The sequence below is a fragment of the Neoluteolibacter marinus genome, from assembly GCF_014904755.1.
Classification (GTDB): domain Bacteria; phylum Verrucomicrobiota; class Verrucomicrobiia; order Verrucomicrobiales; family Akkermansiaceae; genus Haloferula; species Haloferula marina.
On the sequence record NZ_JACZFQ010000043.1, the window covers coordinates 1 to 56,577 of the forward strand.

The 56,577-nt window shown below is 62.5% G+C and carries 52 protein-coding genes and 5 tRNA genes (1 of these 57 only partly in view); 47 read left to right on the forward strand and 10 right to left on the reverse strand.

The window, feature by feature from the left end:
* Positions 1 to 66: 66 nt before the first annotated feature.
* Positions 67 to 141 (reverse strand) — tRNA-Glu (locus tag IG178_RS10000).
* 191 nt (positions 142 to 332) lie between these two features.
* Here IG178_RS10000 and tkt point away from each other — a divergent pair.
* The 4 genes from tkt to IG178_RS10020 all read left to right on the forward strand — a co-directional run bounded on the left by tkt (position 333) and on the right by IG178_RS10020 (position 4,884).
* Entirely contained in the window at positions 333 to 2,318 is a 1,986-nt protein-coding gene (gene tkt, locus IG178_RS10005; protein ID WP_193212404.1) for a transketolase, read from the forward strand.
* A gap of 92 nt (positions 2,319 to 2,410) precedes the next feature.
* Positions 2,411 to 3,040: an HD domain-containing protein gene (locus tag IG178_RS10010; protein ID WP_193212405.1), complete on the forward strand. Its 630-nt coding sequence runs from the start codon at positions 2,411 to 2,413 to the stop codon at positions 3,038 to 3,040.
* Between the two features lie 90 nt (positions 3,041 to 3,130).
* Positions 3,131 to 3,733, forward strand: coding sequence for a flavin reductase family protein (locus IG178_RS10015; RefSeq protein WP_193212406.1), 603 nt, complete (start codon positions 3,131 to 3,133; stop codon positions 3,731 to 3,733).
* 170 nt (positions 3,734 to 3,903) lie between these two features.
* The gene (locus IG178_RS10020) at positions 3,904 to 4,884 is read left to right on the forward strand and encodes a tRNA dihydrouridine synthase (RefSeq protein ID WP_226895291.1); all 981 of its coding nucleotides are present in this window, start codon (positions 3,904 to 3,906) and stop codon (positions 4,882 to 4,884) included.
* Between the two features lie 50 nt (positions 4,885 to 4,934).
* Here the strand turns inward: IG178_RS10020 and IG178_RS10025 are convergent, their stop codons facing one another.
* Positions 4,935 to 5,564 (reverse strand): hypothetical protein, encoded by a 630-nt coding sequence (locus IG178_RS10025; RefSeq protein ID WP_193212408.1) that lies wholly within the window; start codon positions 5,562 to 5,564, stop codon positions 4,935 to 4,937.
* 112 nt (positions 5,565 to 5,676) lie between these two features.
* On the opposite strand from IG178_RS10025, the gene IG178_RS10030 reads away from it, so the two are divergent.
* Genes IG178_RS10030 through IG178_RS10090 form a run of 13 tightly spaced genes read left to right on the forward strand, consistent with a single transcriptional unit; the run spans position 5,677 to position 16,705 of the window.
* Positions 5,677 to 6,363, forward strand: coding sequence for an NUDIX hydrolase (locus IG178_RS10030; protein ID WP_193212409.1), 687 nt, complete (start codon positions 5,677 to 5,679; stop codon positions 6,361 to 6,363).
* A gap of 7 nt (positions 6,364 to 6,370) precedes the next feature.
* Positions 6,371 to 7,801 carry a nicotinate phosphoribosyltransferase gene (locus IG178_RS10035; RefSeq protein WP_193212410.1) on the forward strand — a complete coding sequence of 477 codons (1,431 nt, stop codon included), beginning with the start codon at positions 6,371 to 6,373 and terminating at the stop codon, positions 7,799 to 7,801.
* Between the two features lie 11 nt (positions 7,802 to 7,812).
* On the forward strand, positions 7,813 to 8,484 hold the full coding sequence (locus tag IG178_RS10040) for a DUF4291 domain-containing protein (RefSeq protein WP_193212411.1): 672 nt from the start codon (positions 7,813 to 7,815) through the stop codon (positions 8,482 to 8,484).
* Positions 8,485 to 8,491: 7 nt separating this feature from the next.
* Positions 8,492 to 9,028, forward strand: coding sequence for an RNA 2'-phosphotransferase (locus IG178_RS10045; protein ID WP_193212412.1), 537 nt, complete (start codon positions 8,492 to 8,494; stop codon positions 9,026 to 9,028).
* Positions 9,025 to 9,507, forward strand: coding sequence for a macro domain-containing protein (locus IG178_RS10050; protein WP_193212413.1), 483 nt, complete (start codon positions 9,025 to 9,027; stop codon positions 9,505 to 9,507). The genes IG178_RS10045 and IG178_RS10050 overlap by 4 nt, the downstream gene beginning before the upstream one ends.
* Positions 9,508 to 9,518: 11 nt before the next feature.
* Complete coding sequence (gene nadE, locus IG178_RS10055; protein ID WP_193212414.1) at positions 9,519 to 11,459, forward strand: NAD(+) synthase; 1,941 nt, start codon at positions 9,519 to 9,521, stop codon at positions 11,457 to 11,459.
* Positions 11,456 to 11,965 (forward strand): O-acetyl-ADP-ribose deacetylase, encoded by a 510-nt coding sequence (locus IG178_RS10060; RefSeq protein WP_193212415.1) that lies wholly within the window; start codon positions 11,456 to 11,458, stop codon positions 11,963 to 11,965. Before nadE ends, IG178_RS10060 begins: the two co-directional genes overlap by 4 nt.
* Positions 11,966 to 12,025: 60 nt before the next feature.
* Positions 12,026 to 12,631 carry a bifunctional nicotinamidase/pyrazinamidase gene (pncA, locus tag IG178_RS10065; RefSeq protein ID WP_193212416.1) on the forward strand — a complete coding sequence of 202 codons (606 nt, stop codon included), beginning with the start codon at positions 12,026 to 12,028 and terminating at the stop codon, positions 12,629 to 12,631.
* Entirely contained in the window at positions 12,628 to 13,296 is a 669-nt protein-coding gene (pnuC, locus tag IG178_RS10070; RefSeq protein WP_193212417.1) for a nicotinamide riboside transporter PnuC, read from the forward strand. Before pncA ends, pnuC begins: the two co-directional genes overlap by 4 nt.
* A gap of 29 nt (positions 13,297 to 13,325) precedes the next feature.
* The gene (locus IG178_RS10075) at positions 13,326 to 14,288 is read left to right on the forward strand and encodes an AAA family ATPase (protein ID WP_343225958.1); all 963 of its coding nucleotides are present in this window, start codon (positions 13,326 to 13,328) and stop codon (positions 14,286 to 14,288) included.
* 31 nt (positions 14,289 to 14,319) lie between these two features.
* Positions 14,320 to 15,072: an ABC transporter ATP-binding protein gene (locus IG178_RS10080; RefSeq protein ID WP_193212418.1), complete on the forward strand. Its 753-nt coding sequence runs from the start codon at positions 14,320 to 14,322 to the stop codon at positions 15,070 to 15,072.
* Between the two features lie 43 nt (positions 15,073 to 15,115).
* Positions 15,116 to 16,120, forward strand: coding sequence for an MlaD family protein (locus IG178_RS10085; RefSeq protein ID WP_193212419.1), 1,005 nt, complete (start codon positions 15,116 to 15,118; stop codon positions 16,118 to 16,120).
* Between the two features lie 57 nt (positions 16,121 to 16,177).
* The gene (locus IG178_RS10090) at positions 16,178 to 16,705 is read left to right on the forward strand and encodes a hypothetical protein (RefSeq protein WP_193212420.1); all 528 of its coding nucleotides are present in this window, start codon (positions 16,178 to 16,180) and stop codon (positions 16,703 to 16,705) included.
* Between the two features lie 13 nt (positions 16,706 to 16,718).
* Here the strand turns inward: IG178_RS10090 and IG178_RS10095 are convergent, their stop codons facing one another.
* Complete coding sequence (locus IG178_RS10095; protein ID WP_193212421.1) at positions 16,719 to 17,405, reverse strand: LamG domain-containing protein; 687 nt, start codon at positions 17,403 to 17,405, stop codon at positions 16,719 to 16,721.
* Between the two features lie 106 nt (positions 17,406 to 17,511).
* Here IG178_RS10095 and IG178_RS10100 point away from each other — a divergent pair, with 106 nt between their 5' ends.
* Complete coding sequence (locus IG178_RS10100; protein ID WP_193212422.1) at positions 17,512 to 19,134, forward strand: SpoIIE family protein phosphatase; 1,623 nt, start codon at positions 17,512 to 17,514, stop codon at positions 19,132 to 19,134.
* On the opposite strand, the gene IG178_RS10105 is transcribed toward IG178_RS10100, so the two are convergent.
* Positions 19,124 to 19,522: a DUF2452 domain-containing protein gene (locus tag IG178_RS10105; RefSeq protein WP_193212423.1), complete on the reverse strand. Its 399-nt coding sequence runs from the start codon at positions 19,520 to 19,522 to the stop codon at positions 19,124 to 19,126. The genes IG178_RS10100 and IG178_RS10105 overlap by 11 nt on opposite strands.
* 44 nt (positions 19,523 to 19,566) lie before the next feature.
* A complete protein-coding gene (locus tag IG178_RS10110) occupies positions 19,567 to 19,914 on the reverse strand; it encodes a (2Fe-2S) ferredoxin domain-containing protein (RefSeq protein WP_193212424.1) in 348 nt (115 codons plus the stop codon).
* 502 nt (positions 19,915 to 20,416) lie between these two features.
* Here IG178_RS10110 and IG178_RS10115 point away from each other — a divergent pair.
* The gene (locus IG178_RS10115; protein WP_193212425.1) at positions 20,417 to 21,733 is read left to right on the forward strand and encodes a PcfJ domain-containing protein; all 1,317 of its coding nucleotides are present in this window, start codon (positions 20,417 to 20,419) and stop codon (positions 21,731 to 21,733) included.
* A gap of 623 nt (positions 21,734 to 22,356) precedes the next feature.
* Here the strand turns inward: IG178_RS10115 and IG178_RS10120 are convergent.
* Positions 22,357 to 23,670, reverse strand: a complete 1,314-nt coding sequence (locus IG178_RS10120; protein WP_193212426.1) for a bifunctional UDP-3-O-[3-hydroxymyristoyl] N-acetylglucosamine deacetylase/3-hydroxyacyl-ACP dehydratase — start codon at positions 23,668 to 23,670, stop codon at positions 22,357 to 22,359.
* Positions 23,671 to 23,775: 105 nt separating this feature from the next.
* On the opposite strand from IG178_RS10120, the gene IG178_RS10125 reads away from it, so the two are divergent.
* Genes IG178_RS10125 through IG178_RS10135 form a run of 3 tightly spaced genes read left to right on the forward strand, consistent with a single transcriptional unit; the run spans position 23,776 to position 25,835 of the window.
* On the forward strand, positions 23,776 to 24,507 hold the full coding sequence (locus IG178_RS10125) for an RluA family pseudouridine synthase (RefSeq protein WP_343225959.1): 732 nt from the start codon (positions 23,776 to 23,778) through the stop codon (positions 24,505 to 24,507).
* Between the two features lie 10 nt (positions 24,508 to 24,517).
* Positions 24,518 to 25,273: a Nif3-like dinuclear metal center hexameric protein gene (locus IG178_RS10130; RefSeq protein ID WP_193212428.1), complete on the forward strand. Its 756-nt coding sequence runs from the start codon at positions 24,518 to 24,520 to the stop codon at positions 25,271 to 25,273.
* Positions 25,274 to 25,277: 4 nt separating this feature from the next.
* Positions 25,278 to 25,835, forward strand: coding sequence for a DNA-3-methyladenine glycosylase (locus tag IG178_RS10135; RefSeq protein WP_193212429.1), 558 nt, complete (start codon positions 25,278 to 25,280; stop codon positions 25,833 to 25,835).
* Between the two features lie 18 nt (positions 25,836 to 25,853).
* Here IG178_RS10135 and IG178_RS10140 read toward each other — a convergent pair.
* Positions 25,854 to 25,927 (reverse strand) — tRNA-Gly (locus tag IG178_RS10140).
* Between the two features lie 154 nt (positions 25,928 to 26,081).
* On the opposite strand from IG178_RS10140, the gene IG178_RS10145 reads away from it, so the two are divergent.
* The 9 genes from IG178_RS10145 to IG178_RS10185 all read left to right on the forward strand — a co-directional run bounded on the left by IG178_RS10145 (position 26,082) and on the right by IG178_RS10185 (position 35,057).
* Positions 26,082 to 26,152, forward strand: a tRNA-Gly gene (locus IG178_RS10145).
* Positions 26,153 to 26,194: 42 nt separating this feature from the next.
* The gene (locus IG178_RS10150; RefSeq protein WP_193212430.1) at positions 26,195 to 26,791 is read left to right on the forward strand and encodes a hypothetical protein; all 597 of its coding nucleotides are present in this window, start codon (positions 26,195 to 26,197) and stop codon (positions 26,789 to 26,791) included.
* Positions 26,792 to 26,838: 47 nt separating this feature from the next.
* Positions 26,839 to 28,068, forward strand: a complete 1,230-nt coding sequence (locus IG178_RS10155; RefSeq protein ID WP_193212431.1) for a porin family protein — start codon at positions 26,839 to 26,841, stop codon at positions 28,066 to 28,068.
* 139 nt (positions 28,069 to 28,207) lie between these two features.
* Positions 28,208 to 30,388: a GumC family protein gene (locus IG178_RS10160; RefSeq protein ID WP_193212432.1), complete on the forward strand. Its 2,181-nt coding sequence runs from the start codon at positions 28,208 to 28,210 to the stop codon at positions 30,386 to 30,388.
* A 31-nt stretch (positions 30,389 to 30,419) separates the two neighbouring features.
* Positions 30,420 to 30,986, forward strand: coding sequence for a polysaccharide biosynthesis/export family protein (locus IG178_RS10165; protein ID WP_193212433.1), 567 nt, complete (start codon positions 30,420 to 30,422; stop codon positions 30,984 to 30,986).
* A gap of 16 nt (positions 30,987 to 31,002) precedes the next feature.
* Entirely contained in the window at positions 31,003 to 31,743 is a 741-nt protein-coding gene (locus IG178_RS26175; RefSeq protein WP_193212434.1) for a PDZ domain-containing protein, read from the forward strand.
* A gap of 91 nt (positions 31,744 to 31,834) precedes the next feature.
* A complete protein-coding gene (locus IG178_RS10175; RefSeq protein WP_226895292.1) occupies positions 31,835 to 34,075 on the forward strand; it encodes a carboxy terminal-processing peptidase in 2,241 nt (746 codons plus the stop codon).
* Complete coding sequence (locus IG178_RS10180; protein ID WP_193212435.1) at positions 34,075 to 34,755, forward strand: YggS family pyridoxal phosphate-dependent enzyme; 681 nt, start codon at positions 34,075 to 34,077, stop codon at positions 34,753 to 34,755. Before IG178_RS10175 ends, IG178_RS10180 begins: the two co-directional genes overlap by 1 nt.
* Complete coding sequence (locus IG178_RS10185) at positions 34,752 to 35,057, forward strand: gamma-butyrobetaine hydroxylase-like domain-containing protein (protein ID WP_193212436.1); 306 nt, start codon at positions 34,752 to 34,754, stop codon at positions 35,055 to 35,057. The genes IG178_RS10180 and IG178_RS10185 overlap by 4 nt, the downstream gene beginning before the upstream one ends.
* A gap of 54 nt (positions 35,058 to 35,111) precedes the next feature.
* Here the strand turns inward: IG178_RS10185 and IG178_RS10190 are convergent, their stop codons facing one another.
* The 3 genes from IG178_RS10190 to IG178_RS10200 form a co-directional block, all read right to left on the reverse strand.
* A complete protein-coding gene (locus IG178_RS10190; RefSeq protein WP_226895294.1) occupies positions 35,112 to 36,530 on the reverse strand; it encodes a DUF7133 domain-containing protein in 1,419 nt (472 codons plus the stop codon).
* 82 nt (positions 36,531 to 36,612) lie between these two features.
* Positions 36,613 to 38,094, reverse strand: coding sequence for a PA14 domain-containing protein (locus IG178_RS10195; protein WP_193212438.1), 1,482 nt, complete (start codon positions 38,092 to 38,094; stop codon positions 36,613 to 36,615).
* Between the two features lie 39 nt (positions 38,095 to 38,133).
* Positions 38,134 to 39,267 carry an N-acetylmuramoyl-L-alanine amidase gene (locus IG178_RS10200; RefSeq protein WP_193212439.1) on the reverse strand — a complete coding sequence of 378 codons (1,134 nt, stop codon included), beginning with the start codon at positions 39,265 to 39,267 and terminating at the stop codon, positions 38,134 to 38,136.
* A 228-nt stretch (positions 39,268 to 39,495) separates the two neighbouring features.
* Between IG178_RS10200 and IG178_RS10205 the strand changes: the two genes are divergently transcribed.
* From IG178_RS10205 to IG178_RS10280, 16 genes are all read left to right on the forward strand, one after another.
* The gene (locus tag IG178_RS10205) at positions 39,496 to 40,347 is read left to right on the forward strand and encodes a TIGR00282 family metallophosphoesterase (protein ID WP_226895295.1); all 852 of its coding nucleotides are present in this window, start codon (positions 39,496 to 39,498) and stop codon (positions 40,345 to 40,347) included.
* Positions 40,348 to 40,571: 224 nt separating this feature from the next.
* Positions 40,572 to 40,646: transfer RNA gene (locus tag IG178_RS10210), tRNA-Thr, on the forward strand.
* Positions 40,647 to 40,693: 47 nt separating this feature from the next.
* Complete coding sequence (gene tuf, locus IG178_RS10215) at positions 40,694 to 41,878, forward strand: elongation factor Tu (RefSeq protein ID WP_193212440.1); 1,185 nt, start codon at positions 40,694 to 40,696, stop codon at positions 41,876 to 41,878.
* A gap of 118 nt (positions 41,879 to 41,996) precedes the next feature.
* Positions 41,997 to 42,072: transfer RNA gene (locus tag IG178_RS10220), tRNA-Trp, on the forward strand.
* A 68-nt stretch (positions 42,073 to 42,140) separates the two neighbouring features.
* On the forward strand, positions 42,141 to 42,335 hold the full coding sequence (locus tag IG178_RS10225) for a preprotein translocase subunit SecE (protein ID WP_343225960.1): 195 nt from the start codon (positions 42,141 to 42,143) through the stop codon (positions 42,333 to 42,335).
* Positions 42,336 to 42,372: 37 nt separating this feature from the next.
* Positions 42,373 to 42,939 (forward strand): transcription termination/antitermination protein NusG, encoded by a 567-nt coding sequence (gene nusG / locus IG178_RS10230; protein ID WP_193212442.1) that lies wholly within the window; start codon positions 42,373 to 42,375, stop codon positions 42,937 to 42,939.
* A 47-nt stretch (positions 42,940 to 42,986) separates the two neighbouring features.
* On the forward strand, positions 42,987 to 43,415 hold the full coding sequence (rplK, locus tag IG178_RS10235; protein WP_193212443.1) for a 50S ribosomal protein L11: 429 nt from the start codon (positions 42,987 to 42,989) through the stop codon (positions 43,413 to 43,415).
* A gap of 89 nt (positions 43,416 to 43,504) precedes the next feature.
* Positions 43,505 to 44,209 (forward strand): 50S ribosomal protein L1, encoded by a 705-nt coding sequence (gene rplA, locus IG178_RS10240; RefSeq protein ID WP_193212444.1) that lies wholly within the window; start codon positions 43,505 to 43,507, stop codon positions 44,207 to 44,209.
* Positions 44,210 to 44,223: 14 nt separating this feature from the next.
* The gene (gene rplJ / locus IG178_RS10245) at positions 44,224 to 44,772 is read left to right on the forward strand and encodes a 50S ribosomal protein L10 (RefSeq protein ID WP_193212445.1); all 549 of its coding nucleotides are present in this window, start codon (positions 44,224 to 44,226) and stop codon (positions 44,770 to 44,772) included.
* A gap of 140 nt (positions 44,773 to 44,912) precedes the next feature.
* Positions 44,913 to 45,290 (forward strand): 50S ribosomal protein L7/L12, encoded by a 378-nt coding sequence (gene rplL, locus IG178_RS10250; protein WP_193212446.1) that lies wholly within the window; start codon positions 44,913 to 44,915, stop codon positions 45,288 to 45,290.
* Between the two features lie 190 nt (positions 45,291 to 45,480).
* The gene (gene rpoB, locus IG178_RS10255; protein WP_193212447.1) at positions 45,481 to 49,362 is read left to right on the forward strand and encodes a DNA-directed RNA polymerase subunit beta; all 3,882 of its coding nucleotides are present in this window, start codon (positions 45,481 to 45,483) and stop codon (positions 49,360 to 49,362) included.
* A gap of 42 nt (positions 49,363 to 49,404) precedes the next feature.
* Complete coding sequence (gene rpoC / locus IG178_RS10260; protein WP_193212448.1) at positions 49,405 to 53,571, forward strand: DNA-directed RNA polymerase subunit beta'; 4,167 nt, start codon at positions 49,405 to 49,407, stop codon at positions 53,569 to 53,571.
* 154 nt (positions 53,572 to 53,725) lie between these two features.
* Positions 53,726 to 54,814, forward strand: a complete 1,089-nt coding sequence (locus IG178_RS10265) for a Gfo/Idh/MocA family protein (protein WP_193212449.1) — start codon at positions 53,726 to 53,728, stop codon at positions 54,812 to 54,814.
* 18 nt (positions 54,815 to 54,832) lie between these two features.
* Positions 54,833 to 56,062, forward strand: a complete 1,230-nt coding sequence (locus IG178_RS10270) for a glycoside hydrolase family 76 protein (protein WP_193212450.1) — start codon at positions 54,833 to 54,835, stop codon at positions 56,060 to 56,062.
* Between the two features lie 75 nt (positions 56,063 to 56,137).
* Positions 56,138 to 56,509 (forward strand): hypothetical protein, encoded by a 372-nt coding sequence (locus IG178_RS10275; RefSeq protein ID WP_193212451.1) that lies wholly within the window; start codon positions 56,138 to 56,140, stop codon positions 56,507 to 56,509.
* 65 nt (positions 56,510 to 56,574) lie between these two features.
* Positions 56,575 to 56,577 carry the 5' end (the start) of a hypothetical protein gene (locus IG178_RS10280; protein ID WP_193212452.1) on the forward strand. 204 nt of this gene lie beyond the right edge of the window, so 3 of the gene's 207 nt are visible here — the first part of the coding sequence; its start codon is at positions 56,575 to 56,577; its stop codon lies beyond the right edge, outside the window.

Below are 56,577 nucleotides of genomic sequence, written 5' to 3' on the forward strand. Positions count from 1 at the left end.
GGGGACGGCGGCTAGAAGAGCTGCCGGGGAACCAAAAAGCCACTCCCGGAGGAGTGGCTTGGAAAGTGGCAACCCGTAGGGGAATCGAACCCCTATTGCCAGAATGAAAATCTGGAGTCCTAACCGTTAGACGAACGGGTCTTGCTAGTGTTGCCGCGAGCGGCGGGCGGAAAACTAGGCAGAGATCGGTTTGTGGCAAGTCAAAATTCGCATGAAAATGCGCGTGTCGCATTTCTACCATGAATTTGACAAGGGATGCTGCCCCGCTTGTGGCTTGCCAGTAGGGTTCCGGCCCCTACCCTGCGGCCCCTGTCCGACAACCTCGAATGCAAATGAATACAGCCATCCTTTCCCAAGCCGCGACCCAGGCGCGCGGCCTCGCCATGGACGCCGTCCATGCCTGCTCTTCCGGTCACCTCGGCCTGCCCCTCGGTTGTGCTGAAATCGGTGCCGTTCTCTACGGGGGCGGTGGAATGCGCTACTATCCGGACGCCCCGAAGTGGCTCAACCGCGACCGCTTCATCCTCTCGGCCGGCCATGGCTCGATGTTCCTCTACTCCTGGCTCCACCTTTCCGGCTACGACCTGCCGCTCGAGGAGGTGAAGAATTTCCGCCAGCTCGGCTCGCACACCCCGGGTCACCCGGAGTCCTTTGAAACCGTCGGCGTCGAGGCCACCACCGGCCCGCTCGGCCAGGGCATCGGCAACGCGGTCGGCTTCGCCCTCTCCGGCAAGCGCGCCGCCGCCAAGTTCAACACCGCCGAGCACACGATCTTCGACCAGCACGTCTTCGCCCTCCACGGTGACGGCTGCCTCCAGGAAGGCGTTGCCAAGGAAGCGATCGCCTTCGCCGGCCACGCCGGCCTCGACAACCTGATCCTGATCTATGACTCCAACGACGTTACCCTCGACGCGATGGCCGAGAAGACCCAGGGCGAGGACGCGGAGGCCTACTTCACCTCGCAGCGCTGGGACGCGGTGACCATCGACGGCCACGACTTCAATGCCATCGCCGACGCGATCGCCGCAGCCAAGGCCAGCAAGAACGGACGGCCGACCGTGATCATCGCCAAGACCCTGATCGGCAAGGGTATCCCGCAGGTCGCCGGCACCGCCGCGGCCCACGGTGAAGGCGGCGCCAAGTTCATCGACGAGGCGCGCGCCGGCCTCGGCCTGCCTGCCGGCGAGCACTTCTTCGTGTCCGAGGAAGTCCGCAGCTACTTTGAAGGCGTGAAGGAAGAGTCGAAGAAGGCCTTCGATGCCTGGCAAGCCACCTACGACGCTTGGGCCGCCGCCAATCCGGAGCTGGCCGCCGAGCTGACCGACTCGGTCGGCGGCGTGGTGCCGAGTGACCTTTCCGCCAAGATCCCGGCCTTCCCGGAAGACTACAAGGACGCGACCCGTGGTGCCGGTGGTGTCGTGATCCAGTCCGTGGCCAAGGAAGTGCCGAGCTTCATCACCGGATCGGCCGACCTCTACGGCTCGACCAAGAACTACATCAAGGACGGCGGTGATTTCTCCGAAGCCAATCCGCTCGGCCGCAACATCTGGTTCGGCATCCGCGAGCACGCGATGGGCGCGATCTGCAACGGCATCGCCTACGACGGCATCTTCCGGGCCAGCGGCGCGACTTTCCTGGTCTTCGCCGACTACGTCCGCGCTTCGATCCGCCTCGCCGCGTTGTCGAAGCTGCCGGTGACCTACATTTTCACCCACGACTCGGTCGGTGTCGGTGAGGACGGCCCGACCCACCAGCCGGTGGAAACCGTCAGCGGCCTGCGGGTGATCCCGAACCTCGACGTCATCCGCCCGGCCGACGCCGAGGAAACCGCAGGCGCCTACGTCGCCGCGATGCTCCGCACCGACGGCCCGACGCTGCTCAGCCTGACCCGCCAGGGCGTGCCGCAGATGAACGAGCTGTCCGTCGAAGCCCGCCGCGACGGCGTGTTGCGCGGTGCTTATATCGCCAAGAAGGAAAGCGGCGATCTCAAGCTGATCCTGATGTCCTGCGGTTCCGAACTGCAGCACTGCATGGCGGCCGCCGCGGAGCTCGGCGACGGCGTGCGCGTGGTGTCGGTGCCCTGCATGGAGCGCTTCGACCGCCAGGGCGACGACTACAAGGAGAGCGTCCTGCCGGCCGCCTGCACCAAGCGGGTCGCCATCGAGGCCGGCGTGTCCGGCCTGTGGTGGAAATACGTCGGCTTCGGCGGCCAGGTGCTCGGCATCGACCGCTTCGGCATCAGCGCCCCGGGTGGCACGGTGATGAAGGAACTTGGCATGACCAAGGACGCCGTCGTCGCCGCCGCCAAGGCGCTCTGATCCGGCTGGATATTTCGAAAGGCGCGCTCTCCACGAGGGGAGCGCGCTTTTTTGTTGGGATGGAGGCCACGTGCGGTGGCTAAGATCGACCCGTGACTCAAGGCGTCCGTTCCGATCAGCTTCGCGATCGATTCGTCGGGTGGTGCCATCGCCAGGGCTCGGATTTCGGGGCGGCGGGGATTGTCTGGCAGCAGTTGGAGGCTCGCTACGGGGAACCTCACCGCGCGTATCACAACCTCCGGCACATCGCCTCATCGCTGGACGAGCTTGACGGTTCGGGTCGCCCGGATGAGGCGCTCGAAGGGGCGATCTGGTTCCACGACGTGATCTACGATCCGAAGCGGGCCGACAACGAGGTCGAAAGCATCCGTTGGTTCCGGAAGGCAACGGGGCCATGGCTCAACCTGGATCTCGCACTTTGGATCGCCGGCCTGATCGAGGCGACCGACTTCCGCTTGCAGATCAAGGGTGTCCCGGGCTGGCAGCGGATGGTCGACATTGACCTCGCGATCCTGAGTGCGGAACAAGAACGCTACGATGAGTATGCCCGGGCGATCCGCGAGGAGTATGCATACGTTGATGAGCCGTCATTCCGGGAAGGGCGGGGCAAGGTGCTTGAGCATTTTCTTTCGCGTCCGATCTATCGAACGTCCGGCTTTCAGAAGCGTGAAGGCCGAGCCCGCGCGAATCTCGTCCGGGAATTGCAACAGCTGAGAGGCTGACCAACCTGCAATGCTCACCCCAACCGGAAGCTCGCAGCCGATTCGCTGCGAGGGTTGCGGCGTGCAGGATGCGCATCCATGCTTCGCCGCATGGAATTCGACCTTCTCGGCGCCCACGCCGATCGTGCCTATGCCCTGCTAGCCGGCCTGGTGATGCCGCGGCCGATTGCCTGGGTCACGACCTTGAATGAAAACGGTGGGGTGAACGCCGCGCCGTTCTCGTTTTTCAACGTCTTCGGCTCGAACCCGCCGCTGGTGATCTTTGCCCCGGGGAATCGTGAAGACGGGGCGCCGAAGGACAGCGCCCGCAACGCGAAGCGGACCGGAGAGTTCGTCGTGAACCTGGTCAGCGAGGAACTGAAGGAAGTAATGAATGGCACGGCGGCGACGCTGCCGGCGGAGTCGAGCGAAACGGAACATCTTGGCCTGGAAACCACGCCGTCGAGCGTGGTGGCACCGCCGCGGATCGCCGCGGCGCCGGCGGCCCTGGAATGCCGCGTCCACTCGATCCAGGAGATCGGTTCGAACCGGTTGGTCCTGGGCATCGTCCACCGCGTCCACGTGCAGGACGGGATCCTCGATCTTGAGAAGCTGCGCGTCCGGCAGGAACTCTATCACCCCGTCGGTCGGATGGGGTCGCCGAATTGGTATTGCCACAGTGCCGATCTTTTCGAGATGGAGCGGCCGCAGTAGCGAACGTTTTGGACCGGGATGGTTAGGATGGATGGGATGTGAGAAGACCGGACACTCCGGGACTTCGTAGACTCCGATCCTATCCATCCCATCCATCCTGGTCCTTGTATGGAAAGTCCCTGATGAACTCTCTTTTTCCAGCCGGTCGGCCTGTGCTCTACTTGGCGCCGATGCAGGATGTGACCGACCTGCCCTTCATGAAGGTGATGCACCGCTATGGCGGCGCGGACATCTATGTGACGGAGTATTTCCGGGTCCATCCGGAGTCGCGGCTGAACCACTACATCCTGCGTTCGATCGATGAGAATCCGACCGGACGACCGGTGTTCGCGCAAATGATCGGCCAAGAGATCGGGGCGCTGGTGCGGACGGCGAAGGAGTTGCTGGAGCATCCGGTCGCGGGCATCGATCTCAATCTCGGGTGCCCGGCACCGGTGGTGTGTCGCAAGGAGGCGGGAGGGGGCTTGCTTCGCAACCTGCCGAAGGTCGACCGCATTCTGGGTGCCTTGCGCGAGGCGATTCCGGGGCGCTTCACGGTGAAGACAAGGATCGGCTACCACAGCCATGAAGAGTTTCCCGAGCTGCTCGAGATCTTCCGCAAGCACGGGATCGACGCGCTGGCGATTCACGGCCGCACGGTCGAGGAGCGCTACAGCACGCCGGTGCATCCGGATTGTGTGAAGATGGCGGTGGAAAGCCTGCCGTGTCCGGTGATTGCCAACGGCAACGTGGTCGACGTCGCCACCGGGCAGGCTTACCTCGAAAAGTCGGGGGCCGCCGGGCTGATGATCGGCCGCGGCGCGATCCGCAACCCCTGGTTGTTTCCCCAACTAAGGGCGGCCTTCGAGGGCCGCGAATCCGGAGAGCCGAGCTGCCGGGACCTGCTGGAATACGTGATGCTGCTGCACGACGAACTGGCGGCCTCGGCGACGAATTTCGACGCGCTCGGTCACGTCCAGCGGATGAAGAAGACGATGGTCTTCGTCACCCAGGGTCACGATCCGGATTTCGAGTTCCGAATCCGCCGGGCGAAGACGCCGGAGGATTTCCACTCGGCGTGCCGCGACCATCTCGACAATGACGCCCCGGTGCCGGGTGCGCCTTCGGAAGGGTCGCGGGTTTTCTGTGGATTCGCGGACCTGTTGAAGTAGCACAACGTTTCGCGTTGTGACGTTGGACGACCGCAAATTGTGACGTCGCGTTACTTCGGCTCGAGGATCAGCTCGTCCCCGGCTTCCGGCTTGATGGCGCCGAACTTGGAGACCGCGCCGGCGATGGCTCCTTCGGGGGAGATCTCGTTCACCTTGAGGCGGCCGAGAATTCCCGAGTTCCGGCGAAGACAGAGCACGGTATTCGCCGGCACACTCGCGGCATCGACGATCTCGATCGTCGCAAACGAGCCGATCTGAGGGTCGGTTACCCACTCGGTGATCCTGGCCACCACGGGGGCGTCCTTGATGGCCTGGGCGCGGGCCTCCATGTCCGGGGTCGATGGCGGGGCGGGAGGCGGCGTTTCATCCGGGAAGTCGGCAAACTCCGGCACCGGCAAATTGTCCGGGATCGATTCCGCGGCGACCGGCGGGGTTGCCGGCGGTGGTGTCGCATCGGGCAGCTTCGAGGGAACGTCGGCAGGAGTGCCGAGTGTAACCCGATCGCGTTCCATTCGCAGGCGCTCCTGCTGAAGCTTGATCTCTTCGATCTGCCTCCGGACCTCGGCGAGCTCCTCCTTCGGCGTTTCCCGTTCCTGCTTCCGGAAGTCCTTCCAGGTCATGGCCAAGGCCCCCAGTAGCAAGGCCACGGTGAGGGATAGCAGGATCTTGATCGTGTCCATGGCCGAAGCTGCCGCCGCCGCTTGCGGAAGTCAACGGGCCGGTGGTGATGGGTGTTTGTGAATTTGCGCCCTTGACTTAGTGTGAAAGTGACACTTACGTGGCCGCGAGTCGATGGCCTACCAATATGAATATCCCCGTCCGGCCCTGACCGTGGACTGTGTGGTCTTCGGTTTCGATGGCGATGGTCTGCAGGTGCTGTTGATTCGCCGCGGGATCGAGCCCTTTTTGGGTGCCTGGGCCTTGCCGGGGGGCTTCGTCCACATGGACGAGGATCTGCCGGAAGCCGCGCGCCGCGAGCTGGAAGAAGAGACCGGCCTTCATGACGTGTTCCTCGAGCAACTGGCGACCTTCGGGACGCCGGGTCGGGATCCGCGCGGTCGGGTGGTCAGCGTGGCCTACGTTGCGCTGGTCCGGCCCGACCAACACCCGGCGACCGGGGACACGGATGCCAGCGAGGCCGCCTGGTTTCCCTGCGGGGAATTGCCCGGGCTTGCCTTCGATCACCCGTTGATCCTTGAGGCCGCGCTCGAGCGCTTGCGGGGCAAGATCCGCTACCAGCCGGTGGGCTTCGAGTTGTTGCCGAAGCGCTTCACCCTGTCGCAGATCCAAGCGCTCTACGAGGCGATCCTCGGGCGCCCGATCGACAAGCGGAACTTCCGCAAGAAGCTGCTGGCCTTCGATTTCCTGGTGCCGCTGGAGGAATTCACCAGCGGCTCCCACCGGCCCGCCCGGCTGCACCGCTTCGACCGCCGCAAGTACGAGGCCCTCGTCCGCCGCGGCTTCCTTTTCGAACTCTGACATCATCATGAGCCCGCTCCAAACCGACCTCTATCAGCTCACCATGGCCGCTGCCTACTGGCAGGCCGGCAAGGCGGAGCAGGAAAGCGTCTTCCACCTGTTCTTCCGGCGATTGCCCTTCAAGGGGGGCTACGCCATCGCCGCCGGCCTCGGTCCGGCGCTGGATTGGCTGGAGGCGTTCCGCTTCGGCACCGCGGAACTCGACTACCTCGCCTCGCTGCGGACGCCGAAGGATCTGCCGCTCTTCGGCGGCGACTTCCTCGCATACCTCGGCGACTTGAAGCTGTCCCTCGACATCGACGCGATGCCCGAGGGAACGGCGGTCTTTGCCCACGAGCCGATGCTGCGGGTGCAGGGGCCGATCCTCCACGCGCAGCTGGTTGAGACCGCGCTGCTGAACATCGTCAACTTCGAGACCCTGATCGCGACCAAGGCGGCACGCGTCTGCCACGCGGCAGGGGACGGTCCGGTGATCGAATTCGGCTATCGCCGTGCCCAGGGCCCGGACGGGGCGCTTTCGGCCAGCCGCGCCGCCTGGATCGGCGGATGCCAGGGGACCTCGAATGTCCTGGCCGGGCAACGCTTCGGCATCCCCGTGAAAGGCACCCACGCCCACTCGTGGGTGATGTCCTTCGACAACGAGCAGGAGGCCTTTGACCGCTACGCCGAGACCATGCCGGACAACTCGACCCTGCTGGTCGACACCTACGACACCCTGGAAGGCGTCGACAAGGCGATCGCCACCGCCCGCAAGCTCCGCGCCCAGGGCCACGAACTCAGTGGCATCCGTCTCGACTCGGGGGATCTTGCCTGGCTCAGCCAGCAGGCCCGGCTCAAGCTCGATGCTGCCGGCTTTCCTGACGTGAAGATCGTCGCCAGCAATGACCTCGACGAGCATCTGGTGGAAAGCCTGCGTCATCAGGACGCGAAGATCGACATCTGGGGCGTCGGCACCAACCTCGTCACCGCCGCCGACCAACCGGCGCTCGGCGGTGTCTACAAGCTTGCCGCGCTGCGTCGCGACGACGGCAGCTGGCAGCCACGGATCAAGCTGAGCGAACAGAGTGCCAAGAGCTCGATCCCGGGCCGTCTGCAGGTCAGGCGCTTTTGCCAGGAAGGTGAATTCATCGGCGATGCGATCCACGACCTCGATCATCCGGTCGACGGTCCGGTGACGATCGTTGATCCCGCCGATCCGATCCGCCGCAAGGAGATCCCGGCGGGCAGCGAGTTCATGGAGCTCCTGAAGCCGGTGATGAAGGCCGGCACCCGGACCGGTACGGCGGAAACGCTCGGAGTCATCCGCGATCGCTGCCAGGCCAGCCTCGCGGGCCTGCACCCGGGCATCCTGCGGCTCAGCAATCCCCACGCCTACCCGGCGGGTTTGGAGGGCGGGTTGCATGCTCGCCGCGAGGAACTGCTCGCGGCCTATCACTAACAATCACATCAATGGAATTGAGAAACTATCGCGACCAGGCCCTTGGGTGGCCCTCGGAAGGTCGCTGCATCCTCGCCCATCACGACGAGGACCACATGGTCGTCTATCAGGCCTATCGTCCTGAGATCGGCCGCTATGCCGTGCAACACCAGCGCTTCGGCGGCGAGTTCAGCTTCAGTCGCATGAGCTGGATCAAACCGAACTTCCTCTGGATGATGTACCGGTCGGGTTGGGGCGTTAAAACGGGCCAGGAGGTGACACTTGCGATCACCCTTTCGCGCGACTTCTTCGACGAGATCCTCACAACGGCCGTTCCTTCAAGCTTCGACCCGAGTCGTTTCGGCGACCGGGACGCATGGAAGTCCGCGCTGGCGGATTCCGAGGTCCGCCTGCAATGGGATCCGGACCATGCGCCCGACGGAGCGAAGCTCGCGCGTCGCGCCATCCAACTCGGCTTGAGGGGAGACATGCTGCGTCGCTTTGCGACGGAGGAGATCGTGCAGATCGAGGACCTGAGCGACTTGGTCGCTACCCAGCGGGAACACGCTCATCGTAGTCTTGAAAAGCTGCTGGTGCCCGTGGAGCGGGTCTACGTTCCGCGTCACGAAGGAGCTGCATCCTCTGTCGGATTGGATATGGCGGAATCCAGTTTTTCCCGAAGCGGTGCAAACCCATGCATCTGACCAGACCATGGAACTGAAACGCGTCAGCAAGCTGCTCAGCCTCGTGCTGCGTCACGACCCGGGCAAGATTGGAATCTTGCTCGATGACCAGGGCTGGACGGATTGCGGGGAGTTGATTGAAGCCATCAGGCGACGGGGCATGAAGGTCGATTCCGCGATCCTGCGGGAGGTCGTCCTCACCAATGACAAGCAGCGCTTTGCGTTCAACGGCGACGAGACCCGGATCCGAGCCAACCAGGGGCACTCGGTCACGGTGGACCTTGCCCTCGTTCCACAACCGCCCCCGGAGTGCCTTTTCCACGGAACGGTGGAACGTTATGTCGAATCGATCCGCAAGGACGGCCTTCAAAAAGGATCGCGCCATCATGTTCATCTCAGTCCAGACCTCCAGACCGCGACCAAAGTGGGAGAACGGCGGGGGAAACCGGTCATCCTGAAGGTCCTGGCTCGCGACATGTGCGTGGCCGGACACGAGTTCTTCGTTTCCAACAACGGCGTCTGGCTGACGGACGAGGTGCCGCCAAGTTTCATTGAGTTCCCGTGAAAGCAACAGTGGTAAGAGGAGATCTGCTCGACCAGTCGGTCGAGGTCATTGTCAATGCATGGAACCGCAACATGATTCCGTGGTGGCTGCTGCTGCCTCAGGGTGTGTCCGGCGCGATCAAGCGAAAGGCTGGATACGCTCCGTTTCGTGAACTTGCGAAGATGGGTCCAATTGGAGCAGGTGAGGCCAGGCTCACGACAGCCGGGCGCTTGCCATTTTGCGGGATTATTCACGTCGCCGGGATCAACCTCTTTTGGAGATCGTCTGCGCAGATCATCGCGAAATGCGTCCACAGTGCGCTTTCGATTGCATCGGAACAGGGGTTTCGATCGATAGCTTTTCCTCTGATCGGTTCGGGTACCGGGGGGATAGAACCCTCATCTGCGAGGGAGTGGATGATCGATGCTGTTGATGCATCGGATTTCGAAGGAGAAGTGCTGATTGTCGAATTCTCTCCCACGAAGGCTGAATGCCACTGAATTTTGAATCCATGAACCTCCATCTTGCCGCCGTCGCCTTGAACCAAACCCCGCTGGACTGGCCGGGGAATGAAGCGCGTGTCCGGGCGGCGCTTGATGAGGCCCGTGCGGGCGGGGCTTCGCTGGTCTGCCTGCCGGAGCTCTGCTTGACCGGCTACGGCTGCGAGGACGCCTTCTTTGCTCCGGCGACGTGGCAGCGTGCCTGGCGGATGCTGGAGGATCTGTTGCCGGCGACCCGGGGGATGGTGGTCGCCATCGGTCTGCCCGTGTTCCACCAGCGGGCGCTGTTCAACGGCTGCGCGGTGGCGGCCGACGGCGAGTTGCTGGGGATCGCGGCGAAGAAGAACCTGGCGGGCGACGGGATCCACTATGAACCCCGTTGGTTCAAGCGCTGGCCCGACGGGGTGCGCGACGAACTCCGCCTGGACGACGGGCGGAGCGTGCCGATCGGCGACCTCTTGTTCGAGGTCGGCGGGGTGAAGATCGGATTTGAGATCTGCGAGGACGCCTGGGTGGCCGACCGGCCGGGGGCGAAGCTGGCGGCGCGCGGGGCGGATGTGATCCTCAATCCCAGTGCCAGCCATTTCGCCTTTGGCAAGGCGGGAATCCGCCGGCGCTTCGTGACCGAAGGGTCGCGGGCCTTCGGGGCGGCCTACGTGTATTCGAACCTGCTGGGCAACGAGGCCGGGCGGATCATCTACGACGGCCAGCTGCTGGTGGCGCAGAACGGGCATCTGGTGGCCGAAAGCCCGCGCTTCGGCTTCGCCGACCACCGGGTGCTCGCGGTGACGGTGGATCTTGATGCCGGTCGGCTGGCGATGGCGCGCAGCGCGAACCACCGGCCGCAGCTTCCGGCCACGGCGGACGCGGGCTTGGTCCGCGGCGACTTCGATTGGCCGGAGGTGGCGGCGGCATTTCACGTGGCCCTGCCCTGCGACACGGGCGACGAGGGCCAGTGTGAGGAATTCACGCATGCAGTGACGCTGGGCTTGTTCGACTATGTGCGGAAGAGCCGGTCGAACGGCTTCGTCGTCTCGTTGAGTGGCGGCGCCGACTCGGCCGCGGCGGCCTGCCTGGTGCGCCTGATGTTCGATGCCGCCCGCGCGGAGCTCGGGGACGGTTTCGGCGGCAAGATAACGGCCGGGGATTTCGCAGAAGTACTGCTGACGGCGTACCAATCGACCGAGAACAGCGGGCCCGTCACCCGCAATGCCGCGCGGGTGCTGGCGGAGGCGCTGGGCGCGACCCATCGCGAGCTCGATGTCGCGGCGATCCACAAGGCCTACGTCGGGATGATCGGCGAGGCCTATGGGGAAGAACTGAACTGGGAGGAGCACGACATCCCGCTCCAGAACATCCAGGCCCGGGTCCGCTCGCCCGGCATCTGGATGCTGGCCAACCTGCGCAATGCGCTGCTGCTGTCGACCAGCAACCGCAGCGAGGCGGCGGTCGGCTACGCGACCATGGATGGCGACACCTCCGGCGGGCTGGCACCCTTGTCGGGGATCGACAAGCACTTCTTGCGCGAGTGGTTGCGCTGGCTGGAAACGACCGGACCGGTGATCGGCGGGGAGCGGCGGACGGTGCCGGCGCTGGCGGCGGTGAATGTCCAGCAGCCGACGGCCGAACTGCGGCCGGGCGAACAGGGCCAGACCGATGAGGGCGACCTGATGCCCTACGAGGTGTTGGATTTCATCGAGGGTGCGGCGATCCGCGACCGCAAGTCGCCGCGGGAAGTACTGGGTTTGCTGAAAGTTGCCTTCGGGGACCGGCCGGAGGCCACGCTGCTCCAGTGGACGAAGCGCTTCTTCACCCTGTGGAGCCGCAACCAGTGGAAGCGGGAGCGCTATGCCCCGGGTTTTCACCTCGATGACGAGAACCTCGATCCCAAGACCTGGTGCCGCTGGCCGATCCTGAGCGGCGGGTTCCGGGAGGAACTTGAGCAGCTATGAGAGCCATCCAAGCGGACATCACCACCCTGGCGGTCGATGCGATCGTCAATGCGGCGAACTCGAGCCTGCTCGGCGGGGGCGGGGTTGATGGCGCGATCCATCGCGCGGCCGGGCCGGAATTGGTTCACGAATGCCGTCTGCTGAGTGGCTGCAAGACCGGGGAGGCGAAAATCACGAAAGGCTACCGGTTGCCCGCCAAGCACGTGATCCACACGGTCGGCCCGGTGTGGCGGGGAGGGAACTCGGGGGAGCACGAATTGCTGGCGTCGTGCTACCGCCGATCGTTGGAACTGGCGGTCGAGCACTCGCTCGGGTCGGTGGCGTTCCCTTCGATCAGCACCGGGGTCTTCGGGTATCCGGTCGAGGATGCGGCGAGGATTGCGGTGGCGACGGTGGGTGGGTTTCTTGCGGGAGTGGAGGTGCCTTTGGAGGTGACCTTCTGCTGCTTTTCGCGGGGAGATCTCGAGGTTTATTTGGAAGTTATCGGGGGTGGAGATGGTGGCTGATCTGTCCAAGCCGGCTGAAGCCGGCGCTCCCAGCATGCCTGTGAAGGCGCGGTTTTGCTTATGAAAGAACACGCATTGATCCTGGTCGATTTGCAGAATGACTTCCTGCCCGGTGGAGCCTTGGCCGTGCCGGGCGGAGATGATGTCATTCCGATTGCCAACCGCCTGATGGAAGACTTCGAGCTCGTGGTCGCTACCCAGGACTGGCATCCGCCGGACCACGGGAGCTTCGCGGCGAATCATCCGGGGAAGAATGTTTTCGATTCAATCGACCTCAACGGCTTGCCCCAGACCTTGTGGCCGGTGCATTGCGTGCAGGGGACCGTGGGCGCGGAGTTTGCGCCGCAGCTTTGGACGGACCGGATCGCCCGTGTGTTCCGCAAGGGCACGGATGCGGAGATCGACAGCTACAGCGGCTTCCACGACAACGGCCATCGACGCTCGACCGGGTTGGCGGAGTGGCTGAAGAGCCAGGGCGTGCAGCGGGTCACGGTGTGCGGGCTGGCGCTCGACTACTGCGTGAAATTCACCGCGCTCGATGCGGTGGCCGAGGGCTTTGAAGTGGCACTGTGCCTGCCGGCTTGTCGCGGGGTGGACCTCCAGCCGGGTGATTGCGACGCGGCGGTCGCGGAGATGAAGGCCCGGGGGGTGGAGATCCGAGTATGACGACCGAAGCGGTCACGAAGCGCCCGACTTGGCAAGGTGCCGATGCCTGGCTTGTTGCGGGCCTGTCGCTAGTCCTGTTGTCCGCCGCCTGGTGGCGGTGGTTGCCGATCGACGTGACCGAGGCCTTGGGTTTCGCGACGGGCGCCGTCTGTGTGTGGCTGGTGACGAAGGAGAACATCTGGAGCTGGCCGATCGGCCTCGCCAACAACGTGTTCTTCGCCCTGTTGTTCTGGCGGGCGCGCTTGTTCGCCGACTTCGGGTTGCAAGGCGTCTATTTCGCCCTCGGGGTGTGGGGCTGGTGGCAGTGGCTGCACGGCGGCCGGAACCGCGGGGCGCTGAAGATTGCACGGGCCTCCGCAAAGGAATGGGTCGGGATCGCGGTCTTTCTGGTGGCCGGAACCTGGGGACTCCGGGAACTGCTGGTGGTGGTGAACGGTGCGGCCCCGTTCTTCGATGCCTTGACCACGGTGCTGTGCCTTGCGGCGCAGTATCTGTTGTGCCGGAAGCGCCTGGAGAACTGGTGGCTTTGGATTGCCGCGGATTTGATCTACGTGCCGCTCTATCTGAGCCGCGGGCTGCCGTTGACGTCGCTGCTGTACGCGGGATTCATCGTGCTGTGTGTGTTGGGGATGAAGCGATGGAGAGCGGAGGTGGCCGAAGCATGATGCCGGCGGCTCGTCATGGCCTCGGGGTGGTGATCGGAAAATTCCTGCCGCCACATCGCGGCCACCGTTTCCTGATCGAGACTGCGCTCGACCATTGCGAGCGGGTGGTGGTGATCGTCTGCGGAAAGCCTGGCGATCCGATCCCGGCTGAGATCCGCGCCGGCTGGTTGAGGGAGATCGTTCCTGGGGCGGAGGTGATGGTGATCGACGATCGCTACGATGAAAATGACTCGAAGGTCTGGGCGGAGAACACCATCCGCTGGTTGGGCAGCGCCCCGGATGCGGTGTTCACTTCGGAAGACTACGGCGACTGCTATGCCGCTCATCTCGGCTGTGAACACGTCATGGTCGACCGTGAACGGCTGACGGTGTCCTGCAGCGGCACGGCTGTGCGCGGGGATCCGGCGGCAATGTGGGATTACATGGATCCGCCGTTGCGGGAGTGGTTTGCGAAACGGGTGGTGATCGTCGGTGCCGAGTCGACCGGGACGACGACCCTGGCCCGGGACCTTGCGGCCGAACTGCGGACCGGTTGGGTGGCGGAGTATGGCCGCGAGTTCAGTGCCGGGAAACAGGCATGCGGGGACAACTGCTGGGACAGTGCCGAGTTTCTCGAGATCGCCCGCAAGCAGACCTGCCGGGAAAATGCCGCGGCCCGCGAATCGAACCGGATCCTGGTATGCGACACCAATGCCTTCGCCACCGTGCTCTGGCACCGCCGCTACATGGGATTCGACGATGAACGGGTGACGCGGTTCGGCCGCCAGGCGAAAGCCGATCTCTACCTGCTCACCGGGGATGAGATTCCCTTCGTCCAGGACGGGCTGCGGGACGGCGAACACATCCGGCACGAGATGCACCGTTGGTTTGTCGATGCGCTTTCGGGGCAGGAGGTGCCGTGGCGGCTGGTGTCCGGATCCAGACGGAAGAGGATCAGGCTGGCGCTGGAGGCGATCGATGTCCTCGGCTTCCCCGGTGCCCCGGTTGCTTGACGAACGGAGCGCTTCCCGGAAGCTTCCGGACATGGGCGAGCCCTTCATCCGCGTCCGCGGTCTCGAGCAGAAGTTCGGCGAGCAGCATGTGCTGCGCGGGGTCGATCTCGACATCTGCGGGGGCGAGACGCTTGCCTTGATCGGCGGCTCGGGGGCGGGAAAATCGGTGTTACTGAAGCACCTGCCCGGCCTGCTGCAGCCATGGAAGGGTTCGGTGGAAGTGGATGGCACCGATATTTCGACCCTGAACGAGCGCGAGCTGGCGCCGTTCCGGCGGAAGGTCGGGATCATGTTCCAGGGCGGCGCCTTGTTCGACTCGATGACCGTCGGCCAGAACATCGCGTTTCCGCTGCGCGAGTCGGGCGAGAAGGATGAACGGGAGATTGCCCGGCGGGTGTCGGAGACGCTCGAGATCGTGCGGCTGCCGGGGCAGGAGCAGAAGATGCCTTCCGATCTGTCGGGCGGGATGCGCAAGCGGGTGGCGCTCGCGCGGGCGGTGGTCGACCGGCCGGCCTGTGTTCTGTACGACGAACCCCATGCCGGGCTTGATCCGATCACGGCGGATTCGATCGACCACCTGATCCGCGACCTCAACGAGCACTTCGGGATGACGAGCGTGGTGGTCACCCACGAGATGCGGAGCGTGTTCCACATCGCCGACCGGGTGGTGTTCCTTGAAAAGGGCCGCATCTACTGGAGCGGCCCCGCCGCGGAGCTGAAGGTGACCCGCGACCCGGTGCTGCGGCCGTTTGTCGACGGGGACTCGGGAGAGCCGTGGAATTGATCACCCTTGCACCGGCGGCCCCGAGCGTCGAAGCTGACCGGGCATGGCGGAATCGACCAGACGGACGGAACTGTGGGTCGGCGTGTTCGTTTTCATCGGGCTCGCGCTGCTCGGCGGGCTGATCGTGCAGTTCGGGCGCTTCGGCGACCGGCTGCGGGGGAAGTACCAGCTGGTGGTTGTGTTCGACGACGCCTCGGGATTGATCAAGGGCTCGGAGGTGCGGATGGGCGGAGCGCGCATCGGCAAGGTGGCGGAGCAGCCGGAGCTCAATGCCAACGTCAAGGTCCAGGTGGTGATGAGCGTGGATGACATGATCCGGATTCCAGAAAGCTCGGCCATCCAGATCGCGTCGGCCTCCTTGCTGGGGGACAAGATGGTGGTGATCACCCCGCCTCCGGGAGGAAGTTCCAGCGGCCGCTACATCGAGCCGGGCTCGGTATTGCGCGGCGGCGGCCCGTCGGGGCTGGATGCCATCCAGAACAACGCCGAGATGCTGAGCCGCGATGCCAGCCGGCTGCTGCAGAAGGCGGAGGTGACGATCCAGAAGATCGACGGTGCGGTGGACGAGATACACGGCGCGGCCAGCCGTCTCCAGGTCACGCTCGACAAGGTGAACGGGTCGATCCTGTCCGACACCAACCTCCAGGAAATCGACGCGACGTTGGCGAGCTTCTCGAAGGCAGCGGCGACGTTGGAACCGGCGGTGGCGGACGCCCGGTCGGCGATGGTGGCTATTGAGAAGGCCGCCGCCGGGGCGGAAGACACCTTTGCCAGCGCCAACGAACGGATCGACGAGCTGGCCCCGGCCTTGAAGGAAGTACCGAAGGCCGTGGCGTCGCTGTCGCGGGCGGCGGACAAGGCGGGGAAGGCGATCGAGCGAGCCGAGGAGGGCGACGGCTTGCTGGGGACGCTGGCCTACGACCGCGAGGTGTCCGACGACGCGAAGACCTTCATCCGCAACCTCAAGCAGCAGGGGATCCTGCGCTATCGCGACAAGGACACGCCGGAGGAAGACCCGCGGAACCGCTTCCGCGGCCGGAGGCGGTGACGGGGTGTTTTGCATCGAGGAGGTGACAGCGGCGGATCGTTTGCTAGCGTGCCAATGATGAAAGCCATCGCCTCGATCCTCGCGTTGTTCCTTGCCGCTTGCTCGACCCAGACCTGCTGGAAGGGAGGGATCCCGATGCGAGAGACGGAAATGCACGCCCAGTGGGGGGCGGAGGTCGATATCCTGAAGTCGGCCAACAACGTGAAAATCTACCGCGGGCTGGCGCATCCGGTCGGGCAGAAGCAGCGCTACGAACGGCAGGTCGCGAAGGGAGGCTGGGTCGAGTTCGAGGGCTTCAAGTTTTTCCAGCAGCCGGCGGATTTTCCGGACGGGACCGCGATGAAGGTGCTGGATATTTACAAGAAGTCCTCGTCGCACGAGGCACTGGCGACAAAGACCACCTGCGACGGTTTCCACCCGGACTACGCCCTGGTTTGGAGCAAAGGCGGCAAGCAGCGGGTGCTGCAGATCTGTTACGGCTGTCACGAGTGGAAGTACTTCGGGCCGGGCGGAACCATCCACACCGACATCGAGGACAAGACCTACTTCCGGCAGCTGTTGCCGCTGCTGCCGCGGGAAAAGTGATGGGGGACTCCGCTCAGCGTGAAGTTCCGCGGATCTTCACGTGCCGGAACTCGCCGAGATCGTCAAAGGAGCCGAGGCCGATTTGCCCCCACTCCAGGGTCTTGTCACGGGCGGTCAGGACGGGGCGTTTCATGTCGTCGAACCAGACCCCGATGTCCCCGGTCGCCGTGTTGCGGACGATCTTCACCCGATGCCACTTGCCCTTTTGCCAAGGGGTGCCGGTGGTCCGGTAGGTGGTGATCGGCCGGCGGTCGGCGTTGTCGACGAGGTGGATCTGGTGATGCGGTTCGTCGGCCTTCTCCCCGAGGTGGGCGTAGTAGAAGCGGTTCTCGTCGCTGCGGCCGAACGCGATGCAGAGATCGTTGTTGCCGGCATCGAACTTGGTGAGCCGGACTTCCGCGGTGAGGGTGAAGTCCTTCCACTCCCGTCCGCTGAGCCAGGCGAGATTCAGCGGGCTGCGGAACTTGGGCTTGGTGGATGACTGGGCGATGAGATGGAGCACCGCGTCCGCGCCGGTGCCGGTCCATTGCCATGCCGCGGGATCGGCGGGGATCCACTTGGCGGGATCGCTGAAGAGGTCGACCTCGAGGTTCGCCGACCGGCTGCTTCCGGTGCAACAGGCCGGGATCGTCACGGCGGGTGGCTCCGCGGCCAGCAAGGGCAGCGTGAACAGCAAAGGGAGCAGGCGCGGCAGGAACATGCCGTCAACCTGCGCGATCGCCGGGCGGGATCAAGCGGCCATTGTTTCCCGGGAGAACGGGAAATCGCATTGCCGCTCAGGGAATGTGATGCTTTTCTCAGGATCCATGAGTCACCCGGATGAAGCCCAAGGGAGCTGCGCGGAGGAAGCGGCGCGGCTGATGCTGGCCTTGAAAGCGTCGAACGAGGGCATCTGGGACTGGTGGACGGGCAAGCCGGAGATCTACTACTCGCGGCGCATTCTGGAGTTCTTCCAGTGCAGCGCCTCGACGGCGCCGAACATTTTCCTCGAGCCGCATGAGATGGTCTGCCCGGAGGACCGCGAGCGATTTTCGAGGGCCCTCGCAAATGCCCTGGATCCGGGCGGCCCGGAATTGTTTTCGATCGATTGCCGGCTCAAGACCGGCGGGGACGAGTGGGTGTGGCTGCGGATCCGCGGCACGGTGGTGCGCGCGCGTGGCGGCGAGGCCCAGCGGATCGCCGGGTCGATGATCGACATCTCCCGCCGCAAGGCCGCGGAGGCGCAGATCGAGGAGGAGCGGCACATCCTGCGCAACCTGATCGACCGTGTCCCGCTGCAGGTCTACTTCAAGGACCTGGAGTCGAGGTTCGTGCTGGTGAACCGGCAGATGGCCGAGTGGAACGGCCAGCCGAGCCCGGAGTCGGTGGTCGGCAAGCACGACCGGGATTTCTTCGCCTCCGCGCACTGGATGGAAGCGGACGCCGACGAGAAGAAGATCATGGCGACCGGTCATGCCATCACCGGCAAGCTGGAGCACGAGATCCGCGAGGACGGCAAGGAGACCTGGGTGCTCTCGTCGAAGTTCCCGTGGATCGACCGCGGCGGCCAGATGCAGGGCACCTTCGGGGTGTCCAGCGACGTGACCGAGCTGGTGGAGGCCAAGCAGCAGGCGGACAGCTACGCCAGCGAGCTCGCGATCCGCAACCAGGCCTACGAGGAGGAACTCCAGCTCGCCCGCGAAATCCAGCAGACGCTCGCCGGTTCGAGTTTCCCTGACATCGGTCGCAACGGCACCACACTGCGCTTCGGTGCCCGCTACCTGCCGATCACCGGCATGGCCGGGGACTTTTTCGAGATCCTCAGGATTTCCGACGACACCGCCGGCGTGCTGATCTGCGACGTGATGGGTCACGGCGTCCGGTCGGCACTGGTGGTGGCGATGCTCCGCGGTTTGCTGGAAAAGCAGCGCCGCAGTGCCGCGGACCCTTCGGCATTCCTGCACGGCCTGAACATCGGGCTGAATTCCATCCTCGACCGGGCCGGGGCGACGATGTTCGCGACCGCCTTTTATGCGGTCCTCGATCTCGGCGCCGGAACGCTGCGCTATGCCTGCGCCGGACACCCCGGAGCCATCGCGACCGGACCGGGCGGCGTGAAGCAGCTGGCGTCGACCCGCAAGGAAAAGGGGCCCGGGCTGGGATTGATGCCGAAAGCGGAGTATCCCGCAGGGGAGGTGCAGCTTTCGGACGTCGACCGGATTCTGCTCTTCACCGATGGCATCCTCGAGGCCGAGAACGAGGCGGGTGAGCCCTTCCTCGAGAAGCGATTGATGGCGACCGCCTCCGAGTGCGCCAAGGAGACCCTGGAGGGCATGCTGGACATCGTGCTGAACCGGGTCCTCCATTATTCGGAGGGCCATCATTTCGATGACGACGTCTGCCTGCTCGGCGTCGAGCTGATGCCGATGCCGGCCGCCATCAAGTGCTGAACAGCTCGCGGGGATCAACGCCTTCGCCGGCGGCCACAAGCTGCCACTGGCGGTCGACGTTGAGCCGGAACGAGCCGAGGTGGGGCATCGACCACTGGTCCGGGCCGATCATCGAGAGCATCCGGCGGCCGCGCGACTCATAGAGGTGATAGGTTTCCCCGACGACGGGTTCGAACTGGATCTGGGCCTCGTAGACCAGCTTGTTCCAGTTGAAGTGGTCGATGGCGGCGAGGTACTGCTCGCGTAGTTCGATCAGCTTCTGCTGGAGATCGCGCTCGACCTCGGCGATGCCGCGCGCCTTGAAGGAGCTCAGGTCGGTCGGCACGATCCGCGGGCTCAGGGTGGACGCGGGGTAGGGCAGGAAAGCGCGGGAGGGCGGCTCGGACATGGCGTGGATTCCTTCGTTCCGGCGAGGTGGGGGCGCAAATGAAATCAGGAGCCGTGGATCCGGAACTCCTCGACCGTGGTGCCGCCGACCAGGTGCTCGGTGACGATGCGCTCCAGCACCTCGGGGGTGCAGGAGTGGTACCAGACGCCGTCCGGATAGACCACGGCGACCGGGCCGCGGATGCAGACGCGCAGGCAGTCGGCCTTGCTGCGGAGGATCAGGGGGGCGTCCTTGCCGAGTTGCGCGAGCCGCTGCTTGAGGAAGTCCCAGGACGCGAGGCCCTGGGCGGGGTCGCAGCACTTCGGCTTGGAGGCATCGGCGCAGAGGAAGATGTGCTTTTCCCCGCGTCCCACCCCGGCGGCACGGGCGGCGGCTTCGAGTTCGGCGTCCATGGCGGGGATCCGCTTAGCGGGCCGGCGGCGAATGTCCAGTTTGGGTGGGGGCTGGCTTGTCTGCGGGAGGTGGGATTTTTTAGTGGTCGCGGCGTAGCCGCCCTTGGACTGCGGCGATCCTTCGCCGCTCTTCGCAACTTGTAGGGTTGCCTGTAGCGACTGTCGGGGTCCCTTTCGCCTGATGTCTGTAAGTCCGCCTCATCCTACATTCGAAAGCGGCGAAGGATCGCCGCAGTCCAAGGGCAGCTGCGCCGCGGTCATGTGGAGGAATCTAAAGAACGAGTGGTGCGGAACGATTGGGGTTGAACAATCGACTCTCTTGGGGAATCTAGCGCGGTCATGTTGATGGCATTCGTTCATAGCTGAGTTGGTCGGGACCTGCGCTTGTTTCGCGGTCCCCTTGATTTCCGCGCCGTCCCTAGCGGCGCGTTGAACCGCGATTGCGCAACCCCTTTCCCGGGCACCGGCGCGCCGCGATTTCCGATTCCAACTCTGCCATGTCATGTCATTCCACCGATCCCGGACGGGAGCGGATCTCTCCATCGTCTCCGGCATCATTGCCGGCCGGCCGTGGGTCGCCGCGACCGTCAAGAATCCTCATCTCCGCAAACACGGCCGCGCCTTGGGCCGAACCTTCCGCCAGGGGCGGGCGGTGACCGATGAGCTCCGCGGGCCTTGCCTGCGGCTGTTCGAGTCAGTTGCCCGTCAAAGCCAATTGCTTGTCCGCGGCCATCCGTTGGAGCGCGATCTGGTGCCGATGCTGGTCCGGGTCGCCGCCTATGCCGCCGAATGGCTGCGTCCGCCGGAGGCCTGGCGAGCTCCCGCAGGCGCGGCTCCGAAAGAGCAGTGGGAGGATCTGCTGCGTCACCTCTTCGTCGAGTGGCCGATGCCAGGGTTTTTCTATTCGGCGTGGCGGGTCCGCGGGGATCTGCGTGTTTTGGAGCGCGACTGGTTCTGCCATGTCGGGGGCGGCGGGAGTTGGCGGAAAGCGGTGGATTTCCCGCCATCGATCAGCAGCCGGGCGGTTCATCACGCGCTGATGGCACCCGCGGACCTGACGATCCGGCAGGCGCTGCGCTGGGGTCAGCTGATGGCTCTCGGTGCACCGCAGGCGCTGGTCGACGACGTGCTCGGAAGCGGCATGGTGGGTGACCTTTCCAACGATGCCGTGTGGTCGAGGTTGTTCGCGAAACTCGTCGCGGCGGGGGATTTTGACGCGCGGGAGTTCGGCGTGATCGCCGACGTGCTTCTCGAATTGATGGCGCACTTTCATTTCAACTTTGTCCGGCGGTTGTTGGACAGGCCGCTCGCGGAGCTGCGCCGGCACGCCTTCGGTCGTTGGCGGGGTCTCCTGGCAGCGGCCGCGGCGGAGGGAATCCGCTTTCGGAATCCGGATGTCACCCGGACGGGCTTGCGGGCGGAACTGCGTCACCTGACCGAAGCGGCTTGGGAACCGATGCCGGGTATCGCTCGGTTCGAAGTCGAGCGTCGCGAGCAGGGGGTGGAAAAATCATCGGTCTGGTGGATCGGCGAACGTCTCAATCACGCCCAGCTGATGGCCGAGGGCCGCGAAATGAGGCATTGTGTGAGCGGCTATTGGCGGCGCTGCCGGAGCGGTCGATCCGCGATCTTTTCGCTCCGCCAGTTGCACCCGGCGGTGGCTCCCGAGCGGGTGGTCTCGCGCTTGACGATCGAGGTGGATCGGGGGACCCGCCGGATCGTCCAGGCGCGCGGCAAATGGAACCGTTGGCCGGACGAAATGGAGTTCGGGATCCTTGCCGAGTGGGCCCGTTCAAATGGCCTAGGGTTGGCGGTGTGAGCTGGGCATTATCGGGTCGAGGAAAGGGGCAGTGTCAGAAGATACGATTTCGCTTGTGGCGCTCGAAGGCGTTTTGGTTCGGGCTGCCGGGGCTGGTATTCTTGGTTTGGGCGTGGTTGGATTCGTTCTCGAACTGGGGGAGGGCGTGGTCGGCGCCAGGTAGTTGTGGAGTCGGAAGCTGGCAGGGGAATCTGTATGGGGTGAAGGAAGCAGGAGCTGGAATAAGTTGGGGAAGTCCGAGGGCAAGGTATGGGCCGAAAGGGCAAATGGCCCACGTGGCGGCCCGTTTGAAGATGGATCCGAGGTATCATTATTTGTCCGTGCCGTACCCGGTGGTGGTGGGCGGATACGTGCTAGCCTGGGCGCGGCTGCTGGTCTGGCGGGCCCGGAAATACCGGAAGGTGTCTCTCGATTGACCCGCGGCGCAGCCGCCTTCGGACTGCTGCGATGATTCGCAGCTTTGGAATGACGGGCGCGGCGGTCTGCCGGGTAGGCATACAGCGATCCCCGAAGGCTGCCTTCACCCGATCCCAGCGGCGAGCATTGCCTTGCACTCGGGTAAGCTGCGAATGATCGCAGCAGTCCGAAGGCGGCTGCGCCGCGGACCATGGAGAAGAGCGGGGCTACTGCGCGACCAGAGCGAACTTGAGCTCGGCCTCCGAGGCGACTTCGCCATTGACGAGGCAGCGGCAGCGGGTCTGGCCGATGGAGCCGCGGATCTTGATAACCTCGGACTCGATGTAGAGGGTATCGCCCGGAAGGACGGGGCGACGCCATTTGACGCTGTCCGCGCTCATGAAGTAGCCGATCTTGCCGGCGTTCTCCGGCTTGCGGAGCATGAGGACGCTGGAGACTTGGGCCATGGCTTCCAATTGGAGGACGCCGGGCATGATCGGGTGGCCGGGGAAGTGGCCGGGGAAGAAGGGCTCGTTGAAGGTGACGTTCTTCACGCCGGTGCACTTGGTGTCGCCGACCATGTCGATGATCCGGTCCACCAGCAGGAAGGGGTAACGGTGGGGCAGGATCTTGAGGACGTCGTTGATGTCGAGGACGGTCTCGCCGGTGGGCAGGGCGAAGGGCGCGGCCAGCGAGCGCATGCGGGCGTATTCGCGCTTGAGGGTGGCGGCGAGCTTGGAGTTCGGGCCGTGGCCTGGCTTGACGGCGATCACGTGGCCGAGGATGCGCTTGCCGGAGAGGATGAGGTCGCCGATGACGTCGAGCGCCTTGTGGCGGGCGAATTCGTTGGTGAAGCGCAGCGGTTCCTTGGTCATCACCTGCTCGCCGCGGATGACGATGGCGCTCTCGAGCGAGCCGCCCTTGATCAGGCCCTTGTCGAGCAGCGGCTTGACGTCCTCGTAGAAGACGAAGGTGCGGGCCGGGGCGATCTCCTTCTCGTAGGTCTCCGGGGAGACCTCGGCGGAGAAATACTGGGTGAAGCGGCCTTCGGGGCCGACATTGGTGACGGAGACGCGAAAGGTCTTGGAAGGAACGATGGTGATCAGGGTGCCGTCGCCGCTTTCCTGGTGGATCGGCTCGCGGATTTCCCAGATCTTGCGCGGGGCATCCTGCGGGGCGAGGCCGGCTTTCTTGATGAGCTCGACGAAAGGCCGGGCGGAGCCGTCGCCGATCGGCGGCTCGTTGGCGTCCATCTCGATGATGGCATTGTCGACGCCCATCCCGGTGAGGGCCGAAAGCACGTGCTCGACGGTGTGCACCTTGACCGAGCCCTCGGCGATGGTGGTGGCGCGCTCGACGGTCTGGACCTTGTCGGCGTCGGCGTCGATGAAGGGCTGGTCGGGCAGGTCGATGCGGCGGAACTTGAAGCCGTGGTCGGCGGGAGCGGGCTTGAGGGTGAGCGAAACCTTGGCACCGGTGTGGAGGGAAGTTCCTTCCAGGGTGGCGGTGGAGGCGAGGGTGTGCTGCACGTCGGCGGACATGGGGGGAGGGAAAGTTCCACGCGGGAAAGTTCCAAGTGCCAAATGGAAGACAGTCAGAGATTTCGGCACTGGCCGCGGGGCCGCTTTGCGGGGACGATTGGCAGCGTGCGGGCGTGCTGCGAATTCCAGGTGATCGACGAGTCGGACGACTGGATCGTGGTCGACAAGCCGGCGCCGCTGGTGGTGCACCCGGCGAATGGCAAGGTCGAGCCGACGCTGCTCGGTGGCCTGGAGGAGTTGCTGGCCTACGATATCGCCAACGGCGCGCGGCTTTCGATCCTGACCCGGCTGGACCGCGAGACCAGCGGTCTGGTGCTGGTGGCCAAGCATGCGGCGGCGGCGCGTGAGTTTTCGCTGCAATTTCAGCGCCGCGAGGTGGAGAAGTCCTATCTCGCGGTGGTGCACGGCTGGCCGGAATGGGAGGAGCGGAGGGTCGAGGCGGCGATTGCAAGGGGTGGCGGCCGCATTTGGTTGCGGCAGGTGGTGGATCCGGCGGGGCGCGACTGCGTGACGGACTTCCGGACCCTGCGGCGCTTTGAAAATGCGCTGGGCAAGTTCGCGGAAGTGGCCTGTTTCCCGGAAACCGGTCGGATGCACCAGATCCGGGTGCACTTGGAGCATCTGGGGCATCCGCTGGTGGGGGACAAGATCTACGGGACCGATGGCAGTCCCTACCTCGAGCAGATGGCGGACGGGCTCTCCGAAGAGTCGGTGGCGGGCCTGATTCTGCCGCGCCACGCCCTTCATGCTTGCCTGCTTGCGGCGCAGTGGGGAGGGACGAGGCTCGAGTGGCAATCGGGATTGCCGGCGGATTTGACTCGCTTCTGCGGTCAGTGAAAGCTGCGGCATGGCCAGCTTGCAGGAAATCGTCGCCTATTTGGACCAGGAATTGAGGATCGCAGAGATCCCCGACTACTCTGGCGCGGTCAACGGGCTGCAACTCGAGAATGGCGGAAACGTGACCAAGGTGGTCGCTGCGGTTGACGCCTCATTGCCGGTCGTCGAGGCCGCCACCGCCGCCGGTGCCGACCTGCTGGTGGTGCACCACGGGATGTTCTGGCAAGGTGCACAGCCGCTGACCAAAGCGTTTTACCGCAAGATCAAGGCGGCGATGGACGGAGGGATGGCAATTTACTCGTCCCACCTGCCCTTGGACGTGCATCCGGCGATGGGAAACAATGCCCTGCTGGCCAAGTCGTTGGGAATGGAAGTCCGGGGTTCCTTTCTTGACTGGAAAGGTCAGGATATCGGTCTGCTGGGAGAGCTGAAGTGCGATCGAAGTTGGCTGCAGAAGAAGCTCGAAGGGGTAGTGGGAGGACCCGTGCACCTTTGTCCCGGTGGTCCGGAGGAAGTCGTCGTGGTCGGGCTGTGCACCGGAGGAGCCGGTTCGGAGGTGGCAGCGGCGGCGGCTCGGGGGGTGGATACTTTCATTACCGGCGAGGGTCCGCATTGGAGCTTTCCCTTGGCCGAAGAGCTGGGCGTGAACCTATTTTACGGGGGCCACTATGCGACCGAGACCTTCGGGGTGAAGGCGCTGGCGGCGGAGCTGGCGAGCAGGTTCGGGCTAGAGTGGGAATTCATCGATCACCCGACCGGGCTTTGAGGCGATGGCCCGTTTGACAGCGGCCTTTTTCGAGCGCGATCCGGTCGTTTGCGCCCGCGAATTGATCGGGGCATGCCTTGAATGGGGGGAGTGCGCGGGGAGGATAGTGGAAACGGAAGCTTATTCCTCGAGCGGAGACGAGGCCAGTCACCTGTTTCTTCGACCCTCGGCCCGCCGCTTTGTCGATGAGCATCCTGCGGGCACCGCCTATGTTTACATGAATTACGGGCTCCACTGGCTGTTCAACGTGCTGGTGAAATGCCCGCAAGGGAGCGGTTTCGTGCTCCTCCGGGCCTTGGAGCCGCTGAGGGGAATCGAGCTAATGCAGCGACGTCGGGGGAAAGCCGGCTTGTGCGAACTCTGTTCCGGTCCGGGCAAGCTGACCCAAGCACTGGGGATCGACGGCTCGCTTCACGGCCGGCAATTCCTCGAGTGGCCCGAAGCCGGGATCGACGCCGGAGGGGATGTTGCCGTGGATTGCGGGCCTCGCATCGGGATCTCACGCTCGCAAGATCTGCCGTGGCGCTTCGTTCTGCGGCGCAACGCTTACCTCAGTCGTTAAGTAGTGGCAGGATATTGCTGGTACGGGTGATGGGAATCGAACCCACGCCTCAAGCTTGGGAAGCTCGCGTTCTACCATTGAACTACACCCGCCCGGAAGGAATGACGGGGAGCTATCCTGGGTTGGCCAGGAAGGCAACACCAATCCTCGCAGGAACGGTGCATTATGACCGGAAAATGACCTCCGATTCCGCCAAAAAAGATCTTGCCGGGGATTCTCACGGGCTGTTAGCTTCGCCTCGACTTCGCGGGTATAGCTTAGTGGTAAAGCTCTAGCCTTCCAAGCTAGCTATGCGGGTTCGATTCCCGCTACCCGCTTATCTCGGTATCGTTCTGACATCCTGATTCGATTTCCCAAACATGAATACTTCTCTTCGATTCGCACTCGCTGCGCTCGCCTTGGGGGTTTTTCCCGCCACGGCGATGGCGGCGACCGACTGCCTGGAGCTCGCTGTTTCCGTCAAGCATGCGGTGTCCGCAGAGCCTGCCAATGTCCTTCAAATCGTTGAAGAGAACGTGGAGGCGAATTCCGGCTGTGCCTGCGAAGTGGTGAAGGCCGCGATCCTCGCCTCCGAAGCAGATGCCAAGACGGTGGCGAAGATTGTCGAGGTGGCTTCAACGGTCGCTCCCGATAAAATGCGTTTGGTTTCCCAATGCGCCGTTGCGGTCGCGCCGGACGCGTTGCCTGATGTGCAGGCGTTGATGAGCCGCCTTGACCCGAACAAGGGTGACACGGGGCATAGCTCGAAGGGTTCGAAGAGCCCGAAGGAAGTGGTTGACGTCAAGCCAGCGTGGAATCCGCTTGATTTCCCGGGTCAAGGTCCGGTGGGCCCGACTCCTGGCGGTCCGCCGATGCTGCCACCTGGCCGTCCGCCAACCGTGCCGCCGGTGATTACGCCTCCCACCGGTACGGGAATCGATCTTCCGATTCGCGATTTCCCTGGCACTGTCGATTGATGGTCGGAATGTGACCTCTGATGTCCTTTGCTTTCGAATTTTATTTCATGAAACGCTGCTTCTTTCCAACCCTCGCCATCGCTTCCTCCTTGGGGGTTGCCTATGGCGATCTTTATTACATCCAAGACGAGGCTCAGGAGAGTCTTCCACTGAAGTGGACCGCGGGTGTCAATCTTACCTACGACGACAATGTGAATCCCACTGCGGTGGGGATCGGTGCTGACGACAGTGCCTTCAGCTTCAATCCGTACGTTGGTGTTTCATTTGTCTCCATCTCGCCTCAGACCACTTGGGATGTCTATGCTCGCATTGGAGCGATCTATTATTTCGATTCTCCTGCCGCGGTTGGTTCGGATGATCTCTACGGGCAATCGCGAGTGGGTGTGAACTGGACACATCGGGTGAGCGAGCGGCTTCGCTTTTCTAGCAGGAACTTCCTCTCTTACGAACTGGAGCCTGATTACGCCTACGGCTTTGCCACCTCGCGTCAGCTGGGTGAATATTTCTACTGGCAGACCGACAATTCGGTGGGCTACCGCTGGACCGAGCGTTTGGCCACCTACACGGGTTTCACCCTTACGGGCTTGGATTATTCGGGTGGAGTTGCTAACCAGGATCGGTTCACTTGGGCTCTCTACAACCAGTTCCGCTACCAACTGACGCCGCAGACGGTACTTACCGCTGAGTATCGATTCGCCCACACCAACGGTGACGGGGTTTCGACGGATTACGACGATCACTATATTCTCGGGGGTTTTGAGCACCGTTTCAGCCCGAACACGATCTTGGTGTTCAAGGCAGGCGCTCAAATCCACGATGCTGACGCTGGCAGTGACAGCACCAGCCCCTATGCTGAGGCGACCCTTCGCACTCAAGTGAACGAGCAGTTCTCGATCAGGAGTTTCCTGCGATATGGGGTCGAAGGCTACGATACCGTTCGCACTGTCGGAACGGGTCTCTACGAGTTCGATGATCGCCGGACTTTCCGTCTTGGTGTTTCCGGAGAGTATGCATTCTCCCAGATGTTGAGCGCATTCGGTGGCATTGACTACATCCCGGCGACATTTGACGATGGGCGCATCGTTGGTGGCGCCGGTCCGATCGCCGCCGGCGGACTGGATGAGGACGTTTGGAACGCCTACGTCGGCCTCTCGGTGAAGTTCAACGAAATGCTCTACGGCACCGTTTCCTACAATTACACCGACTGTAGTTCTGACTTCTTCGGTCAGAGCTATGATCGCAACCGGGTCAATGTTGGCCTTCGCGCCGAGTTCTGATCGAGAGTCCCTCGAGGGAAGAATTTAGGAGCTATATATTCAGGAACCTCGAAGCTCCCGCAATGGATACCCATTGCGGGAGTTTTTCGTTTGAACGAGGTGGAATCGATGACAATAAACCAATCACTTACTCGCCCGCATGAATGAATCTACTCAATCCTCGGAGGCCTCGCTCCACGCCATTGACTACTGGCAGGTCATCAAGAATCGCTACGGGGTCATTCTGTTGACCTTCCTCCTGGTATTCATGACGGCCCTGGTCATCACCTACGTGATGCCCAAGAAGTACGAAAGTACTGCGGTGGTCCAAGTTCGGCCCAAAGGGGTGGGAACACAGATCATTCCGGGCCTTGCGGAACCGAGGTCGGCATTGGAGTCGGGTCAGACCTTCTTCCCGACCGAGTTTGCGGTGATCAAGGCGCAAAAGACGCTCGATGCCGCCATCGAGAATCTTGATTTGGTAAACAAGTGGAATACCGACATGGAATCGGTCCGGCGAACCCTAAAGAAGATCGTTGATGCGCAAGACATTCGAGGAACTTCGTTGATTGAGATTCGGGTCAGGTACAACGACCCGAAGGATGCTCAGGCGATCGCCAAAGAGGTCTCAGAGGCCTACAGGGCACGGCGCAAGAAGATTCAGAGTGATTATGCGAACCAAGCCTTGGACGAACTCCGGAAGGCGGTTGTCGTTCAGGAGGATGCCGTCGAGGACAAGCGCAAATTGCTTTCTCAGATTATCCGGACCGAAGGAATCATTTATTCCGGAGACCAGAGCGTCTACCAAGGCTCGAGCGGCTTCAACAAGGCCGACCGTGCTGAGTCGGCTGCCCGGGCATACGAAGAACTTGAACGGGAAAAGATCCAGTTGGAGAGCCAGATCGAGACTTTGCTGAAGTACGACGGTCCCCAATTGATGAACTACGCATCGGGCCTGAGTCTTCCCGACAATGTGATTCCCGTCCTTCTTCCCCGCTTTCAAGACGCGAAGCGCGACTACGAAACCATGAAATCATCGGGTCTCGGAGAAAGGCATCCGAAGGTGGTCGCCCAGCTTTCGATGGTCGACAGCATGGAGCACGATCTCATTGAGGCGGTTGCGAATCTGAGGGACACTCTCAAAGCGCAGCTTGAATTGGCCAAAGAACAGCTTTCGCGGCTGAAAATGGAGATGGAGTCCAAGGAAGACGAGGCGATCAAAGAGGGAATCGCGAACCAATCGTTCGTGGATGCGAAGAATGATTTCGAATCCGCCCAGCAGATTCTCGGTCAACTCAAGCTGAAACAGATTTCCGAGGAGATGCAGACCAAGATCACGGAAGATCCCATTATCCTCCACGAGGAGCCGATGATCTCACAGATTCCGGTCAGTCCGAACATCACCTTGAATCTCGCTCTTGGAGCAGTGGTCGGGCTGATCTTCGGGATCGGTGTCGCGTTCTTCCTGGAATATCTGGATACCTCGGTGAAGTCGCTGGAGGATGTCGAGCGCTTCCTGCAAGTTCCTGTTCTCGCGGTAATTCCCAAGGATGTTGGCGTGCTCTACAAGCAGAGTGGCATGAGCCCTGACGCCGAGGCCTATCGGATTCTCCGCACGAACATTGAATTCAACCGTAAGAATCCCGAGGACAATGCCATCACAGTGGTATCGGGCGGCGCGGGGGAAGGGAAGTCGACCACCCTGGTCAACCTCGCCTATATCTGTGCCCAGGGCGGCTACACCACGTTGATGATTGATGCGGACTTGCGCCGACCGCGCCTGCATACCTTCTTCGATATTAATAATTCGGTTGGCCTTACCAATTACCTGACCACGGAATTGATGCTTGAGGACGTGATTCTTCAGACTCCCGTCGACAATCTCTACTTCATGCCGTCGGGAATCCTCCCCGCCGATGCCGCGGGAATTCTGAATTCCCGGAGAATGTCGGAGCTTGTGCAAGACGTGAAGCAGCGCTTTGACCTGGTGCTGGTGGACTCCCCTCCGATCCTTGGTGTAAGCGATGCTTCGGTTCTGGCGAGTGAGGTCGACTTGACGATGATCGTGGTTCAGCATCGCAAGCTCCCGCGCAACATGCTCATGCGGGTCAAGCAGGCGGTGGAGAATGTCGGTGGCCACGTGATCGGTGTGGTGCTGAACAATGTGGATGTCCGCAGCGACAGCCAATACCAGTACTACACGAGCTACTACACCTACTACGCTCCTGCCGAATCGCAGCCAGCCCCGGCAAGCGCTTCCGCTCCAACGCAGTCTCCGAGCCCGCGGTCGGTGGCGCCCCGGGGGGGCAGCGAGGATGATTCCAAGCAAGACCTGTATTGACATGACGCTTGCACAAAGGAACTTTCACAACATGAAACAGATTCTATTCCTCTTCGCATGCCTTGTGATGTCGTTGCAGGGGCTGATGGGCCAGAGCACCATCAGCGCTGGCCGGGCGATTGAAATCCAGATCAAGGGGGTTCCCAGTGACGAGATGGCCCGCGTCAACGGCACTTACACGGTGTCGGAAGGCGGAAGTATCCGGATGCCCTTGCTGGACGGATCAATCCGTGCCGCCGGACTCAGTCCCACCGCGTTGGCGCAAAGCATTGAGGCGGCCTATCGCGCGGCCAAGATCTATACCACCCCTACGATCAACGTGATCGCGACGAACCAAGAGGCATTGGAGGAGCTGACGGTGACTGTCGGCGGCCAAGTGCAAAGTCCTGGGCCAGTTCGCTATTTCCGGGGCCTGACGCTCTACGACGCGGTGCAGGCGGCAAAGGGGGCCACGCCGTTCGGCAGCATGAAGCGGGTACGCTTGATCCGGGGCAAGCAAAGCAAGGAATACAACCTCACCGACGCCAAGCACATGAACACGCCGCTTGAGCCGAGGGACACCATTCAAGTGCCACAGAAGGATTTCTTGGGCAATTGATGAATCGCCGGTTGCCGTGTCGCGAAATCTCCGCTTCACGAAATTGCTGGCCGCCGCTGGAATCGCGGCCCTGCTTGTCCCGTGCAACGGTCAGGATGTTCCTGACCGGAGGTGGTTGGAATCTCTGAACAGCGAGAGCTATCAGGATCGCGCCAGGACGGAGAGGCAGCTGCTCGAATGGGCCAGGCAACAGCCTGAGAAGGGGACTGCCTGGTTGTTTCAAGAGTTCCGGTTGGCGACAGAGCCGGAAGTGAGGGCACGCCTTCGCACTGCGCTCTTGGAAGTGGTGGTCGACGAGCACCAGAGGAATGAAGGTCAAGGCTACGTGGGCATCACCATGACCCGGGTGGCCATCATGATCCCTGGTGAAAAAGGGGTCACTTCGGGAGTCAGGATCAGTGGAGTTGAGCCTGATTCCCCGGCGACCAAGGCCGGCCTGAGCGTGGGGGACGTGATCGTCGGCATTGACAAGCGGCGCTGGGAGGCGGCGCAGGATTCGGTCGAGTCCTTCATTGCGGAGGTCAGGGAAACCAAGCCCGGCAAGGAACTGGATTTGGAGATCCTCCGTGCGGGAGAACTCATGAGGATTGCCGTGACGCTGGGGACGCGGAGGATGGGGATGCCCGAGTCGAAATTGAGGTTCAACTTCGGAAATGGAGAGTTTGAAAGCGTTGATCTGGACCAGCTCGAAAAGGAAGCGAAGGAAGAGTTTTTCAAGCATTGGCTGGCAGAAAAGCAGGCGATCGACGGCAAATGATGGCTGTGGACCGGGACCCTTTTAAAAAATCGACATTTTTCGCCCTCGTGCGACGCTCATCAACTTGTTCGGCCTTGCCTCAGATCTACTCATGAACTTTTCCCGACTTCGCAGTGCCACCATGGCTGCCATCGTCACCGCATCGACCCTCACTGCCTGTGCGCAGCAAGCGGATTTCGATGAAGTGGGACGCCAGATGGCGATCATGCTCCAGAACAGCCATTTCGCCCGGCTGCCTTTCAATGACTTGAGCAAGCGCTTCCTCGACGATTTCCTGAGGGATCTGGACTCGGGAAAAGTTTACTTTGTCCAAGAAGACATTGATCGCTTCAATCGCCAATACGGCGAGAATCTCTCTGCCATGCTGTTGCAGGAAAATAGCATGGGTGCCGCGGAGGACATTTACTCGACCTTCAAGAAGCGGGTCCAGGCGCGGGTGGCGGAGGCCAAGCGGCTGCTCGCCGCCGATGATTTTGATTTTACCAAGAAGGAATCGCTTCAGAGGAGCCGCAAGGACGCGCCTTGGCCCAAAGATGAGGCGGAGGCGATGGAGATTTGGAGGCTGCAGATCAAGGAGGCCCTGCTCTCCGAGACCCTTCGCCGGGACATGATCGCCAAGCTGGCTGAAAAGCAAGGCAAGGAGAATCCGCTCAAGGACGACAAGGATCCCGAGGAGAAAATCGCGCTCCGCTACGAGCGCTTTCTTCACAGTGTGGTCCAGGACGTCGATGACGAGGATGTCGCCGCGATGTTCCTCAGCGCTGTCGCCCGGGCTTTCGATCCGCACACCGACTACATGAGCACGCGGGAAATGGATCGGTTCCGCGACGGGATGAAGAACGAGTTGGTTGGAATCGGCGCCTTGTTGCAGGGCGAGGAAGACGGCGCTACCAAGATCATGGGCATCGTCGTCGGTGGCCCCGCGGACAAGCAAGGCAGTCTGAAGCTCGATGACCGGGTGGTTGCGGTGGACCCCGATGGCGACGGTGCCATGGAGATGGTCGACATCATGTTCATGAAGATCGACAAGGTGGTCGACTTGATCCGTGGCAAAGAGGCCACCCCGGTGAGACTCAAGGTGGAGCCGGCCGGTGGCGCTCCCGGCGAGACCACCTTGATCACGATTGTTCGCGACAAAGTGTCTCTCAAGGACGAGCAGGCCAGCGCGGAGGTGGTCGATATGAAGGGCGGTGATGGCGAAGCAAAGCGACTCGGGGTCATCACCCTTCCTTCGTTTTATGCCGACTTCGAGGAGGGCAAGACCCGCTGCTCCGTCGATGTGGAGCGCCTTCTCGAGCGATTGAAGGACGAGGGTATCGACGGCTTGGTCCTCGATCTCCGCAACAACGGGGGAGGAGCCCTGGAAGAGGTCCGCCGCATGACCGGGTTCTTCACCCGCCGTGGTCCCGTGGTTCAGGTGAAGAATACCTTCGGGGAGATCCAGGTGAAGGAATCGGAGCGCAAGGACGCGATCTACGATGGTCCGATGGTGGTTCTGACCGACAAGAGCAGTGCCTCGGCCAGCGAGATCCTTGCGGGGGCCTTGCAGGACAACAATCGCGCCGTGATCGTTGGCGACTCGTCGACCTTCGGCAAGGGGACAGTCCAGCAACCGATGGACATCGGGCGCATGTTGCCGTTCTTCAAGGCGCGCAACAAGGCAGGCACCCTCAAGGTGACGATTCAGAAATTCTACCGTCCCTCGGGATCCTCGACCCAGAACATGGGCGTGATTCCAGACATTATTCTGCCCAGTTTGACCGATGCCCTGGAGGTGGGCGAGGCCTACCTCGATCACTCGCTGGAGCACGACAAGATTCGCAGGGCTCCCGACTTCGCGCCGCTGAAAAGGGAACAGCTTTTCGTGCCACGTCTGAAGGAACTCAGCACCCACCGGGTCACTGAATCCAAGGATTTCGCCTACATCATCGAGGACGTCACCAAAACCAAGGCGCGAATCCGGGAAAACTTGGTTTCACTGAATTTGGAGGAACGGAAGAAGGAGCTCGACACGATCGAAGTGGACCAGCGGAAGCGCAACGACGAGAGAAAGACGAGGTTCGTGGAAATCGAAAAGGAGGACAAAAAGAGCCTCTCGTTTTTCAAGCTGTCACTGGATGATGTTCAGGATGGTGGTGATCTGCGGCCGTTTGATCCCACCGAAGAGACCGAGGAGTACATGCGCCGCGCCAAGGATGAAACGGCGGAGCTGGATGACACCCCACGCTGGCCGAGCGGCATGGATCCCCACAAGCGCGAGGGTCTGATGGTGCTCGGGGACCTGGTGGACATCACCCGGAACGCCCGGATGGCCGGGTTGCTTGATCGCTGATGGAGGGCTTGGCCGACCGACTCGCGGAGCTTCAGGGACGCGTGGCTGATGCCTGCGCGTCGTCCGGCAGGGATCCGGGTGAAGTGGAGCTGCTTGCCGTATCAAAGACCTTTCCTGCCGAAGCCGTTCTAGAGGCCTACGAGGCCGGCCAGCGGAACTTCGGCGAAAGCCGACAGCAGGAGGCGGCAACGAAGATCGAGGTGCTTCCGGGTGACATCCGGTGGCATTTCATCGGCGGGCTCCAGCGCAACAAGGTGCGCAAGGTGCTTTCGTCTTTTCCGGTGGTTCACAGCATGGACTCCGTGAGGCTGTTGGAGCATTCCGACCGGATCGCGGGTGAACTGGCAGTGAAAACCCAAGTCTACCTGGAGGTGAATATCGCGGGTGAAGAGAGCAAAGGCGGATTTCTCCCCGATGACCTCCTCGCGGTGGGCGGCACTTTGGTGGGTTTCGCCCATTTGGAGATCCGGGGTCTAATGGTGATTCCGCCGGAGGGAGAGTCTCGTCGATGGTTCGCGGAGACCCGTATTCTCAGGGATCGCGTTGAGTCTGCTACGGGGCTAAAACTACCGTCCTTGAGCATGGGAATGAGCGGGGATTTTGAAGATGCCATCCGCGAAGGGGCGACCATCGTACGTGTCGGCTCGGCGTTGTTCGGCCATCGATCTTATATGCAATGAAAGATGCTCTCGGACATGCAGCGGTCATCGGCAACGAGCTGGCTCTTGCCTTCGATGACGGGGATGACGTTTTTCTGGCGCTGGATCTCCTGAGGAGGGGCTGTCCCTGTGCAGCATGCCAAGGTGAACCGGATGCGCTGGGGCGGGTACTCCGTCCGGTTCAGAAGATCGGTCCGCGCGGCTTCGAACTGCTCAGGTTCGAAGTGGTCGGGGGGTACGCACTGCAATTGTGGTGGGCGGATGGCCACTCGACCGGAATCTACTCGTTCGACTATCTGCGGACCTTGTCGCAGCTCGCCTGAGTTTCCGGATTGCCGGGATGATTCGCCGCGGGATCCGGTCAAACAGAGCCGGATTCAATCCGGGATCTCGTTCAGCGTGTACCAGGCTTCCGGGTGCCATAGCTTGCCGCCGGCCGCTGATCTCACTCCTCCTGCAGACAGGTGGTGGACGTGACCTTGGACGAGGCCTTCGATGGTGAGGCGCACCTTCCTGCCCCCTTCGAGGACCTCGGCGGAGGTGATCTTCGGTGTTGCCTGATCGACCTCCGGGGACCCGTATTCCGCCTGATAAATGTAGGTCCACGCGTCCATCGAGTAGGATTCCGGAGAGCCCGCGGTCGCCGGATCGACAGGTTCGGTGAATGTCAGCTCAAAGCCGTCCTTCTTCGCGCCCATGGCGAGGATTTCAAAAGGTGTTTTACCGTTCCAGCGGACCCGCTCGAAGGTGAAAGGCTTGGTCCCGCTGGAGGCCCATCCGCGGTTGGTGCCGCCCACGAACAGGGTGCCGTCGTCCGCTTGACGCATGGGTACGATCCCGGCCTGGAAGCCGCTCAGGAAATGGAACACGGCTCCTTGGTAGATCCCGTTGACCTTTTCCAGGGAGACGCGTTGGACCTCCGACTTGGTCTGTTCCCCGACGTAGAGTTGCTTGTCCCATGGCCCGAATTTTCCGCCGGTTGTATCCGCGACAATGGCGGTCGGCGAATGTCCGACTTTCGCGTGGGGCAGGATAACGGCCGGAGGAACGAACTCGGGGATTCGCTTCCGTTCCGCGAGGATGCGCGACTTGTCGACGGGATCGGCAGGGCGGGGTCCCATGTTTGGTGCGTCGGGGTAGAAAACATTGCCGGAGGGATTGCCTTGGAATGACCCCGGCTTGAGCCATTTGAGGGATGACGAACCGTTCCAGACGCCTTGGTTGTCGGTGTAAAAGACGTCGCCCTCGGCATTGAAGCCGATACCGCCGGGGGACCGGATGCCGGAGGCGGTGGGGATCATCTGTCCGTCCGGGGTGATGCGGACGCACCATCCTCGCCATGGGGATTCCGCGGTGAAGGACCCGGTGAGGCAGAGGACGGCCCAGATGTCACCGTTTTTGTCCGGATCGGATCCAAAGGCGTACTCGTGGTAGTTCCCGTTGATGCCCCAGTCGGAGTTGATGGTTTCGAAGAGATCCGCCCGGCCGTCGCCGTCAGAGTCCTTCAGGCGGGTCACCTCAGGACGTTGGGTCAAGTAGAGCCAACCATCCTTCCAGAACATGCCGAAGGGTTCGTGGAGGCCTTCGGCGAACTTCTGCCAGGTCACTTTGGAGAGGTCGGATTCGTAGGCGCCCGAACAAATCCAGAGATCTCCCCGCCGGGTCGTAACCGCGACTTTATGGCCCGGCATCAGCGCGATGGAACCGAGCTCCATGACCTCCCCTGCCGGCAATGGAATTTCTTCACGGGTGTAGAAGTCGGACTGCTGCTGGGCGGAAGCGCATGAGAGTATCAAGCCGCATGTGATCGCCGATTTGGACAGGAATGTCATGGAATGAACGGAAGCGTGGAAATGGTGGGTTTTTCGCCGGGAAACGTCACTTCCAGCGATAGGTCAGCACCGCGGTCTGGCCGGGAGCCAACTTGAGGAAAGATTTGCCGTCCCGTGATTCGACGAGGGCCTGTTCAACGTGGAGCTGGATTTCACTGCCCAGATCAAACTCCAGGTCGCCCGTCTGCTTCATCGGGAGCCGGTCGGAAATCAGGATCTCAAGCGGATTTTTTCCGTTCCCTGCGGTCACGCTCCGGACAAGCCCGGGCTTGCCACCGGTAATCCCGGGCTTCCACGCGTCCTGCAAGGTCTGATCGCCGATCTGCACCATGAAGGTGGGATTGCCGGAGGGGTCGAGCTTGTATCCGCGGAACCGTGCTTCGGACGGCAAGGCCGGGGTGCCGGACAGTTTGACGACATTTTCCCCGGCGGGTGGCTGGTTTCCTTGCCCCCGATCGACCCAGTGGCGGGATCCGTCCATGAAATAGCCGCTCCAGATCAGCTCGGGAGCCAGGTGGTCGGCGCTGTAGGCGAGGTTCAGGCCGCCGGGAAATCCGATGCCAATGGCTCGTGGCGTGGTGTCGGCGATGAAGTTCCGGTAGACCACCGCACGCTCCCCGGAAGGTTGGATGGGGATGGATGGCTTGGCGGCTTCGATCGGATGGTCGGCCAGGTTTCTCCACGACGGGAGCCCCGGCCCCTTCCAGGCAAGGGCGATGCTTTCCTGCCCGAAAAACTCGACAAACTCGATGCGGATCTTGTGCGGGCCCGCGGTGAGATTGATTTTTCCCTGTTTTGCCCGGCTTCCGTTCATGGGGCCCGTTCCGCGGACTTCGGTGACGGTCTTGCCATCGATCATCACGCGGGCCGCATCGTCCGCATCAAGGCGGAAGACAAACGTTCCTGATTCCGGAGCTACCAGATCGCCCTGCCAGACGAGCCCGAACTCGTCGGTGCGGTCGGCATGGGTGACGCTGATGAGGCCGTCATGCTCTTCCTCGACATTGGTGGCTTCGAGTTGCGAGAAGTCGGGGAGATCCTTCCAAGTGCCGTGATAGATCTGCGATGTCAGGTTCGCGATCGGAGGCTCGCTGGCGGGCAGGGGGTGGATGGCGAGCAGCTCCTTGGCCGTCCATGGCACCTTGCGGTCGTTGCCGGCCGCCCTGATGGCCTTGACGGTTTCAGACTTCACCGGCTCGGCCTTGTTACCCCACGAGGACCGTACGTGCGTGAGAATGGCGGCAATCTGGTCGTCCGCGAGCACGGCGCCTTGGGGGGGCATCTCAAGATTGAACGTGCGGCCGTCGACATGGATTTCCCCGTGGAGGCCGCGAAGGACGATCTCGACGGCTCGAGCGGCATTGCCGTGGACCCAGTCGCTGCCTGCCAGCGGGGGAAATTGGCCGCCGGTTGCGCCCTTGCCATCCGCCCCGTGGCAGGCGGCGCAATAGAGCGAAAAGAGTTGCCCGCCATCCTGGGCTTGCAGGGACGCGGCGGAAAAGAAGGCAACAAGGGCGGTTCGGAGCATCGTTTAAAGGAAACGTTGCCCGGAGCCTGCGGTTATCCCTCATTCCGGTGAAATGACAGATTTGTTGGCCGGATCGGGCCTTCTGCCGCGCTCATAATATCGCTCGAGACCAAGGGCTGCCGCATCCGCGTACTCGCGGAAAATCGACGGGCGCCGTTGCCCGGCAACCTCTCTCAAGCCCTCGTAGTCGCCCGCCTGGATGCGCGCATGGTCTTCCTGCGAGTTCATCACATAGGGCTCGAAATAGATCACAGGGCACTCGTAGAGGCGGTTCGCGAGGAGATTGCGGGCCCACAGGTAGGGATCGCCGTCCACGTTCCGTGCATTCCTGGCAAGGGGGTCATAACGATAGGGCGGCATGGAGGTCCGTTCGACAAAGGCTGCGGCGACGGAGCGCGAGATTCCTGCTTCCTCGTCGTGAACTCCTTGCAGCAAATTGGTAAGGAGTTGGTGGCGCTGGTCGGTGAGGGCGACTTCGTCATCCGTGTAGCCTCCATTGAGGATCATGTGGAAATGGTGGTGCGGGACGAGGGTGGGCAACGACGGGTCGCCCCAGGCGTCGGCATTGAAATGAAGGCAGAGGACAATGTCGGGCTGGATGGATTCGTTGACCAGCTGGGCTCGGGCGCGAATCTCCGCCGTCCGGTAGAACAGCCGTTCCGCGAGTTTGACGATGTCCCCGCCGGCCGAACTGCTGGCGGCTTCCTCCCTCAAGCGTTCGGGTCGGAGCGCGGTGACGGGTTCGGTGTCTTTCCTGACGAGCGTAACCGTTGCGCCGAGGTCTTCCAGTCGCGGCTTCAGCAGATTGGCGACGATCAAGGTCATGTCGCCTTCTTGCACCGGCAGCATGCCCGGAAGCTGGAACCAGCGCTCTTCCATCTTGCCCCAGCGACCTCCGATGTGGCCCGCGTCGATGGCAATCCTCACGCCGTCGAGGGGCCGTCCCTCGGGTGCCGGTGGCAGTTGATCGATGCTGCGCCACGTGCGGGGCGGTTGGGCGGTCGATCCGTCCGGCGCAAACTTGAGAACGAGATGCTCTCCCGGGTTCGCATGAATCCTGACGTGGTCGTCACTGACCTCGAACCAATTCCTCCAAGCCGGGGATACCGTGAACACCTCGTCCAGCTGGCGGATGAATTCGGCACGTGAAATGGTTCCGTCAAAGCGTCTCAAGGCGTCCCAATCGGGGATTGGGGCCAGGTCCGACAAAGCAGGGGCCTTGGCTTGGGCTGCTGACGCCGGTGGGGCTGGCTCAGGCTCCAACGGTCGGTGAAACCTCAAGAAAACCAGCACCGCGGCAGCAAGGAGCAGGGCCAGGCAGAATGGAATGGCACGCGTGGTCATCGGGGATTTGGCTTGGCGTGCCGGATGGCCGACGGGTAAGCCTCGCGGGTCGGGGCAATGCTGTCCCCGCCGCAATCTCCTGTACCCATGGATCCTGTTCGCATCTTATTTCTCGGGGACATCGTCGGTGAGCCCGGCCGCAAGGCTGTCATCGAGCAATTGCCGGGTCTCCGCAAGGAGTTGGGCCTCGATTTCATCATCGTCAATGGCGAGAATGCAGCGGGAGGCCGGGGTATCACACCTCGCATTGCCATTGATCTCCTGCGTGCCGGAGCGGCGGTGATCACCACCGGGGATCATGTGTGGGATCAGCAGGAAATCGTGGATTATTTCCCGACCGAGCCGCGCTTGCTGCGACCGATCAACTACCCGGAGGGTACTCCTGGAAGCGGATCCGTGGTCCTCGACACGCCGAAAGGCAAGGTCGCGGTGCTGCAAGGCCAGGGGCGTTCATTCATGCAGCCGCCGTTGGAGAACCCGTTCATCGGACTGGAGGCCGAGGCGGCGAGGCTCCGGTCGGAAGGGATCATGATGATCTTCGTGGATTTCCATGCGGAAACCACCAGCGAGAAGATCGCGATGGGTTGGGCCCTGGATGGCAAGGTCTCGGCCGTGGTTGGCACCCACACCCATGTCCAGACTGCGGACGAGCGGATCCTGCCGGGCGGGACGGGTTGTCTGACCGACGCCGGGATGTGCGGGCCGGAGTTCTCGGTGCTGGGTCGATCTCACGAATCGGTGGTCTGGCGCTTCCGGACCGGTATGCCAACGCGATTTCCGATCGCGTCAGGTCCAGTGCGCCTCTGTGGAGCATTGGTCGATGTCGATCCGGAGAGCGGGCGTTGCATGGCTTTGGCTCGCTTCAACCGGATGATTGACCCGTCGCAGGCGGCAGAAGGGGAGGTGTGAGGGGCTTGGGTGTTCCTGTAACTTGTTGTTTTTCAGTGAATTTCCTGCTTTCCCCGACAAATCTTCTTTCCTTTGATATTTTTTTTGACAGGGTGGGCGGCTTTGTTAACTTCCGCCCCGCTTTTCCCGGAACCAACCAGGAAATTCTGAGGGGATTATCGTCTTGTGACGCCACTTGGGACTTTCTGGCCGGCTTCGGGACCGGCACATCAATTCGCCGTCAGGCTCGTGTAGCTCAGGGGTAGAGCGCGTCCTTGGTAAGGACGAGGTCGGGGGTTCAATTCCCCCCACGAGCTCCAGCGGCAACATGATCGGACGAGCAGCCCAACGCGAAACCACCACAACCATGGCTAAAGAAGCATTCCAGCGGAACAAGCCCCACGTGAACGTGGGCACCATCGGTCACGTTGACCACGGCAAGACCACTCTCACGGCGGCGATCACCACCACTCTCGCGGAGTCGGGTGGTGCGGTCGCCAAGGCCTATGCAGACATCGACGCCGCTCCTGAAGAGCGTGAGCGCGGCATTACCATCTCGACCGCGCACGTCGAGTATGAAACGGCTAACCGCCACTACGCGCACGTCGACTGCCCGGGGCACGCCGACTACGTCAAGAACATGATCACCGGCGCCGCCCAGATGGACGGTGGTATCCTCGTGGTGTCCGCTGCGGATGGCCCGATGCCCCAGACCCGCGAGCACATCCTGCTTGCCCGTCAGGTGGGTGTTCCGGCTCTCGTGGTGTTCATGAACAAGGTTGACCTTGTTGACGACGAGGAGCTCCTCGAACTGGTTGAAATGGAAGTCCGCGACCTCCTTTCCACCTATGAGTTCCCGGGCGACGAGATTCCGATCGTCAAGGGTTCCGCCAAGGCTGCGCTCGAAGGCGATGCCGCCCAGAAGGAGAACATCCTCAAGCTCATGGAAGCCGTCGACTCCTACATCCCGGAGCCCGAGCGTCCGATCGACAAGCCGTTCCTGATGCCCGTCGAAGACGTGTTCTCGATTGAAGGTCGTGGCACCGTGTGCACCGGTCGTATCGAGCGCGGTATCGTCAAGAAGATGGAAGAAGTCGAGATCATCGGCATCCGCGACACTCAGAAGACCACCGTCACGGACATCGAGATGTTCCGCAAGCTGCTCGACGAAGGTCGTGCCGGCGACAACGTGGGTCTGCTCATCCGCGGTCTCAAGAAGAACGATGTCGAGCGCGGCCAGGTCATCGCCAAGCCGGGTTCCGTCAAGGCTCACTCCAAGTTCAAGGGCGAGATCTACATTCTCTCCAAGGACGAAGGTGGCCGCCATACCCCGTTCTTCTCGAACTACCGTCCGCAGTTCTACTTCCGCACCACCGACGTGACCGGAAGCATCAAGCTGCCTGAAGGTGTCGAGATGGTCATGCCCGGGGACAACGTCAATCTCGAGGTTGAACTCATCACCCCGATCGCCATGGAGCAGACCATGCGCTTCGCCATCCGCGAGGGTGGCCGCACCGTCGGTGCGGGTCGTGTGAGCGAAATCCTTGACTAACCCTCAAGCAGGGCCTCAGTCTGTCGCCCCGCGACATCCGGCTGAGACGAATTTCGGGGCACTTCGGCAACTCGCCGGGGTGCCCCGCCATCGCCTCCACCGGCGACAAAGATAGAAAACGGAAGTAGCTCAATTGGTAGAGTAGTGGTCTCCAAAACCATTGGTTGTGGGTTCGAGTCCCTCCTTCCGTGCCATCTTTTCATCCCAAGTTTTCAAAGGTAATCCCGGAATGTTCGCAAAAGTCTCACGTTTTATCGGCGAAGTGAAAGGTGAACTCCGCAAGGCCAACTGGCCGTGGGAGTCGGATCCCAAGGTGAAGGGATTCAAAAAATACAAGGAGCTCGTCGATTCCACCATCGTGGTGCTGATCGCGACCATCCTGCTCGCCGGCTTTGTTTCGCTCTGGGACTTCATCGACACCAACGTCGTTACTTTCATCACGTCCATCGGGCGTTGATTCCATTTTTCCCCGGCTGCTTTTTTCCATCCCCATCATGCCTGCACCGTCTCCAGAGAACCAATGGTACGTCGTTCACGTCCTGTCCGGACAGGAAGGCCGGGTCAAGGACCGCATTCTCCGCCAGCGTGAGGCGGAGGAAATGGGAGACTATATTTACGAGGTGCTGGTTCCGACCGAGATGGTGTCCGAGATCCGCCGCGGCAAGAAGACTTCCACCAAGAGGAAGTTTTTCCCCGGCTACATCATCGTCAACATGAACCTCCTGACCGAAGACAACCAGCTCGTCGAGAAGACCTGGTACTTCATCAAGGAGATGGACGGCGTGATCGGATTTGCCGGCACCAAGGATCGCCCGATTCCCATGCGCCAGAGCGAGGTGGAGGGCATGCTTTCGCAAATCAAGGAGCGGGAAGAGAGTGTCCGCCCCGCGATCAGTTTCGAAGTCGGCGACACCGTCAAGGTCGCCGACGGACCGTTCCAAAGCCAGAACGGCATCGTCGAGGAGATCGACCCCGAGCGCGGCAAGCTGCGCGTCGCGGTTACTATCTTCGGCCGCTCCACGCCGGTGGAGCTTGAATACTGGCAGGTCGAACGCGCCTGATCGAAATCCGCTCTCAAACATACCGTCACCGCAATCCCTCTACCACCATGGCCAAGGAAGTTGTCAAAGTCATCAAGCTCCAGATCCAAGCCGGAGCCGCCAATCCGTCCCCGCCCGTCGGTCCTGCTCTCGGCCAGGCCGGTGTCAACATCATGGGCTTCTGCAAGGAGTTCAATGCCGCCACCCAGAGCCAGGCAGGCGATGTGCTTCCGGTCGTGATCTCCGTCTACAAGGACAAGAGCTTCACCTTCGTCACCAAGCGTCCGCCGGCAGGCAACCTCCTCAAGAAGGCCGCTGGTCTCGCTTCCGGTTCCAAGGAGCCGAACAAGATCAAGGTCGGCAAGATCTCCAAGGAGAAGCTGATGGAAGTCGTGAACATCAAAATGCCCGACCTCAACACCAACGACCCCGAGGCCGCCGCCCGCATCTTGGCCGGCACCGCCCGCCAGATGGGTCTGGAAATCGAAGGCATGTAAGTCTTTTCGCGCAGCTCCCCGGAGAGGCGCATGAAACCGCAGGAGGGCCGGTCGACCCGACCGATCCGCCAGCACTGCAAAACGAAAAAATGAAGAACCGCAGCAAACGCTACGCAAAAGCTGCCGCCCTCGTCGAGGCCGGCAAGTCCTACGGTCTGGAGGAAGCCGTCGGCACCGTGAAAAAGTTCCCGGCGCCGAAGTTCGACCCGACCGTCACCGTGTCCTTCCACCTCGGCGTGGATCCCCGCAAGAGCGACCAGATGGTCCGCGGCTCCGTGGCTCTTCCCCACGGCTCCGGCAAGAACGTCCGCGTGGCGGTATTCGCCGCAGGCGCTGCCGCAGAAGCCGCTGAAGCTGCCGGTGCCGAGTTCGTCGGCTTCGAGGAGCTGATCAAGAAGGTCCAGGGCGGATTCACCGACTTCGACGTCGCGATCGCGACTCCGGACGCGATGACCGAAGTGCGCAAGATTGCCCGTGTTCTGGGTCCCCGCGGCCTGATGCCGAACCCGAAAACCGGCACCGTGACCGACGACACCGCCAAGGCCGTCAAGGAGGTCAAGGCCGGCCGGATCGACTACAAGCTCGACAAGAACGGCAACGTCTCCGGCGCCGTCGGCAAGGCTTCCTTCTCTGAAGTTGCTCTCCTCGAAAACGCCCGAGCCTTCATCGACAGCGTGGTTCGCGCCAAGCCGGCATCCGCCAAGGGCAACTACGTCCGTAGCGTCACCGTTGCCGCTTCCATGTGCCCCGGACTTCCGCTGGAAGCCGGCGTCTACACCAAAGCCACCGCCTGAACCACTCCACGACCATGAATCCCGACAAGAAAGTCATCATCGACGAGTTGCTCGACCGGGTGAACGCTTCGCCCTTCGTGCTTGTGGTGGACTACACCGGCATGACCGTGCCGCAGTTTTCCGAACTCCGCAACCGCCTCGGCGCTTCCGGTGCCCAGTGCCACGTTGCCAAGAATTCCTATATGAAGAAGGCGCTTGCCGAAGCCGGTCTCCCGGACATCGGTGACACCCTCATCGGCCAGACCGCTTTCGTCACCGGCGACAGCGAGGTCTTTGCTGCCGCAAAGGCAATCAAGACCTTCGAAAAGGAGTTCAAGAAACCGGAGATGAAGATCGGCATCCTCGACGGTGCTGTCCTCGACGCCGACAAACTCAAGGCGATCGCCGAGATCCCGTCCCGCGAAGCGGTTCTTTCCCAGCTCCTCGGAACGATCAACGAACCGGCCGCCCGGATCGCTCGCATCATCCAGAAGAAGTTCAACCCCGACGGCGATTCCGCCGCGGACGAGCCTGCTGCCGAAGCCGCTGCGGAGGCTCCCGCCGAACCCGCCGCCGAAGCCTGATCCCACCAATCTGACCCGATGGCGTTGGCGTCTCCGCGCTGCCGCCTGAACCCACAATGGTTCCTCGTCGGTCCCCGCAGCTGCGGGGCTGAAATGTCCGGAAGCTTCCGGGCGCGACGATACCGCAAAGGAGAAATACAATGGCCAATATCGAAACACTCGTTGAAGAACTGGGCAAGCTCACCGTCCTGGAAGCTGCCGACCTCGTGAAGAAGCTCGAAGAAACCTGGGGCGTGTCCGCTGCGGCCGCTGCGGTTGTCGTTCCTGGTGGTGGTGGCGCTGTCGCCGAAGCCGCTGAAGAGAAGACCGAGTTCGACGTCGTCATCACCGAAGGTGGTGCCAACAAGATCGCCGTCATCAAGGCGGTCCGCGAAGTTGCTCCCGGCCTCGGCCTCGCCGATGCCAAGAAGCTCGTCGAAAGCGCTCCTGCCAAGGTGCTTGAAGGTGTCGCCAAGGACGCCGCCGAGACCGCCAAGAAGAAGCTTGAAGAAGCCGGCGCCAAGGTCGAGCTCAAGTAACCCAGTCATCCGGATTTGCTTCGCGGCCGGGGATCCGGCCGCGAAGCCATCTCCCGGAACCGGCGGAAGCCGTCACGTGAACCACCCGCGACCGTTTCCGCCGATCCCGGACCTTCTCACCAGTCTCTGAATCCAACTGCCCGGTACCGCTCGCGGTCCGGGCTCAACCTGTAAGCACTACCTACCAGCCATGGCCGACCGTCTCCAATTCGGGAAAATCGAGGAAGTCATCGAACCCCCGAACCTTATTGAGGTTCAGAGCCGCTCCTACGAGGAGTTCATGCAGAAAGACATCCCTGCCGGCGAGCGCACCGACACCGGACTCCAGGCGGTCTTCCGCGAAGTTTTCCCGATCAAGAGCTACGATGAAGCAATCGAGCTCGACTTCGTGACCTACGACATCGAGGAGCCGAAGATCACCTCGCTCGACTCGCTGCGTTCCGGTGAAAGCTTCTCCGCTGCGCTTTACGTGACCTTCAAGCTGAAGGACGAGACCGGCACCAAGAAGGAGCGCGTCTACATGGGTGAGCTGCCGATGATGACCCGCCGCGGCACTTTCATCATCAACGGCGCCGAGCGCGTCATCGTTTCCCAGCTCCACCGCTCGCCGGGGATCTGCTTCGAAACTTCCCAGCACCTCAACGGCAAGATCCTGCATTCGTTCCGGATCATCCCGGATCGCGGGTCCTGGCTCGAAGTGCAGTTCGACACCAACGACCTGCTCTACGTCTACCTTGACCGCCGCCGCCGCCGCCGCAAGTTCCTCGCCACCACCTTCCTGCGTGCCCTCGGTTTCCCGACCGACCGCGACATCGTGACCAATTTCTACAGCGTCGAGACGCTGAAGATGAAGGAAGAGATGGACGAGCAGGAGCTCGGCCACAAGGTGCCCTTCGAAGACATCCTCGACGGCGAACTGGTCGTCGCCAAGGCCTACGAGCCGCTCACCATCGGCATCGTCCGCCAGCTCATCGCCCTCGGCCACAAGCAGCTCGAGGTGATCGACGGCCGCGAGGACGAAATCCTCCTCAAGTCCCTGCGCAAGGACCCCGCCAAGGACGAGGATTCCGCGCTCAAGGACATCTACCGCAAGCTGCGCCCCGGCGACCCGCCGACCGCCGCCAATGCCCGCGCCCTGCTCAAGCGACTCTTCTTCGACCCGAAGAAATACGACCTGACCCGCGTCGGTCGCTACAAGATCAACAGCAAGCTTGAGAGCACGGTCGATTCCGACCAGCGCATCATGGTGCCCGAGGACTTCCTCGCCGCCGTGAAGTACCTGCTCAAGCTGAAGAAGGGAGAAGGCGTCATCGATGATATCGACCACCTCGGTTCGCGCCGCGTCCGGGCCGTCGGTGAGCTTCTCTCCAACCAGTGCCGCGTGGGCCTCGCCCGCACCGAACGCCTGGTCAAGGAGCGCATGACCTTGTTCGATGTGAACATCGAGGGCATGACCCCGCAAAAGCTGATCAACCCGAAGGCACTGTCTGCCGTCGTGCGCGACTTCTTCGGTCGCTCCCAGCTTTCGCAGTTCATGGACCAGACCAACCCGCTGGCCGAGCTGACGCACAAGCGCCGTCTTTCCGCCCTCGGACCTGGCGGTCTCAACCGCGATCGCGCCGGCTTCGAGGTTCGCGACGTCCATCCTTCGCACTACGGCCGTATCTGCCCGATTGAGACCCCGGAAGGTCCCAACATCGGTCTGATCAACTCGATGTGCACCTACGCCCGGATCAACGAGTTCGGCTTCATCGAGACGCCCTACCGCAAGGTCAAGAACGGCAAGGTCACCAACGAGATCGAGTATCTCACCGCGGACCAGGAAGAGAAATTCCTGATCGCCCAGGCCAACAACCCGATCGACAAGTCCGGCAAGTTCCTCAACGAAAAGGTCACCGCCCGTGAAGCGGGTGGCGAGTTCATTGAAGTCGGCACCGGCGATGTCAACTACATGGACGTGTCGCCCAAGCAGCTCGTCTCCGTGGCTGCCGGATTGATTCCGTTCCTCGAGCACGACGACGCCAACCGCGCGCTGATGGGTTCGAACATGCAGCGCCAGGGCGTGCCGCTCCTCGTGTCCGATTCCCCTTACGTCGGAACCGGCCTCGAAGCCAAGACTGCCCGTGACTCGCGTTCCGTGGTCGTGGCCGAGCTCGACGGCATCGTCGCCGCGGCCACCGCGGAAATGATTGTCACCAGCCCCGACGGCAAGCTGCCGGTCGCCGACGAGAAGTTCCTCTCCGACCCCGAGTCGGTGAAGACCAACATCGACAAGGGCATCATGGCCTACCCGCTGCGCAAGTTCATGCGCTCGAACGCCGGCACCTGCATCAACCAGAAGCCGATCGTCAAGAAGGGTGCCAAGATCAAGAAGGGCGACGTCCTCGCCGACGGCCCGAACACCGAGAACGGCGAGCTTGCCCTCGGTCGCAACGTGCTGGTCGCGTTCATGCCCTGGAACGGCTACAACTTCGAGGACGCCATCGTCATCTCGGAGCGCGTCAAGAAGGAGGATATCTACACCTCGATCCACATCTCGGAATTCGACGTCGCTGCCCGTGACACCAAGCTGGGTCCGGAAGAGATCACCCGCGACATCCCGAACGTCGGTGAAGAGGCGCTCAAGAACCTCGACCACGACGGCATCATCCGCATCGGTGCGGAGGTCAAGCCGGGCGACATCCTCGTCGGCAAGATCACGCCGAAGTCGGAAACCGAACTGGCTCCGGAAGAGCGCCTGCTGCGCGCGATCTTCGGTGAGAAGGCCGCGGACGTGAAGGACACCTCGCTGCGCGTGCCCTCGGGCTGCGTCGGCATCGTCCAGGACATCCGGGTCTCGTCCCACGGCTCCGCCCGCAAGCGCGCCGAGAAGGTCGATCCGGTCGAGCTCAAGAAGCAGCTCAAGAAGATCAACGACGAGCACAAGAAGAAGGCCGACAAGCTGACCGACGACCTGACGGAGAAGCTTTCCGACATCCTGCTCGGCGAGAAGATCCCGCTCGACGTGGTGAACGCCCAGACCGGCGAGATCATCATCCCGGCCAACCGCAAGATCACCAAGACCCTGCTGCGCAAGCTGGCCTCGGTTCACGATCACATCGAGATCGACCCGTCACCGATCCGCAACAAGATCCTCGAGATCATCGGTTCCTTTGAAGCCCGCTTCCAGGAGCTCGACACCGAGCGTGAGCGCAAGCTCGACCAGCTCGAGGCCGGCGACGACGTCGATCCCGGCGTCATCAAGGAGGTCAAGGTCTTCATCGCCGCCAAGCGCAAGCTTTCGGTCGGGGACAAGATGGCCGGCCGCCACGGCAACAAGGGTGTGGTCGCGACCATCGTTCCGGAAGAAGACATGCCCTTCCTTGAAGACGGCACTCCGGTCGACATCTGCCTCAACCCGCTCGGCGTGCCTTCGCGCATGAACGTCGGCCAGGTGCTGGAGACCCACCTCGGTGTCGCCGCCAAGGCGCTCGGCTTCAAGGTGGCGACCCCGATTTTCGACGGTATCCCGGAATCGAAGATCTGGGAGTACATGTCGGAAGCCAAGAAGATCGACGGCTACACCTGGATCGGCGACGGCAAGGATGGCAGCACCGGCGGCAAGTCGACCCTCTACGACGGTCGCACCGGCGAGGCCTTCCACCAGCCGGTCGTGGTCGGCATCATCTACATGCTCAAGCTCGGCCACTTGGTCGCGGACAAGATCCACGCCCGTGCGGTCGGCCCCTACTCGCTCGTCACCCAGCAGCCGCTCGGCGGCAAGGCGCAATACGGTGGCCAGCGCTTCGGGGAAATGGAGGTCTGGGCCCTCGAGGCCTACGGCGCGGCCTACACCCTGCAGGAGCTTCTCACCGTCAAGTCCGACGACGTCCAGGGACGGACCCGGATTTACGAAGCCATCGTCAAGGGCGACAACAACCTCGAAGCCGGCACCCCCGAGTCCTTCAACGTCCTTATCAAGGAAATGCAGTCCCTCGGTCTCGACGTCCGCCCCGGCCGGCGCGGAACCGGTCCGGGAGCCATCGCTCCGGGTGGCGTGGACGACTTCTCCCTCGACGACCTCACCCTTTGATAGCCGAACCACGAACCGATACCCCAACAAGCATTCGATATCATGAACGTTGACACCAACCTTCGCGAACTTTTCGGCGTGGACGAGCGGCCGGAGGCCTTTGACCAGGTCTCCATCACCGTGGCATCCCCGGACGTCATCCGCTCCTGGTCCAAGGGCGAGGTGAAGAATCCGGAAACAATCAACTACCGGACCTTCAAGCCCGAGAAGGGCGGCCTCTTCTGCGAGCGGATCTTTGGACCCACCCGCGACTGGGAGTGCGCCTGCGGCAAGTACAAGCGCATCAAGCACAAGGGCGTGGTCTGCGACCGCTGCGGCGTCGAGGTCACCCTGAGCCGCGTCCGCCGCGAGCGGATGGGCCACATCGAGCTCGCCGTGCCGGTTTCGCACATCTGGTTCTACAAGTGCATGCCCTCGCGCATCGGCCTGGTGCTGGATATCAGCGCCCGCCACCTCGAGCGCGTGATCTACTACGAGGACTATGTCGTCACCGACCCGGGCAACACCCCGCTTGAGCGCGGCCAGCTCCTCACCGAGAACGAACTACGCGACTCGGAAGACGCTTATGGCGACGGATCCTTCCGCGCGGCCATGGGGGCCGAAGCCATCCAGGATCTGCTCGCGCAGGTCGATCTGGCCGAGCTCGCGGTGCAGCTCGAGCAGGAGCTCGAAACCACCCGCTCCAAGCAGAACAAGAAGAAGCTCTCCAAGCGCCTCAAGATCACCCAGGGCTTCGCGGCCTCCAAATCGCGCCCGGAATGGATGATCCAGACGGTCTTGCCGGTCATCCCGCCGGACCTGCGCCCGCTGGTTCCGCTGGAAGGCGGTCGTTTCGCGACCTCCGACCTCAACGACCTCTATCGGCGCGTCATCAACCGCAACAACCGCCTCAAGAACCTCCTGCAGCTGAAGACCCCCGAGGTCATCATCCGCAACGAGAAGCGGATGCTGCAGGAAGCCGTCGATGCGCTCTTCGACAACGGCCGCCACGGCCGTGCCGTCACCGGCGCCGGCAACCGTCCGCTCAAGTCGCTCAGCGACATGCTCAAGGGCAAGGGCGGCCGCTTCCGCCAGAACCTGCTCGGCAAGCGCGTCGATTACTCCGGCCGTTCCGTCATCGTCATCGGTCCCGACCTCACGCTCAACCAGTGCGGTCTGCCGAAGAAGATGGCCCTGACGCTGTTCGAACCCTTCATCATCCGCCGCCTCAAGGAGCTCGGCTACTGCCACACGGTCCGCTCGGCGAAGAAGATGATCGACCGCAAGACCCCGGAAGTCTGGGACATCCTTGCCGAGGTCACCAAGGGCCACCCGGTGTTCCTCAACCGCGCGCCCACACTGCACCGCCTCTCGATCCAGGCCTTCGAGCCGAAGCTGATCGAAGGTGAAGCCATCCGCGTCCACCCGCTCGTCTGCACGGCTTACAACGCCGACTTCGACGGTGACCAGATGGCCGTTCACGTGCCGCTCTCGGTCGAGGCCCAGATGGAAGCGCGCCAGCTGATGCTCGCGCCGAACAACATCTTCTCGCCCGCCTCCGGTCGCCCGATCACGGTGCCTTCGCAGGACATCATTCTCGGTGCCTACTACCTCACCTGGGCGCCGGTGCGCACCCAGAAGGACCGCGAGAAGCAGGAACACCTGCCGCTGTTCGAGAACTCCGCGGAAGTCGAGTTCGCGATCGCTTCCCGCAAGGTCGGCTATCACCAGTGGATCCGGATCCGCAACCCCGACTTCGAAGGCGGCGTCAAGACGGTCTTCGGCGACAGCGAGAACAAGATCCTCGAGACCACTCCGGGACGTGTCCGTTTCAATGAAATCTGGCCCAAGGGTCTCGGTTTCATCAACAAGACTGTCGGCAAGAAGCAGATGTCGGACATCATCTGGCGCTGCTACCAGGTCGCCGGCCAGAAAAGCACCGTTCACACGCTCGACGCGCTGAAGAACCTCGGTTTCCGCGAGGCGACCCGCTCCGGGACCTCGATCGGTATCGTCGACATGGTCGTTCCGGAAGAAAAGCCGGCGATCATCAAGGACGCCTACGAACAAGTCGACAAGGTAACCAAGCAGTACCGCAACGGTGTCATCACCGATGGCGAGCGTTACCAGAAGGTCGTCGACATCTGGACGCACGCCACCGACACCATCGCCGCCGCGCTCTATCGCAAGATCGAGTTCAACGATGGCAAGCCGGGCGCCAGCCCGCTGTTCATGATGGTCGACTCCGGTGCCCGTGGTAACAAGTCGCAGATCAAGCAGCTCTCCGGCATGCGCGGCCTGATGGCCAAGCCGTCGGGGGAGATCATCGAACGCCCGATTACCTCGAACTTCCGCGAGGGTCTGACCGTGCTGGAATACTTCATCTCCACCCACGGCGCCCGTAAAGGTCTTGCCGATACCGCGCTCAAGACCGCGGACTCCGGCTACATGACCCGCAAGCTCGTGGACGTGGCCCAGGACGTTATCGTCACCGTCCACGATTGCGGCACCGCCAGTGGCATCACCGTTTCGCCGATTTATGACGGCGACGAGGAAGCCGCCTCGCTCGCGACCCGCATCTACGGCCGCACCTCGTGCGAGGTGGTCAAGGATCCGGTGACCGGCGAGATGGCCCTCGACTTCGACCAGCTGGTCGACGAGAAGGCAGCCAACGCGGTCGAGCGCATCGGTTACGAGAAGCTCAAGATCCGCTCGGTGCTCACCTGCGAGGCCAAGCGCGGTTGCTGCGCCAAGTGCTACGGCCTGAACCTGGCCACCGGAAAGCCGGTGAAGATCGGTGAAGCGGTCGGCATCATCGCCGCCCAGTCGATCGGCGAGCCGGGAACCCAGCTCACCATGCGTACCTTCCACGTGGGTGGTGTGGCCGCGGCGACCTTCAAGCAGCCGATCATCAAGGCGAAGAACGCCGGTCGCGTGGTCTACAAGGACCTCCGCGTCGTCGAAAGCGCCGACGGAAACTGGGTCGTGCTCAACAAGAACGGTTCGATCTCCATCCGTGACAAGGACGGCCTCGAGCTCGAGAGCCAGGTCATCGTCATTGGCTCGGTCATCGAGATCAAGGATGGTGACGACGTGAAGAAGGGCGACACCGTGGCGACATGGGACCCCTACAACGTGCCGATTCTCACCGAGAAGCCGGGTAAGGTTGAGTTCCGCGACATGATCTCCGGGATCACCGTCACCAACGAGACCGACAAGGAAACCGGCCGCAAGGTCATGGTGGTCACCGAGCACAAGGAAGACCTCCACCCGCAGGTGGTCATCGTCGACCCGAAGACCAAGGAGGTGAAGGCTTCCTACTCGATTCCGGTCGGTGCTCACCTTTCCGCCAAGGAAGGGGAGATCGTCACGGGCGGCACGCAGCTGGCCAAGACCCCGCGCAAGGTGGCCCGCACCAAGGACATCACCGGTGGTCTTCCGCGGGTGGCGGAGCTTTTCGAAGCCCGCAAGCCCAAGGATGCCTGTGTCATCGCCAAGATCGACGGCGAGATCTCCTTCGGCGGCACCGTCCGCGGCAAGAAGAAGGTCATTGCCACCGATCCGGACTCCGGCGAGCAGGTCGAGCACCTGGTGCCGATGGGTCGCCACATCATCGTCACGGAAGGTGACCGCGTGAAGCGCGGCGACCAGATCACCGAAGGCCCCGTGTCGCCGGAAGACCTCCTCGAGGCTTGCGGCGCCCAGGAGCTGCAGGAACACCTGGTCAACGAGGTGCAGTCGGTCTACCGCGTCCAAGGCGTGGAGATCAACGACAAGCACATCGAGATCATCATCCGCCAGATGCTGCGCAAGGTGAAGATCACCGACCCGGGCGATGCCGATTCGCTGCTCTGGGGCGATCAGATCGACCGTTCCGCCTTCAACCGGATCAACGAGGAGATCACCGCGGCCGGCGGCAAGCCGGCCGAGGCCGAGCCGGTCCTGCTCGGGATCACCAAGGCCTCGCTCGAGACCGATTCCTTCATCTCCGCGGCGTCCTTCCAGGACACCACCCGCGTGCTGACGGAAGCGGCGACCCTCGGCAAGGTCGACTACCTCACCGGATTCAAGGAGAACGTCATCATGGGTCACCTGATCCCGGCCGGCTCCGGCTTCGATTGCCACCGCGATGCCGAGATCGAGTTCACGGTCGAGGAACCCGAGCCGATCTTCGTCGCCGAGGAAGAAGAGAACGCCGATGGCGAGAATGCCGTCGTCGAAAGCGCCTGATCCGACCGAACCTCATTCCCAGCCCGGCCGTGCGAAAGTGCGGCCGGGCTTTTTCGTGGCGGTTCCGCTCGGATTCCAAAGAAGCGCACGGTTTACGAATCGGCGGCCTCGTGATGGATTGGGCGGCGGATCCACGTTTCCGATCTCCTATATCATGCAACGCCGACCATTTCTCGCGACCCTCGGGGCCACGGCCGCCGCCCTTACCACCGGCACTCGTGCCCAGGAAGCTCCCGGCCGGAAACTCGGCTGGGCGCTGGTCGGGCTCGGGTCACTGAGCACCCATCAAATTGCCCCGGCTCTGGCGAAGACCAAGCACTGCCGGCTGGCCGCGATCGTTACGGGCACGCCGGAGAAGGCGGAGAAGTGGAAGGCGCAGTACGGCATTCCGGACAGCCATGTTTACAACTACGAGACCTTCGACCGGATCGCTGAAAATCCCGATGTGGACGTGATCTACGTGGTCCTCCCGAATTCGATGCACGAAGAGTTCGTGATCCGGGGGGCAAAGGCCGGCAAACATGTCTTTTGCGAGAAACCAATGGCAAACTCGGCGGACGAATGCCGCCGGATGATCGCCGCGATGAAGTCCGCTGGCAAACAGCTCGGGGTCGGCTACCGCTGCCAGTTCGAGCCCCATCACCGGGAATGCATGAGGTTGGCCCGTGAAAAGGTCTTCGGGGACCTCAAGTTCATTGAGGCCGGTTTCGGATTCCAGATCGGGGATCCCGCGCAGTGGCGCTTGCGCAAGAAGCTCGCGGGTGGTGGCGCCCTGATGGACGTGGGAATCTATGCCCTGCAGGCCTGCCGCTATCTCACCGGCGAGGAGCCGGTTGAAATCGTCGCCCAGGAAGTCAAGACCGACCCCGTGAAGTTTGCCGAGGTGGACGAGACGATTTCTTGGTCGATGAAGTTCCCGTCCGGGGTGATGGCTTCGGTCATGACGACCTATGCCTTCAATGGCGTGAATTCGTTCACGGCCGTTTGCCAGAACGGGAAGTTCGGCATGGATCCCGCCTACAGCTACGACGGGCTCAAGGGCTGGACCTCGAAGCCGGAGGTGAAGATCGAATTTCCGGCGGTCGATCATTTCCAGACGGAGATGGATGCGTTCGCGGCCGCGATCCTCGCGGACGTCGCGTTCGTGCCGTCGGGTGAGGAAGGCTTGTGGGACTTGCTGGCGATCGAAGCCATCTATCGTTCGATTGCAGAGGGAAAAGCCGTGACGGTCGGCAATGTCTGAACGGGGAGGGACCGCATCATGAAGAGAGCCGAATTCCTCAAACTGCTGGCATTTTCCGCCATGATCCCGCGGGCTGCTCGGTCGGAGAACGAACCTGGCGACGGCTTGTCGCGGGATTTCCGCGATGGAATGACCACGCTCAACGAGGTGTTCTGGGTTCCTGAGCTGGGCAACTGGCTCGATCGCCCGGGCAAGGACCTGCGCGGTCACTTCGAGGGCTACATCAATCCCCCCTGGTGGTCCTGTGCGAATGCCGTCGAGACCATGACGGAGTTCATGGATCTCACGGGTTCCACGATTTACGACAAGCAGCTGCGGGAGCTTCACGAAGCCAATGTCGTCCGGGGCAGCCGCTTGCCGAAGGTGGTCGAAACCCTGCGCAAGCAGGGCAAGTGGAAGGAGGAGGACCGCGTGAAACTTGCCCGCCGCATGAAGGAGGTGGAGCGGAGCCGGATTCACGGCAGGGAGTTCCGGAACGAGTATCTCGACGATTCCGCCTGGTGGGGTGTGGCGTGGCTGGCCTTCCACGAACGAAACAAGGATCCGCGCTATCTCCGGACGGCGATCGAGATCCAGCGTCACATGGCCGCCTCGTGGCAGCCGTCCGGCGGGGTTTCGTGGGGCGAAGAGGAAGACAAGCGCGAGCCGAACAGCATCACCAACAGCCTCTTCGTGGTTCTTTCGGCAAGATTGCACCGGGTGACCAAGCAGGAGGAATTTCTCGTGTGGGCGAAGAAGGCTCTGGCCTGGGAACGGGAGGCAAAGCTCTACGACGGAACCGGAGTGGTGGACCGGCCCGGACATCAGGGGGACTACTGGACCTACAACCAAGGCGCCTATCTGGGCGGTCTCGAGGCCCTTTTCGGGACGACCGGCGACCAGGCATACCTCGACGAGGCCGCTGCGGCGGCGAGAACGATCATCGAGGGATCCGGAGTCGTCCGTCCGGACGGTGTGCTTTACGAAAAGCTGAGCACCGACGGCTGGGATGTCAGCTTGTTCAAGGGGGTCTGCGCACGATACTTCGGGATCCTTTCGAGGCGTCTCCACGAGATGAAACTTCATCCGGAGATCGCCGGTCAGATCGACAAGCTCTTGCTGGCCAACGCGGGCGCCATTTTGAAGCTTCCGAAGAAGGATGGCCTCTTTCCATTCGAATGGCATCAGCCGGCGCGGGCGGAGATCCACAACTTCAATACCCAGCTGTCGGCTCTCACCGCGATTTCGGCGGCTTGCGGCGTCCGGTGAGCGGGTTCAGCGGCAGGAACAACTTGCATGGCTCCGGCAATGCATCACCATAGGGTTGAATCGTGTTCTCCTCCTATGAGCCATTCCCTATTTCAAGACGATCGTGCGGCCGGGCTCTTGTCCCGGGTTCGTGAAGACATCGGCCACCTCCGCCAGGACGTGCGCAACCTGGTCCGGCATACCACCCGCCACACCCTGCCCGATGGTGCCCGCGGCCTCGCCGGCAGTGCTCGGGACCAGCTGGTCGCAGGGCGTTCCTATGCCGCATCCCAGTTCCGCTCACTCCGGGAAAGCCCGCAGCGGCAGGCGATCGGTGTGATCGGTGGGGCGCTCCTCGTCGGCGCGATCGCCGCGGGCATCTACATAATCTGTAAGAGCGACTGCTGTGCGGCCGCATCCGCGGATGACGAGGCTCTCGATGAACTGGAGAACGAAGTCCCGGAATAGGCGACGAAAATTGCGCAGGATTTGCAGTTGTGCGGAGCCTTTTCCGGGCGATGCGTGTTCCTGCAATG

What these genes read in the sequence shown, in the direction of transcription:
- tkt (WP_193212404.1), top strand. Translation starts at nt 333, where the DNA reads ATGAATACAGCCATCCTTTCCCAAGCCGCGACCCAGGCGCGCGGCCTC.
- IG178_RS10015 (WP_193212406.1), top strand. Translation starts at nt 3,131, where the DNA reads ATGGAATTCGACCTTCTCGGCGCCCACGCCGATCGTGCCTATGCCCTG.
- IG178_RS10020 (WP_226895291.1), top strand. Translation starts at nt 3,904, where the DNA reads ATGCAGGATGTGACCGACCTGCCCTTCATGAAGGTGATGCACCGCTAT.
- IG178_RS10025 (WP_193212408.1), bottom strand. Translation starts at nt 5,564, where the DNA reads ATGGACACGATCAAGATCCTGCTATCCCTCACCGTGGCCTTGCTACTG.
- IG178_RS10030 (WP_193212409.1), top strand. Translation starts at nt 5,677, where the DNA reads ATGGCCTACCAATATGAATATCCCCGTCCGGCCCTGACCGTGGACTGT.
- IG178_RS10035 (WP_193212410.1), top strand. Translation starts at nt 6,371, where the DNA reads ATGAGCCCGCTCCAAACCGACCTCTATCAGCTCACCATGGCCGCTGCC.
- IG178_RS10040 (WP_193212411.1), top strand. Translation starts at nt 7,813, where the DNA reads ATGGAATTGAGAAACTATCGCGACCAGGCCCTTGGGTGGCCCTCGGAA.
- IG178_RS10045 (WP_193212412.1), top strand. Translation starts at nt 8,492, where the DNA reads ATGGAACTGAAACGCGTCAGCAAGCTGCTCAGCCTCGTGCTGCGTCAC.
- nadE (WP_193212414.1), top strand. Translation starts at nt 9,519, where the DNA reads ATGAACCTCCATCTTGCCGCCGTCGCCTTGAACCAAACCCCGCTGGAC.
- IG178_RS10060 (WP_193212415.1), top strand. Translation starts at nt 11,456, where the DNA reads ATGAGAGCCATCCAAGCGGACATCACCACCCTGGCGGTCGATGCGATC.
- pncA (WP_193212416.1), top strand. Translation starts at nt 12,026, where the DNA reads ATGAAAGAACACGCATTGATCCTGGTCGATTTGCAGAATGACTTCCTG.
- pnuC (WP_193212417.1), top strand. Translation starts at nt 12,628, where the DNA reads ATGACGACCGAAGCGGTCACGAAGCGCCCGACTTGGCAAGGTGCCGAT.
- IG178_RS10080 (WP_193212418.1), top strand. Translation starts at nt 14,320, where the DNA reads ATGGGCGAGCCCTTCATCCGCGTCCGCGGTCTCGAGCAGAAGTTCGGC.
- IG178_RS10085 (WP_193212419.1), top strand. Translation starts at nt 15,116, where the DNA reads ATGGCGGAATCGACCAGACGGACGGAACTGTGGGTCGGCGTGTTCGTT.
- IG178_RS10090 (WP_193212420.1), top strand. Translation starts at nt 16,178, where the DNA reads ATGAAAGCCATCGCCTCGATCCTCGCGTTGTTCCTTGCCGCTTGCTCG.
- IG178_RS10095 (WP_193212421.1), bottom strand. Translation starts at nt 17,405, where the DNA reads ATGTTCCTGCCGCGCCTGCTCCCTTTGCTGTTCACGCTGCCCTTGCTG.
- IG178_RS10100 (WP_193212422.1), top strand. Translation starts at nt 17,512, where the DNA reads ATGAGTCACCCGGATGAAGCCCAAGGGAGCTGCGCGGAGGAAGCGGCG.
- IG178_RS10105 (WP_193212423.1), bottom strand. Translation starts at nt 19,522, where the DNA reads ATGTCCGAGCCGCCCTCCCGCGCTTTCCTGCCCTACCCCGCGTCCACC.
- IG178_RS10110 (WP_193212424.1), bottom strand. Translation starts at nt 19,914, where the DNA reads ATGGACGCCGAACTCGAAGCCGCCGCCCGTGCCGCCGGGGTGGGACGC.
- IG178_RS10115 (WP_193212425.1), top strand. Translation starts at nt 20,417, where the DNA reads ATGTCATTCCACCGATCCCGGACGGGAGCGGATCTCTCCATCGTCTCC.
- IG178_RS10120 (WP_193212426.1), bottom strand. Translation starts at nt 23,670, where the DNA reads ATGTCCGCCGACGTGCAGCACACCCTCGCCTCCACCGCCACCCTGGAA.
- IG178_RS10130 (WP_193212428.1), top strand. Translation starts at nt 24,518, where the DNA reads ATGGCCAGCTTGCAGGAAATCGTCGCCTATTTGGACCAGGAATTGAGG.
- IG178_RS10135 (WP_193212429.1), top strand. Translation starts at nt 25,278, where the DNA reads ATGGCCCGTTTGACAGCGGCCTTTTTCGAGCGCGATCCGGTCGTTTGC.
- IG178_RS10150 (WP_193212430.1), top strand. Translation starts at nt 26,195, where the DNA reads ATGAATACTTCTCTTCGATTCGCACTCGCTGCGCTCGCCTTGGGGGTT.
- IG178_RS10155 (WP_193212431.1), top strand. Translation starts at nt 26,839, where the DNA reads ATGAAACGCTGCTTCTTTCCAACCCTCGCCATCGCTTCCTCCTTGGGG.
- IG178_RS10160 (WP_193212432.1), top strand. Translation starts at nt 28,208, where the DNA reads ATGAATGAATCTACTCAATCCTCGGAGGCCTCGCTCCACGCCATTGAC.
- IG178_RS10165 (WP_193212433.1), top strand. Translation starts at nt 30,420, where the DNA reads ATGAAACAGATTCTATTCCTCTTCGCATGCCTTGTGATGTCGTTGCAG.
- IG178_RS10175 (WP_226895292.1), top strand. Translation starts at nt 31,835, where the DNA reads ATGAACTTTTCCCGACTTCGCAGTGCCACCATGGCTGCCATCGTCACC.
- IG178_RS10180 (WP_193212435.1), top strand. Translation starts at nt 34,075, where the DNA reads ATGGAGGGCTTGGCCGACCGACTCGCGGAGCTTCAGGGACGCGTGGCT.
- IG178_RS10185 (WP_193212436.1), top strand. Translation starts at nt 34,752, where the DNA reads ATGAAAGATGCTCTCGGACATGCAGCGGTCATCGGCAACGAGCTGGCT.
- IG178_RS10195 (WP_193212438.1), bottom strand. Translation starts at nt 38,094, where the DNA reads ATGCTCCGAACCGCCCTTGTTGCCTTCTTTTCCGCCGCGTCCCTGCAA.
- IG178_RS10205 (WP_226895295.1), top strand. Translation starts at nt 39,496, where the DNA reads ATGCTGTCCCCGCCGCAATCTCCTGTACCCATGGATCCTGTTCGCATC.
- tuf (WP_193212440.1), top strand. Translation starts at nt 40,694, where the DNA reads ATGGCTAAAGAAGCATTCCAGCGGAACAAGCCCCACGTGAACGTGGGC.
- nusG (WP_193212442.1), top strand. Translation starts at nt 42,373, where the DNA reads ATGCCTGCACCGTCTCCAGAGAACCAATGGTACGTCGTTCACGTCCTG.
- rplK (WP_193212443.1), top strand. Translation starts at nt 42,987, where the DNA reads ATGGCCAAGGAAGTTGTCAAAGTCATCAAGCTCCAGATCCAAGCCGGA.
- rplA (WP_193212444.1), top strand. Translation starts at nt 43,505, where the DNA reads ATGAAGAACCGCAGCAAACGCTACGCAAAAGCTGCCGCCCTCGTCGAG.
- rplJ (WP_193212445.1), top strand. Translation starts at nt 44,224, where the DNA reads ATGAATCCCGACAAGAAAGTCATCATCGACGAGTTGCTCGACCGGGTG.
- rplL (WP_193212446.1), top strand. Translation starts at nt 44,913, where the DNA reads ATGGCCAATATCGAAACACTCGTTGAAGAACTGGGCAAGCTCACCGTC.
- rpoB (WP_193212447.1), top strand. Translation starts at nt 45,481, where the DNA reads ATGGCCGACCGTCTCCAATTCGGGAAAATCGAGGAAGTCATCGAACCC.
- rpoC (WP_193212448.1), top strand. Translation starts at nt 49,405, where the DNA reads ATGAACGTTGACACCAACCTTCGCGAACTTTTCGGCGTGGACGAGCGG.
- IG178_RS10265 (WP_193212449.1), top strand. Translation starts at nt 53,726, where the DNA reads ATGCAACGCCGACCATTTCTCGCGACCCTCGGGGCCACGGCCGCCGCC.
- IG178_RS10270 (WP_193212450.1), top strand. Translation starts at nt 54,833, where the DNA reads ATGAAGAGAGCCGAATTCCTCAAACTGCTGGCATTTTCCGCCATGATC.
- IG178_RS10275 (WP_193212451.1), top strand. Translation starts at nt 56,138, where the DNA reads ATGAGCCATTCCCTATTTCAAGACGATCGTGCGGCCGGGCTCTTGTCC.